A 57,671-nucleotide genomic window follows, 5' to 3' on the forward strand; every position below is an offset into this window, starting at 1 on the left:
TGTGGGATCAGCGGTGGCTGATAGACATAATCGCTATCAATCGTACCCTGATCTCGTGGGTAACGTTTAAATGCATCAGCCGGGCGGGTGGTTTCCAGCTCACTGACACCGCGTAATGATTCTACGCCACCAATCCCCCCCGGATTGGTAACAGCTTGGTTGTTAAGCTCATCTGCACTCTGCACGGTACCGGTCAATAACATACCAACAGCCATGACCGCTAAAACTAGTCGTTTCATTGTATTCTCCGCCTTTGGGCTAAATTCGTCTTAAGAACGTTAGCTATCCCGCCCTGGCCCAGTCGCTCACTGAGTGTGAACTCGATAGCTAACGTCATACGATTAATTAAACTTTAGTGATCTTGATTGGGCACTTCTTGAAGTCTGTCTGCTTAGACAGCGGATCAGTGGCATCCAAAATCAGTTTGTTAACCAAGATGCGAGCATCAAAGAATGGTACGAAGACCAAACCGACAGGAGGGCGGTTACGGCCTCGCGTTTCAACTCGGCAACGAACTTCACCTCGACGAGATTCCAATAACACTTCATCACCACGGCGCAGGCCACGGACTTGGGCATCATCAGGGTGGATATAACAAACCGCATCAGGCACGGCTTTGTACAACTCTGGAACACGGCGGGTCATGGTACCGGTATGCCAGTGTTCTAATACACGGCCAGTACATAGCCACATGTCATAATCTTTATCTGGCATTTCAGGTGCTGGCTCATACGGTGCAAAAATGATATTAGCTTTACCGTCTGGCTTACCATAGAAATGAAAACCTGAGCCTTCCGGAACATATGGATCTGAACCTTCAGCAAAACGCCATAGCGTTTCTTTGCCATCAACAACCGGCCAGCGCAGGCCACGCACTTTATGGTACGTATCATAGGGTGCTAAATCATGACCATGACCACGACCAAATGCTGCATATTCTTCAAACAGGCCTTTTTGCAGATAGAAGCCTTGCGCTTTTGCATCATCGTTAAGCTCTTGCGCTTCAGAGAGCGGATACTTATCTACCTGGCCATTGCGGAACAGTACTTCATACATGCTCTTACCGCGGTATTGCGGCATTTTCGCCAGCAGATCATCCCCCCACACTTCTTCAATCTTGAAGCGTTTAGAGAATTCCATTAGCTGCCACAGATCTGATTTTGCATCACCCTGCGCTTCAACCTGCTGATACCAAGCTTGGGTACGACGCTCGGCATTACCGTAAGCGCCCTCTTTTTCTACCCACATAGCGGTCGGAAGGATCAAGTCTGACGCCTGAGCCGTTACTGTAGGATACGGATCAGAACAAACAATGAAGTTTGCCGGGTTACGGTAACCAGGCAGACGCTCTTCATTGATATTCGGCCCCGCCTGCATATTGTTATTACACATTACCCAGTAAGCGTTTAGCTTACCGTCTTTTAGCATCCGATCCTGGACAACCGCGTGATAACCCGGTTTTGGCGGAATTGTACCTTCAGGCAGTTTCCAGATTTTTTCTGCAATCGCACGGTGCTTGGGATTTGCAACCACCATGTCGGCTGGCAAACGGTGAGAGAACGTACCCACCTCGCGGGCTGTACCACAGGCTGACGGCTGCCCAGTCAACGAGAACGGGCTGTTACCCGGCTGCGAGATCTTACCGGTTAATAGGTGAATATTGTAAACCAGGCTGTTCATCCACACACCACGGGTATGTTGGTTCATCCCCATGGTCCACAGTGACATCACTTTTACTTTCGGATCAGCGTACTGCTTTGCCATTTCCAGCAGCTTTTCTTGGGAAATCCCAGACATTTCAGAGGCTTTTTCTAACGTATACTCTGCAACCGACGCTTTATACTGCTCAAAGCTCATTGGGTGCATTTTGCCGACGTTCGGGTTTTCGGCCTTCTGCTGCAGTGGATGCTCGTCGCGAAGACCGTAACCAATGTCTGTCGTCGCACGCTTGAAGTGAGTATGCTTATCAACAAAATCCCAGTTCACGGCATCATTTTCGATGATGTAGTTAGCAATGAAGTTCGCAATTGCCAGATCGCTCTGCGGTTCGAAAATCATACCGTTATCAGCCAGTTCAAATGAACGGTGATAATAGGTCGACAACACGTTTACTTTGACATGAGGGTTACTTAAACGGCGATCAGTAATACGTGTCCATAGAACCGGGTGCATTTCAGCCATGTTTGAGCCCCAAAGCACAAACGCATCGGCATGTTCGAAATCATCGTAGCAGCCCATCGGCTCATCGATACCAAAGGTACGCATGAAGCCACCAACAGCAGACGCCATACAGTGACGCGCATTCGGGTCGATGTTGTTAGAACGGAAGCCGGCTTTCATCATTTTTGAAGCCGCATACCCTTCCATGACGGTCCACTGACCAGAGCCGAACATACCCACACTTGTCGGGCCTTTCTCTTGCAGTGCAGCTTTCCATTTCTCAGCCATGATATCGAAGGCTTGATCCCAGGAAATAGGGGCAAAGTCGCCGTCTTTATCAAACTTGCCGTTTTTCATCCGCAGCATAGGCGTTTGCAGACGGTCTTTTCCGTACATGATCTTAGAGAGGAAATAACCTTTGATACAGTTCAGGCCTTTGTTGACAGGCGCTTCCGGATCACCCTGAGTGGCAACGACTCGACCATTCTGCGTACCTACCAGTACCGAACAACCTGTACCACAAAAACGACACGGAGCCTTATCCCATTTAATTTTGGTTTGATCAGAACTCACAATTAAGTTAGTTGCTGACGCTGGCAAGGTAATACCAGCAACAGCTGCCGCTGATGCAGCCGCGTTTGCCTTAACAAACGCACGTCTTGTCATTTTCATGAATCATCCTCAGATTGCGGATCAAAGTGTTCAATTTGGTGGTACACTAAAAAAGTGATTAAAACATGGTCTAGGTTGTTAATTTTATCTATAGTATCAGTCACATACCCTTGATTCGCCGTTTCCAGAACGACAATGAGCTTTCCTTCTTCGCTCTCACCATGAATCTCCGTATCAGGAAAATCAAGTATCTGATTTTTAACGACTTCTAAATATTCTGGTTTTACATGTACAACCAGGCTAGAGATATGAACTTCCTGTTGCGCCATAAACTATTTCTCTTCTGCTTCGTTAATCACCATGGCGATTGCTGATGTCGGACAAACCGATAGACAGGCACCACACCCCGTGCAATCTTCTGCATTCAGATCCGGCAGAGCAACTCCGCCAGCTTGCGGCCTGAAATGTATTGCTTGTACTCCGCACATATCACCGCAACTACGGCATTCAATCTTGTTATATGCCAGACAACGCTGATTAATCTGAGCTTTCAGCTCCCAGGGGGTATCTGTTTGTGGATGAAACAATGACTCTGGACAAGCCTCTGCGCAGCGGTAGCAAAAAGTACATTCACCATCACCGTGGTTAAAGTCGATAGTTGGAAATCCCCCGTCACCTTTTACAATAACCTGGGGTTCACACGCACTGATGCATTTATTGCAGCGGGTGCAGCTCTCAGTGAAAAACGCTTCATCAATAACCCATGGCAAACGCTGCAATTCAGGATTGCGACGACGCTTAAACATATTACGGCGTGAACGATCGAACATGTGTTAACACCTTTGGTAAAATAATGTAACAATGAGCATTTTACTGACAGCAGCCAATACGCTAAGACGGAATCAAACTTGTCACAACTCTTCATCTTTTTATATGAGTAGTTTAAATCCAGTAATAATTGCTTAAATACCCCGTAAGGGTTAAATAGAGGTGAAATTGTTTTAGATCAATAAAGTGGGATGATATAACTTCCACTATTCGACTATGGGCAACAAACCCCAGTTTCGCTTTAATATATCGAACACCATTTAATCTATTGTTATATAAGGAATCTAAGTGCAAAACAGGCCCCTTAAGTCAGTGACTACAACCATAGCCCGGGCCATGCTGGCTATCTTGTTATTGTCAGTGGCGACCACCAGCTTTGCACTGCTTACGCTTGCTTCCAGTTTGAATGACGCTGAAGCAATCAATGTTTCCGGTTCGCTGCGTATGCAGAGCTATCGCTTAGCCTACGATATTCAAACCGAGTCACCTCAATTGTCAGATCACTTGGATCACTTCGAAAAATCGCTATTTTCACCGTCAATGGCCGCACTGGAACACTGGACCGTGCCTACCGACATTAAAACGCACTATTACGGCTTAATTGGTCGCTGGGAAAATCTTCATCTACAGCTCGAGACCTCCGATCGCCAGCAGTACTTAGAGAATGTCGCCAGCTTTGTCGATCGCATTGATGGCTTTGTCTTTGAGCTGCAGGAATTCTCTGTCATTAAACTGCAGGTGTTGTCGGTAATCGGTGGTATTGGGTTAAGTCTGATCTTACTCGTTGCCTTATTCACGATTCATTTCACCCAGCGAAAAATCGTTTCCCCTCTGAATCAATTAGTCACAGCCAGTGAACATGTCCAAAATGGCCTTTTCGATGTTAGCCTAGATATAAAAAGTGATAATGAGTTAGGCTTACTGGCCGATAATTTTTATAAGATGTCTTCTGAACTCGGAAAATTATATCGGGGGTTAGAGAAGAACGTGAATGAGAAAACACGTCGCCTGCGTCACGCCAATGAATCACTCCAGGTACTCTATAACTGCTCACAAGAACTGTCAGTCAGCCGGTTAACCCCGCAAAATTTCTCTGCCATGCTAGACACCCTGGTGGCGGTGGAAGGATTAACGGCAGCTAAACTGATTATAGAAGAAAACAGTGGCGGGCGGTCTGAGCTAACCGCCGGAATTGAATCTACCCAACCATGGCATTTTCAGGATTTAGCCATCGACGGGCAAGTGCTTGGCCAGCTATGGTGGCAATATACCTTGCCCTGCCCGGACCAAACGTTGATCGATAATATATCGCGCATATTAGCCCGAGGGATCTATTACAACCGGGCCCAAAAGCAGAGCGAGCAATTGCTCTTAATGGAAGAGCGGGCCACCATCGCACGCGAGCTACATGACTCCTTGGCACAATCATTATCTTATCTGAAAATCCAGATGACCTTGCTAAAACGTCAATTAGCCAGTAATGACACCGATAATGCTAATCAGATTCTGGCCGATATTGATAGCGGGTTGTCAGGCGCGTATACCCAATTAAGAGAATTGCTGAGCACCTTTCGCCTCACGATCAAAGAAGCCAACTTTGGTGAAGCCTTGGTAGAGATGCTTAATCCACTGGAAGAGCAGACAGATGCGCTGCTGATCATTGATAACCACTTGTCATCGCTCAGCCTCGATGCCCACCATCAGGTACATCTACTGCAAGTGATCCGTGAAGCGGTACTCAATGCGATAAAACATGCCCATGCTGACGAAATCATCGTCTCTTGTGAGCAAAGAGGTGATCATGTAGATATAAAAATTCGTGATGATGGGTTAGGTTTCGATCCTAACAGAAAAAAACTAAACCATTATGGTTTAGCCATTATGACCGAGCGAGCATCACGCCTACATGGTGATCTTCAAATAAATACAGTGCCGGGCGCAGGCTGTGAAGTGAGCCTCACCTTTTCACTTCAGATTTAAGGACATTAATATGACGTCTTGGAAAATAATGATTGTAGATGATCACCCGTTAATCCGACGTGGGATCGGCCAGCTATTAAGTTTTGAACCCGATTTTGAACTGATTGGCGAAGCCAGCAATGGTGCTGATGCCATAGCACTGGCGAATGAGAAAAACCCCGACCTGATCCTGCTCGATTTAAATATGAAGGGAATGTCGGGCTTAGATACCCTCAATGCGCTGCGGGCTGAAGGGAGCAGCGCCAGCATTGTTATTCTGACCGTCTCTGATAGCCGTTCCGATATCAAAGCGTTGGTTGCTGCAGGGGCTGATGGCTACTTGCTAAAAGATACCGAACCCGATGAACTCATCAGCCAGCTAAGGCAAGCGTTATGTGGCGCCAAGGTCTACAACGATCTAGTTCGGGATTACTTAGAAGATACCAGCGAACAAGATTCTCTGCTAAACACGCTTACAGACAGGGAAATGCAGATTTTACAAGAAGTTGCCAAAGGCTATCGAAATAAACAAATTGCCGATGCATTATTTATTTCAGAAGCGACCGTAAAAGTACACATGAAGAGCCTGCTAAAAAAACTACAGGTCAAATCACGTACCGCGGCAACTGTTCTTTATCTGGAAGCACAAGGGCAATAATGAAAAAGAATCTGATGATAGTACTGGTATCTTTGTTCTTATTCGGTTGTGAAACAACACGGCTGAACAACGAAAGCAGAGATATACAAGTTGTGTGGAATAATAGCGGAAAAATCAACCAATGTACCCACAAAGAAACCATCACAAGTTCTGAGGGGCACTGGTATACATTTTTGTTTATCGGCAATCAGGAGTTAACTGAGGGGGCACTTAACGCACTGAAAAATCGTGCCAGTGCACTTGGGGCCAATACCATCGATTTGTACGCGCCACGAACATTTAGTACATCCGTTACCATGATGGGTAATGCTTATGTCTGCCCACCACCGCTTAATTAACGTCCCATTCATCGTCCCCCTTCAGAAATGGAAAAACCGCAACAAGTGCGGTTTTCATTTATACCGAAAGGTATTAGCTCGCCAGTGAAGTGATCAGATCACCCTCCCGATCTTCAACCCATTGCAGGTCGAAAGGCCCCCAGTCACTTAACTGGTAATAACCATCATTGTGTCGCTTACCATCCTGAATAAAGGTGAGCTCTATCCCTAAACCAGGTAACGCTTTTAATACATCCTGAATGGTACGACGTGGCCATCCCGTCTGTTCAATCAGCCTTGGGACGTTTGGCCTTTCGATATGCTCGACAAGTAATGCCAGATAAAGACGACGAGCAAAAACCGGATTCAGTTCCATTGAGACCTCCATAATACTAATTTGAGTAATCATCGGGCCTGTTACGGATTGACAGCCGAGCTTTATTCCCTCATAGCCGATCTATATATTCAGCATGCCCTAGGTATCTACTCACCGCCACAGCCAAAATGACAACGGATCGAGCAACGACATACAGATGACTATTCAAATTGGTATAAAAGAGGCTTCATTATTCAGAGTAATAAAAATGAAATGTTGAGTTTGATCAAGATGGGAGACGGTTTAGCCACCAATACAGAACAGAAAGCGATTCAGATCTCATTTTTGTGATCTTGCATGTAGGCTCACCACCTCCCTTTCAGCCTCCACACCTCCATAAAGAGTCAGTAATTCTGAGCAAAGCTCACGAATCCAGCATTCCGGTGCATTGTGATCGCCTTACGTATCCATTAAGGTTGCCTATATATTCATCATCACCCGAGCACTTTATCTTTGTAGTGGCACTGTACTATGTTAAAGCCATGTAATGCCAATTGATATAAACCCCATTGCTAAGCCTGTGTAATCTCGCTATAAAGGAGAGCTAATTTGATAAAAAAGTCAGTCAGCTCAACTATGAATACAATTGCCTACGGTATTAAAAACTGCGACACCATCAAAAAAATGAAAAAGTGGCTGGATGCAGAGAACCAGGATTACACCTTTCACGACTACCGCGTTGACGGTCTAGATCAAGCCATGCTGGAGCAGTTTGAATCAGAATTGGGCTGGGAAGCAATGGTCAACAAACGCGGTACCACTTACCGTCAGCTTACTGACGACCAAAAGGCAAGCCTCGATAAAGAAACGGCTATGACGCTAATGCTGGAATACCCGGCAATGATCAAGCGCCCACTGCTCGTCCATAACGGTAGCTACTACCTGGGCTTTAAGCCCGCCCAGTACCAAACAATTTTTCAACCGTCACTTTCTACTCAGAAATAAAGGATACAAGGATGTCAGACAGCCCGGTAATTGCACTGGCAAAAGATCTTATCAGCCGCAACTCCGTTACCCCGGAAGATGCAGGCTGTCAGGACGTGATGATTGCCCGTCTTGAAAAACTCGGCTTCACAATTGAAACCATGGTCTTTGAAGATACCACTAACTTGTGGGCTCGCCGTGGAACGAAAGCCCCCCTGTTTGTTTTTGCCGGCCATACCGATGTGGTTCCAGCCGGATCATTAGAGCAATGGCATACCCCACCGTTCGAACCGACGATCATCGATGGTTATCTGCACGGTCGGGGAGCCGCCGATATGAAAGGCTCATTAGCCTGCATAATCGTCGCCGTTGAACGTTTTCTGGCAGAAAATCCCGACCATCCAGGTTCCGTGGCACTGCTGATCACCTCAGATGAAGAAGGGCCCTTTATCAACGGGACAACCCGTGTAATTGATACCCTGGAAGCACGTAATGAAAAAATCGATATGTGTATTGTCGGTGAGCCATCCAGTACTCATGCGGTCGGCGATGTCGTCAAGAATGGTCGCCGGGGGTCGCTCACCGGTGATTTGACCATAAAAGGCATTCAAGGCCATGTCGCCTACCCGCACTTAGCTGAAAATCCCGTTCATGAAGCGCTGGCGGCATTGGCTGAACTGGCGGGGACGACTTGGGATAACGGTAATGCCTACTTCCCCCCTACCAGCTTCCAAATCGCCAACCTTACCGCAGGAACAGGTGCCTCGAACGTTATTCCGGGAGAGTTTCATGTTCAGTTTAATTTTCGCTTCAGTACCGAGCTGACGGATACCGACATTCAGCGCCGTGTTCATTCGATGCTCGATGCCCACGGTTTAAACTATGAACTAAAATGGACACTGAACGGTTACCCGTTCTTAACCGATGAAGGTACATTGGTTGAAGCCGTGGTCGCCGCCGTTGAAGACGTGAATCATACCAAGCCAGAACTGTTAACCACAGGCGGTACCTCTGATGGTCGGTTTATTGCCCGAACCGGCGCGCAGGTTGTCGAGCTTGGCCCGGTCAACGCCACGATCCACAAAGTCAATGAATGTGTCAAAATTGCGGATCTTGAGAAGCTGACTGATATGTATCAGAAAGTGTTAGAAAAAGCACTGCGATGATCACCTCTACTTCTGCTCGGCAGCTTACTGCCGAGCAACTCACAGGCAGAAACAGCGGCCACTTAGTGGGTCATCAAAACTTCCAGTTGCATCACCTGATGCAACCGGCTTTCGCTGCGCTGCAGCAAGCCGCCCAACAGGCTGGGTTTGATATGCAGCTGGCCAGTGCATTCCGCCCTTTTGAACGCCAGCTATTAATCTGGAACAACAAGTTCAACGGTATCAGGCCATTGCTTGATAGCCAATGCCAGCCATTAGATACCAGCAAGCTCTGTGAACTGGACAAAATTATTGCCATCATGCGTTGGTCAGCCTTGCCGGGCGCCAGCCGCCATCACTGGGGCACAGATGTCGATGTCTATGCACAGAACTGTTTGCCCGTCGATACGCAATTACAATTAGAGCCATGGGAATACGCATCAGGGGGTCATCAGGCAGAATTTTATCAATGGCTTAAACACCATATGGCTGAATATGGCTTTTATCTGCCCTATGCAGAGGATCGCGGCGGGGTCGCTATAGAGCCCTGGCATATCAGCCACCATCCGGTAAGCCGGGAGTTGTTGGCACAACTGACACCTGAGCTGCTCTACCGCACACTTAATCACAGCCAAATAGCAGGAAAGTCGCAGATACTGGCAAACCTTGATAACCTCTATACTAGGTTCATTAACAATATCTGTGAGGTCTAGATGGAATGGTTACTAAACCCTTGGGTGATCTCAGCCATCGTTCTCAGCGTCGTGGTCAGTAATATTATGGCCTTAAAATATACCGCGAACATGAAGTTTGGCTACCGTGACAAGGCCAAATACCTCAAAGAGAAGCACGACCGTGAAAAGGCCGAGAAGGAAGAGCAAGATCCGAGTGATTAAATGCGAAGACCTAGAAAGAAACTAGTATCGAGTATCTAGAATCTCGATACTAGATTCTCGACTCTAGATACTCGCTCCTCGCACCTTCAAACTACGGGCGTACGAGGTAATTCGCTTGCCCTACCCACTTGTAGCTGGTCAGCTCTTCTAAACCCATAGGGCCACGGGCGTGCAGCTTCTGGGTTGATACTGCAACTTCAGCCCCTAAGCCAAACTGCGCACCGTCAGTGAAACGCGTTGACGCATTCACATAGACAGCCGCAGAGCCAGCCGCGTTAACAAATTGCTCTGCTGACTGAATATTATTCGTCAGAATCGCATCAGAATGGCTGGCATTGTGCTTACGCATATGAGCAATGGCTTCCTGCACATCGTGGACCACTTTGACGCCAAGGGTATAACTTAGCCATTCCGTGTCAAAATCACCGTCAGCAACACGGCGCAACTCAGCCGCCTTACCTTCAAGTAACTCATAGGCGGCCTCATCGGCGACTAAAGCAACATTACTGCTATTTAAACGCTCGGCCAGGCGAGGCAAGAACGCTTCGGCCACTTGTTCACTCACCAGCAGCGTATCTAATGCGTTACAAGCTGATGGGCGTTGTACCTTGGCATTCTCAACAACGTCCAGTGAACGGGCGAGATCTGCCGAATGATCGACATAAACATGACTAATACCGAAGCCACCAATAATGACAGGTATCGTACTGTTTTCCTTGCACATCTTGTGCAAGCCAGCACCGCCTCGCGGGATGATCATGTCGACATACTGATCCAGTTTGAGCAATTGTGACACCAGCTCACGGTCCGGTTTGTCAATATACTGTACCGATGCCGCAGGTAAGCCCGCCTTCTCCAGCGCTAGCTGGATCACTTTGACCAGTTCCATATTCGAATGGAACGTTTCGCGGCCACCACGCAAAATGCTGGCATTACCGGTTTTCAGACACAGTGCTGCAATATCGATCGTTACATTCGGACGTGCTTCATAGATAACACCCACCACCCCCAATGGCACACGACGGCGACTCAGGCGCATCCCGTTTTCCAGTACACGGCTATCTAATTCAGCGCCAACCGGATCACTTAAGCCGATCACATTGCGAACATCGCTTGCAATACCGCTCAGCCTGGCTTCATTGAGTAACAGGCGATCAATGAGTGCGTCTGTCATTCCGGTTTCACGCGCCGCTGCGATATCTTTGGCATTGGCAGCCAGAATTACATCTTTATTCGCTTCCAGCTCATCAGCAATAATCGCTAACGCCTGATTCTTTTGTGCTGTGGCTGCAGTAGCCAATTCGAAAGCCGCTTGCTGCGCAGCTTTACCCATATGTTCAAGATTCACAATTCTTCCTCTATTAACCAGAATGTTTCAATGGTTCAGGTTTAGATCACAACAAGATCATCACGATGAATGGCAACAGGGCCATACTCGTAGCCTAAAACCGAGTGGATATCCTGGCTGTGTTTTCCGGCAATCTTAGCCATATCCAGACTTGAATAGCGACAGATACCACGGGCGAGCAAGACGCCGCGAGTATCAAAGATACGGGCCACTTCACCACGCTCAAAAAGCCCATTGACTTGCGTGATACCTTTAGACAATAAGCTACTACCACGCTGTTGCACAGCGATCGCCGCACCAGGATCAATAATAATATCCCCCGCAGGCGGAGGACCCGCTAATATCCAGCGTTTACGGCTTTCCAGAGGGGACTCAAGAGGCAGGAAACGTGTCCCCACAGAATCGCCATTGGCGATATCTGAAATAACATCGGGGCGACTGCCTGCGGCGATAATCACTTCAATACCGGCCCGGCGTGCCACATCGGCAGCCTGCAGCTTCGTTGCCATGCCGCCAGTACCTAAGCCGCCAACACTACCACCGGCTAACTTACGTAACGTTTCGTCAATCGTATGGACCTCACGAATTAACTCCGCCTCTGGATTATGCCGAGGATCGGCAGTAAACAGGCCAGGTTGATCGGTCAACAACAGCAATTTATCTGCTCCGCCTAAAATACCGACCAAGGCCGATAAATTATCGTTATCGCCGACTTTAATTTCTGTTGTGGCAACCGCATCATTTTCATTGACGACCGGGATGATTCCGTTGTCTAGCAAGGCATTAATCATATCGCGGGCGTTAAGGTAACGCTCACGATCATCTAAATCTGCACGGGTTAGCAGCATTTGGCCTACATGCAGGTTATAGATACCAAACAAGCTCTCCCATTCCTGGATTAGGCGGCTCTGGCCAACCGCCGCAAGCAACTGCTTACTGGCCATCGTTTTCGGCAATTCAGGATAGGCCAAATGTTCTCGGCCTGCTGCAATCGCACCAGATGTCACAATTATGATTTTATGACCCTGACGACGCAAATAGGCACATTGACGAACTAACTCGACCATGTGAGCGCGATCTAGTTTCAGCGTTCCGCCCGTCAGCACACTGGTGCCGAGTTTAACGACAATAGTCTGCTTGACTGTATGGCTTTGCTTTAGGGATTGGGCCTGCCTCTCAACTCGAGAGTGTTCGCCCGCGAAATTCTGCTCTGTAGCATTCAAGTGATTAGTATCTACCATTGGGATTAAACAAATAGAGTGATAAATATTGATCTAATTGTTGTATCAATCCCATAGCCAGATCACAAGAAAAATGCTGCATTAGAAGGCAGAATTCATAAAAAATAGGCCAGACAGCCCTGATCTTGCAATTATGCCATCGAACCTAACGCCGCTTCTTTCAGATCATCCGCCGCAGTCACTTCCAGTCCACACTCTTCCTGTAATAAATTTGTCAGCTTGGAATAGAAGTCGCCAATAGTCTGGACAACCGCCTCTGCATGTTTGGCTGGCACTTTATCCTGGTTCCAGTTACCTTCACTGTCATAGCGACCAAAGTAATAGCGGTATTCAAACCCTGAGTCGGTCGCCGTCAGCACCAGCCACCATCCCCAGAATTCACGCTCTTCGGGTGATTTTTTCGCACTGATGCAACTGGCCAGACAATCGAAGAAAAACTCCCCTTCTTTTGAATGCTGTTGCCGCAGATAAGGCCCCAAGGCAGTCAATTTAGTCATTAAACGGCCATGAGGCGGAAAAACAGTGTTCGTCGTCATTAGCGTATCCCCATCCATAGTTATACCGAACAACAGTCATTCAGAAAAAACAGCCAGAAGCAAAAAAAGCAGTTACCACACACAACCGCTCAATCACGGACTTAAAGGCATATTCCAATTCGGCAGTGATACCATTTAAGCCACAAAGCCCTTTGCATAGCAACATTTTATTTACATCACATGCTCTTTCCGCCACCAGATTAAGTAAGCTTCTCCTTCAGCCAGTCAACAACGGTTGTCATCGCGCGATGATAGCCGTCATGCAGCGGCGTGTCGGGTAAGATTATCGCCTTTCCGCCCCGGCTCGACGTCGCAATCAATTGATTATCCATTTCGGCGCAAACCGGATCGTTATTCAGGCTAATACCCAACATCGGTATATCCACTTTTCGTCGACCAAGCAACCCTTGTTGTTTCAGTGACCAGGCTGATAAGTGTGAGGTCAGGCTGGCTTTTGACACTCCGTTTTTCCCCATTCTCGATGCAATGACATCCAAGGTCATCCGTGGTATCGCCTCCAACATTTTCGGCTGTGATAATATCCCATGAATCATCCCGCCTAAACTGACACAGGTTTTCAGTCTGCTAGGCTCCAGAAAGCCTAGACGAATCGCGGCATTACCACCAAAACGCAAGCCCAGCATGGCAACATTATGGTGATCAACCCAGGGCACATCGCGGATCTGCTGTAGTAAAGCCTGATGTAGCCGACTGGTATCTTCGGTTAATGGCCAATGGGAACTGTGACCGACCGAGGGCATATCCAGGGTGACCATCGCAAACCCTGCCGGCCCTAGATAATCCCTATATAGTCGCCACAGATCCGATTGCAAGGTATCTAAACCACCGCTGACAATCACGGTTGGCAACAACTTGTCGGTGCGAGGCAAATGAATATACGCCTGGAATGTCTTACCTTCATATTTTACATCGATGGTTTTCATCTGATGGGGCATTAATGCCATCGCTTCCCGGTAAGTTTGACTGGCCTTCACTTCAGCCTGTGCCGCCAGCGTATCCCCTTTTATGTGCGGATAAGCAGCAACACTGTAATACATACTAGCACTCAATAAAGTATGGGCCGCTTGCTCTTTTTTACCGGCATCGGCTAATGTGCGCGCATTTTTGAGGTAGCTCGCCCCCGATTGCGCCCACTCATAAATCCAGTTTCCCGGTTTATAACCAATCACAGTGTCAAGAAGCTCATCATTGGTTCTGGCTGCATCGGAGTTGGCCATTCTGGCAAAAATAGCTTCCATCTCGATGGGATCAATACCTTGCCATGCCCATTGAGGACGACGTAAAACGCGGTACCACCCATTTTCACTATCGCCATCAATATCGTTATGAACAGCAGCAGCACTAATATGGGCTAACTTCACCAGACTCGACGTTTCTTTTGAGGTTTGGCGAGGAGCAAAGAGCTTTTCAGATAAATTCGTTTTTGAAGGGTCAGACACAGTTGGCTCCAGTGATCAAAGTCCTATTTCCTGCACCATTAACCGGACCAATGGTAAATAAGGCCAGTGATAGCCAGCTCTGCAATAATTCGATCTATACAAAACAGATCTACAAAATACTGGTCTACAAAACACTGATCTATAAAAGCCAAGCCACAGCCTAAGGAGAATACTGACGGCTAATGTCAGGAATACCATACAGCCTATAGTATACCCAAACCACCTCAAGATGCAGGGGTCAGTGTCAATTCATTCGCTTTTAGTCAAGGCTGCCATTTCAGTGAATAGTGATTCTATTTATCTTTTCCGCTCAACAAAGATAACCAATCTCAGGACGGAATAATTGATACAAAAAAAGAGGCGTCATCTCTGACGCCTCTTTTTAAATGACTTATCGACAAGGTCGACCGTGATATTACTGCTTGGAAACTGGATCGACGTAAGTCACGGCCATGTCCCATGGCTGCTCAATCCAAGTATCTTGAGGAATATCAACAACGTAATCATCAACCAGATGTTTACCTTCCGGTTTCGCACAAACTGTGACAAATTTCGCTTTAGGGTACATAGCACGGATCATTTCAGCAGTACCGCCAGTATCGACCAGATCGTCAACCACTAAGAAGCCTTCACCATCTCCCTCAGCTTTTTTAACCACCTTCATTTCACGTTGGTGGTCGTGGTCATAGCTTGAAATACACACTGTATCAACGTGACGAATGTTAAGCTCACGGGCAAGGATCGCAGAAGGAACCAAACCGCCACGGCTAACTGCAATAATACCTTTCCACTGATCAGCCGGCAGTAATTTTTCTGCTAACTGACGCGTGTACATTTGCATGTTATCCCATGTGATAACGAACTTATTACTCATATCCGATGAACCTCTGTGTTAGCGAAATCAATCGCCGATAGTATTTATAAACTGCTATAAGAAAATAATTTTAGCAAGAAACAGGGCTGCAATAACCCATACGCTGATATTAACATCTCTTCCCTTGCCACTCATCACCTTAACGGCAGCATAAGTGATAAAGCCAAGACCGATACCCTCAGCGATAGAGTATGTTAATGGCATTAGCAAACAGACAACAACAACCGGGGCCGCTTCAGTCAAATCACGCCAGTCTATACTCACCAGACCTGACATCATCAGAATCGCCACGTAAAACAGTGCTCCTGCCGTTGCATAGGCGGGCACCATACCTGCCAGCGGTGCAAAGAATAGTGCTAAGAAGAATAATACACCAACGGTAACGGCTGTCAGACCGGTACGCCCGCCAACAGCAACACCTGCCACACTTTCAACAAATGATGTCGTGTTTGAGGTACCGAGTATCGCCCCCACAGACGTCGCCGTACTATCTGCAAGCAGTGCACGGTTCAAGCGCGGTAGCTTACCATCTTTATCGATCAGATCGGCTTTTGTTGCCACGCCCACCAGTGTTCCGGCAGTATCAAACAGATCAACAAATAAGAAAGCAAACACCACTGAAATCAGCCCAACCTCAAGTGCACCGCTGAAATCCATCTGCATGAATGTGGGTGCCAGGCTTGGTGGCATAGACATAACACCACCGTAAGTGATATCGCCAAACAGGATACCAAGCACAGTCACGGCAAGTATCGCAATCAGTACCGCGGCTTTATAACCGCGATGAACTAACCCAATCGTCAGGAAAAAGCCCAATGCCGCCATCATAGCAGGAAAACTTGTCAGATCTCCAATATGCACCAACGTTGCAGGGTGACCAACGACAATGCCCGAGCTTTGCAACGCAATGAAAGCTAAGAACAAACCAATACCTGCTGAGATACCGGTACGTAAAGCCATTGGAATCGCATTGATGATCCACTCTCGTACTTTCAGGAGGCTTAAAAGAATGAAACAAAGACCAGACAAGAACACCGCGGCCAAAGCCACTTGCCATGTATGTCCCATCCCGAACACTACGCCATAAGTAAAGAACGCATTCAGCCCCATCCCCGGAGCCTGGGCAACTGGGTAATTTGCGACAAAGCCCATAATGAAACAGCCGACCATCGCAGCCAGACAGGTTGCAACAAACACCGCCCCCTGATCCATCCCCGTGCTTGCCAGCATAGTTGGATTAACAAAAATGATATAAGCCATTGTCAGGAAGGTCGTCAGACCGGCTAACATTTCGGTCTGAACATCCGTTCCATGCTCTTTCAGTTTGAATAGTTTCTCAAGCATTGCTCTCGATTCCTTGGAGATAATACGCGCAGTTCAAAAATAAGGATTTAAAATAGAGAACGTTTGCGTCGCTCTATTTTTGGGGTGCGATTATATGCTGCTCAGCAAGCAATTTCCAGAAAATAACTCAATCATCAATAAAACAATGAGGGAAACGAACAAAAACCCAACCACAAACCCGACAGCAATAAATATAAGCAATTAAAATCAAATAGTTACAGTTAATTTGTGGTGTTCACTTTTTCACCACCATACAATCTCAACCTTGAAGCAAACGTTAATATGAGTGACATGATTGTTAAATTCAGTCGTTACAGGCATATGTAATCGAATACATAGAGAATCCAATGTATTTCTCTAAATCTGCAGATAAAGAGATCGTCACTCCTATACACATTTCGTTTCAAAGGGGTTGTCATTCCAGCACACACTTCGCTCGAGCTTAATTCCCGGAGGAAGTTCTGAATTTCGTATCTTGAGATGGTTTGGGGATATGAGTACAGATAAAAAAACGCCACCTCAGGTAGAGGTGGCGGCAGAATGTGGCAAATAACCAGATCCGATTATTTCAATATTCTAAATTTTGGGGGGTGAACAATACTGTTCGGCAAAGCAGTGTCAGCAAACACTACTTCACAAAAATTAATAGCCGAAAGAGCTCGGGTAAGTGAAGTTACCTGTATAAACAGAGCGGTTATTCCAGTAGTTTGCAATAGAATCAAATGCTTTCATTTTTATCACCTTAATCATAAGTCATTATAAAGACCATCTTTGGTCTCACTTAATCTCGGTTCCATGGAGGCGATATATCGGGCTCGTCCTGAGCAGTTCAGTGTATTTTCTCTTCCTCACCTGAGGAGTGTGTAAACTATACTCAATGCGTAATTAGATTACAACCATTTATTTTAACTCCGTCACACTTTTCAACTTTAAGTGATGCAGATCTCACTAATTTGTAATTTTATTACATTAATTGTAGTGTGGCGTATTGCTTGTAAAAATTACAATTTGACGTTCCAAACCATTTGCCTTTACACCGCATAAACATAATCTGGCTCGACTGGCGGGGCTAGCTATTATGTGTGCAGCGAGTTAAGCAGATCAAAGCAACCTGCCAGTGTCGGCCTGAAAGCGGGCAGTCTTAATTCTCATCTTTCACATTTTAATATTTAACTGTCACCCCCGTTTTCACAGTGGTATGCTGAGCCAGTTCCGATAGATATTTCTGCTATCATTTTGGCCAATCAGGCATTGATAATCCTGATTAATCGCCCTAGCCCAAGATTGTATAAGGGAGACTGCTGTGTCTGAAATCAGTCAACTGTCACCACAACCCGTGTGGCAATTCTTCGATCAAATCTGTGCCATTCCTCACCCGTCAAAGCATGAAGAACAACTTGCTCAGCACATCATCAAATTCGCTGAAAGTGAAGGTTTGGCGGTACGACGCGATGATGTTGGCAATGTCTTTATTAAAAAGCCAGCAACACCGGGAATGGAAGACCGCAAAGGCGTTGTTCTGCAAGCACACATCGATATGGTGCCACAGAAAAACGAAGATACCGATCACGACTTCGAAATAGATCCAATTCAGCCGTTCATTGATGGTGAGTGGGTAACCGCCAAAGGCACCACTCTTGGTGCCGATAACGGTATGGGCATGGCAACCTGTCTTGCAGTACTTGCGGCAAAAGACATTGAACACGGACCGCTGGAAGTCTTGCTGACCATTGATGAAGAAGCGGGCATGACTGGCGCATTCGGCCTGAAAGAAGGCTGGTTAGACGGCGATATCCTGCTGAACACTGACTCTGAGCAAGAAGGTGAAGTGTACATGGGTTGTGCCGGCGGTGTTGATGGCGCTATCACGCTTGATACCCGACGTGAAGCGATGCCTGCTGACTACCAAGCGGTGAAGCTGGTTATTAAAGGCCTTAAAGGTGGCCATTCTGGCTGTGACATCCACACTGGCCGCGCTAATGCGAACAAACTGCTTGGCCGTTTCCTTTTCTCACACGCTGAAGAATTAGGCCTGCGTATTGCTGAGCTAAGCGGTGGCAGCCTGCGTAACGCGATTCCTCGTGAAGCAAATACTATCGTTGCCCTGCCCGCAGAGAATGTGGATAAGCTGAATACACTGTTTGCCCACTACCAGGAGATCCTTGTTGCTGAGCTGAGCCGTATCGAAACCGGCATTACTTTATTTACAGAAACAGCCGAGCAACCTGATAACATTATTGTGACTGCCGATCAGAAACGCCTGCTAGCCGTTCTTAATGCTTGCCCTAACGGTGTTATCCGTATGAGTGATGACATTGAAGGGGTGGTTGAAACGTCTCTGAACGTGGGTGTGATCACCACGGAAGCTGATAAGATCACGATTCTGTGTCTGATCCGCTCACTGATGGACTCTGGTCGCAGCAATGTTGAAGGCATGCTAAAAGCTATCACCGAACTTGCCGGTGCGCAGTGTGAGTTCTCTGGCGCTTACCCAGGCTGGAAACCCGATGCTGACTCAGAAGTGATGAAGCTGTTCCGCGAAACCTATAACGATATTTACGGCAGAACACCGAATATCATGGTTATTCACGCCGGGCTGGAATGTGGCCTGTTCAAAGAACCTTATCCGCAAATGGATATGATTTCTTTCGGCCCGACCATCAAGTTCCCACACTCGCCAGACGAGAAGGTGAACATCGAGACGGTTGGTCTGTTCTGGGAACAAATGGTTGCGATTCTGAAGAATATTCCGGTTAAGAAGTAACGCGCGACTGAGTTTCGAGTAAAAAGATACGAGTGACGAGAGGCGGGTTCATAGGGACTCGCCTTTTTTGTATCTGGTTCCTGGTGGTCCTGTGGTCCTCCAGGCAAGTTTTCCTAATCCTGCTTGAACATCAAGCTCTTCGCTTTTCCTCGCCACTTGAACCTAGGAACTCAACACGGTTTCTCCATAGAGCCTCAGGGCCATAGGTCCGCTCTTCCCGCTCTTAAAACCCTTCAAACGATAGCTGTTGCGCTTTGATACCATAATCTAAGCCGACGCCAATACCTATCAATCTGATCTCACGACCTTTTTGCCGAGTAAGCGCTTCTTTTAATAAACCAACAAACTGAGATTTATCTAATGATGGCAGACTATGCTCAACCGTTGTTTGCTGAAAGTCGGCGAACTTCACTTTTATACTTTGCTTGGCAATATTCATCATCGGACGTACTCGCTTCAGGCGATTTTCGAGTTCCGGGTATAACGCTTCCACGACTTGCCAGCATTGTTCGTAATCGCTGATATTACGAGAAAATGTACGCTCTACGCCGACCGATTTACGCTGCCGCTCAACCACCACTTCACGATCATCTATCCCATGCGACCGCGACCATAGCGACTGACCGAATTTGCCAAACTGCTGCAACAATAAATGACGGTCATATGCCTGTACATCCTGCCCGGTATACAAACCTTGCTCATGCAGCTTCTGAATCGTTACTTTGCCAACGCCTGGTATTTTTTCTAACTTCAGGTTAGCAACAAATGGCCCCACTTCATCAGGCGTCACTACATATTGTCCGTTTGGCTTATTGAGATCCGAAGCAATTTTGGCGATAAATTTAACCGGGGCTATACCGGCAGAGGCCGTAAGATGAAGCTCCTCTTCTATCGCTCGCCGGATGTCTTGTGCAATCAGAGTCGCCGAGCCATGAAATAACTCACACGCAGTGACATCAAGGTAGGCTTCGTCGAGCGACAGTGGTTCAATTTTATCGGTATAGCGCTGAAAAATGGCACGGATCTGCTGTGATACTTCTTTATAAACCCCCATACGACCCGGCACCAAGGTTAAATGCGGACACAATTTCATTGCCTGAGCGGTCGGCATCGCAGAGCGTATCCCATATTTACGGGCGAGGTAGTTACAGGTACTAATAACCCCTCGTTGCTCGGAGCGACCGCCTATTGCGATAGGAATATTTTGCAGATCCGGGTTGTCACGCATTTCGACCGCGGCGAAAAAACAGTCCATATCAACGTGGACTATTTTCCGTTGCTCTGGATAGGTATCCGGCACAATTCCTCTCAACAAACAGGCTCTGACAACTGTCTTTATATACAGTAATTATTATATACCCAAACGCCCTCAACATGCGAGAACCAGAAGTAATGCTGATACCCAATCCATGACTTATCAGCTCAGTTATGCGAGAGTTAACATGCTTTTAGCCAAGAAGATAAATTAAAGACATAAAAAAGCCTGAGCATACTCAGGCTATTTGATCAATCGATGCTATCTATTTCGGCACTGTTAGCAGACTAAATAGCAATTCATTAAACGATCATCGACTAAACGATCTGATTTTTCTTCCACTCTGCTTGCTTTGCAGCCCGTGCTTCACGCTTTTTACGTGCATCACAAGGTTCGGGACAATTACATTCCTTCGCAATACCGATGCCGTCCAAACCACCACAACTTCCGCTTACTGATTTACGCTGAAAGATATAACCGACTGCCATCGCGATGATAACCAGCAGAAAGACCGCAAAGGTTGTTAGATATACTGTCATGATAACTCTCTATTTCTTTTGTAGATAAGGAGCAAATGCTTCTGATGCATATTCCTTGTAACCTTGTTCCGTTTTTACCACTAACAGAACAGGTAAATTTTCTGTTTCCGCTAACGCCAGTGCTTTTTCTTCTCCCATTACAGAGAAAGCTGTCGCTAACGCATCTGCCGTCATGCTGGATGGGTGCAATACAGTCACCGATACGACGTGATTGGCAATCGGTTTACACGTTTTGGGATCAATCAGGTGCGAATAGCGAACACCGTCTTCTTCGAAGTAATTACGGTAATCACCCGATGTTGCCACAGCCATATCACCTGGTTCAATAATTTCCTGCACTGCGCGGCTACCGTCATCAGTTGGTTTCTCTACCGCAATACGCCACGGCACACCTTCGAGGTTCACGCCTTTCAAGCGTAATTCACCACCAATTTCAACCAGGTAATCAACAACATTCAGCTCATCAAAATAGTCAGCAACAACATCAACACCAAAACCTTTCGCAATAGACGATAAGTCTACATAGAGCTCTGGGATATCCTTCGTCAGTGTATTTCCATCAACCGACAGGTGATCAATGCCGACAATTTTACGGCGGGCCGCTAATTCTTCATCTGTCGGGATCACTTCGGGACGCGCTTCCGGACCAAAGCTCCACAGATTCACCACCGGGCCAACAGTGACATCTAAGGCCCCGTCAGTAAGCTTAGATAAACGAATCGCTTCTTTCACCACTTTTGCGGTATCTGCAGAGACAGCGAATGGCTCATTCGTAGTCTGCAGGTTAAATTGACTGAGCTCGGAATGCTTACGATAGGTCGACATCTGATCGTTAACTCGCTCTAAACGACGATCAATCTCGGCCTGAATATCCGTCGCACTCGGTAAGCCTTCCTGCTTAATCAACTTAACAGAATAGTAGGTGCCCATTGTCGCACCGCTTAAATGGATCAACTCTCGTTGATCACCACAGCCAGCCAGGGTTATGGTCATAACAAGCAGCATTACTGCTCGGGTAAGGAACGTCTTCATTCAACCACTCCTCAAAAAGTAGAGGGACCCTCTATTACTGGGTCGCTAACAGCTGTCTGTCAATAACCACAATAGAAAGAGTATTATTATAATGCTGGTACGAAAAATGGCTGACCCTATCGGATCAGCCATTTTAATTATGTGTGAAAGGCTAATTAGCCACCGAAGTCATCCAACAGGATGTTTTCGTCTTCAACACCAAGATCTTTCAGCATACCGATAACAGCAGCATTCATCATTGGTGGACCACACATGTAGTATTCACAATCTTCTGGCGCTTCGTGATCTTTTAAGTAGTTCTCATAAATCACGTTATGGATGAAGCCTGTATAACCATCCCAGTTATCTTCTGGAGATGGATCAGACAATGCTACATGCCATTCGAAGTTCTCGTGCTCAGCCGCTAGCTTATCGAAATCTTCTACATAGAACATTTCACGCTTAGAACGCGCACCATACCAGTAAGTCATCTTACGGGTAGACTGCAGACGATGAAGCTGATCGAAGATATGCGAGCGCATTGGCGCCATACCGGCACCACCACCGATAAAGACCATTTCGTTGTCTGTATCTTTAGCGAAGAACTCACCAAACGGACCAGAAATAGTACACTTATCACCCGGCTTAAGTGACCAGATATACGATGACATCACGCCAGGCGGTACGTCAGGGTTATTTGGCGGCGGTGTCGCAATACGAACATTCAGTTTGATCAGGCCTTTCTCTTCTGGGTATGAAGCCATAGAGTAAGCCCGGATAGAATGCTCTTTCACGATTGACTCGTAACGGAACAAGTTAAACTTATCCCAGTCTTCGCGGTACTCTTCCGGTACATCAAAATCAGCGTATTTAATGTGGTGAGGCTCAGCTTCAATCTGAATGTAACCACCTGCACGGAAAGGAACTTCCTCGCCTTCAGGAATTTTTAGCACCAACTCTTTAATGAAGGTTGCTTCGTTATCATTCGAAAGAACTTCACATTCCCACTTCTTCACGCCGAAGATTTCTTCTGGCAGCTCGATCTGCATGTCAGATTTAACGCTGACCTGACAAGCCAGACGTTCGCCTTCGCGCGCTTCACCTTTAGTCACGTGGTCAAGTTCAGTCGGCAGAATATCACCACCGCCAGACTTCACTTTTACACGGCACTGACCACAAGAACCACCGCCACCACAAGCCGATGATACGAAGATACCATGAGCAGAAAGGGCATTGAGCAATTTGCCACCGGCAGCGGTTGTAATCGCTTTTTCCGGATCGTTGTTTACTGAGATAGTAATGTCGCCTGATGGTACCAGCTTAGATTTAGCGAACAGGATCACTAAAACCAAAGCCAGGATAATCAAGGTGAACATAACTACGCCAAGAAGAATAACATCCATTGACTATTCCTTATTATCCTGATTACAGCTGTACACCGGAGAAGGACATGAAGCCCAACGCCATTAGACCAACAGTGATGAACGTAATACCCAGGCCACGCAGACCCGGCGGTACATCAGAGTACTTCATCTTCTCGCGGATACCCGCAAGTGCCACGATTGCCAGCATCCAACCCACACCGGAACCGAAGCCATAGACAACAGATTCAGCAAAGTTGTAATCACGCTGTACCATGAAAGATACACCACCGAAGATGGCACAGTTTACGGTGATCAACGGAAGGAAAATACCTAACGCGTTATACAGCGGCGGGAAGAATCGGTCCAGAACCATTTCCAGGATCTGTACCAGTGCCGCGATAACACCGATGAACGTGATAAAGTTCAGGAAGCTCAGGTCAACGCCTTGAACGATAGCACCATCTTTCAACAGCAGGTTATAAACAAGGTTGTTTACCGGTACCGCAATCGTCAATACAACGATTACTGCAACGCCCAGACCGAAAGAGGTTTTTACTTTCTTAGATACGGCAAGGAATGTACACATACCCAAGAAGAACGAAAGTGCCATGTTCTCGATAAAAATCGAACGAACTAAAAGGCTTAGATAATGTTCCATGTTCCCCTTACTCCTTCGCTTCGACTTGTTCTGGACGGATAATCCGGATAGCCCAGATCATGAAACCAATCAGGAAGAAAGCAGATGGTGCTAATAGCATCAGACCATTTGGCTGATACCAGCCGCCGTCTGAAACCAGAGGCAGAACCTCAACACCGAATAGCTTGCCTGAACCCAGTAGCTCACGGAAGAAGCCAACAGTAATCAGTACGAAACCGTAACCAAGACCGTTACCAATACCATCGATAAACGACGGCAGTGGAGACGATTTCATTGCATACGCTTCTGCACGTCCCATTACGATACAGTTAGTAATGATCAGACCAACGAATACAGAAAGCTGCTTAGAAATATCATAAACATAGGCTTTCAGTACCTGGTCTACCACGATTACCAATGATGCAATGATTGCCATCTGCACGATGATACGCACACTGTTAGGAATATGATTACGGATTAGTGATACAAAAAGGTTAGAAAATGCAGTAACAAACATTACTGCCAGCGTCATTACAAACGCCGTTTCTAATTTTGTGGTTACTGCCAAAGCAGAACATACACCAAGAACCTGAAGCGCAATCGGGTTGTTATCGATAAACGGCGCAAACAGGATCTTTTTCATTTCTTTAGTATCAGCCATTATTCAGGCCCCCCTCACGAACCTTAGCCAGGAAAGGACCGAAGCCCATCTCACCTAACCAGAAGTCGAAGGTGTGTTGTACACCATTACCCGTTAAGGTTGCACCAGACAGACCATCGACACCGTGTAGATCGCCAGCAGGAGCACCACCTTTAACAATACGAATTGCTGGTTTGTTATTGTCGTCAAACAACTTCTTACCAACAAACTGAGCACGCCAGTTCGGGTTCTCAACCTCACCACCAAGTCCAGGCGTTTCACCCTGATCGTAGTAAGTGATACCTGCAACCGTGTTACCGTCAGTTTCAACCGCAACGAATGCATACATCATTGACCACAGACCATTACCGTGAATCGGTAAGATTAGCTTCTCAACATTGTCATTCGCATCTTTCACCAGGTAAACAGTCGCGATATTTGCACGGCGAATGATTTTACCAAGATCTTTATCAGCCTTTAGCTTAATAGACTGGCTTGGATCTTTCGCTGCAGAACGCTGTTTGTATTGAGCGGCAGTTTGACCGGCTTCGGTCTGTGCAACGAACTCACCCGTGTTGAGATCAACCAGCTTAGGCTCGATGAACTGCTCATAAGCTTCCGTTACGTTAGTGCCGTCTTGCAACAGACCTGAAACTGAAAGGATATTGCGCTGAACGTCAAGAACCGCATTGGCCTGCTGTAATGGACGCAGAACAACCGCAGCCGTTGATACCACGATAGAGCACACTAAGCTCAATGCGATAACAACAATCAGCGTTTTCTTAATGCTATCGTTATTACTTGACATGACGTGCTAGTCTCCGCTTGATGTTGCCCTGAACCACTAGGTTGTCAAATAGAGGTGCGAATAGGTTAGCGAATAGAATCGCCAGCATCATACCTTCAGGGTACGCAGGGTTAACCACACGAACCATTACTGCCATTGCACCAATAAGTGCGCCGTACCACCATTTACCTTTGTTAGTAAATGCAGCAGACACCGGATCGGTCGCCATGAACATCATACCGAACGCAAAACCACCCAGAACCAGGTGCCAGTGCCAAGGCATGCTGAACATTGCATTGGTATCAGAACCCATAATGTTAAACAGGGTTGCCGTCACGATCATACCAAGCATGGTACCCGCGATGATGCGCCATGAAGCAATGCCCATGTACACGATCATTGCGCCACCAAGGAGGATGAACAGCGTAGAAACTTCACCGATAGAACCAGGAATACGACCAATAAAGGCATCCATCCAGCTGATTGCTTCGCCAGTCACTACATTGATTAGGTTCGCATCACCGCCTTGTGCCCATTGGCTTAGCGCCGTCGCACCGGTAAAGCCGTCTGCCGCTGTCCATACTGCATCACCAGAGATTTGAGCTGGGTATGCGAAGAACAGGAATGCACGGCCTGCCAGTGCAGGGTTAAGGAAGTTACGACCGGTACCACCGAATATTTCTTTCGCAACAACAACACCAAAGGTAATACCCAGAGCTGCTTGCCAAAGTGGTAGTGTTGCCGGAACGATAAGCGCGAAAAGAATAGAAGTAACAAAGAAACCTTCGTTAACTTCATGCTTACGCACCATACAGAAAAGGACTTCCCAGAAACCGCCCACGGCAAATACAACTGCGTAGATAGGCAGGAAGTAAGTCGCACCCAGTAGCATTTTGCTACCCCAGCCAGAATCGGCCGATAAAGTGCCACCTAACATTTCTGTCAGCCAGTAATGCCAGTCGCCACCGATAATAGCAGCTAACTGATCACCCACATACATGTGGTTAAGAGCAGAAACGGCCTGGTGACCCGTGTTGTACATACCCCAGAACATTGCCGGGAATACTGCAAACCACACCATGATCATTAGGCGTTTTAAATCAATGCCATCACGAACGTGTGAACCAGTGCGTGTCACTGTTCCGGGTGTATACATAAGAGTTGCAAACGCTTCATACAGCGCAAACCATCTCTCGTGCTTACCACCTGGCTCAAAGTGATGTTCAACCTGCTCGAGTAAATTCTTGAGACCCATGAATTACCCTTCCTTCTCAATTTTGTCCAGGCACTCACGTAGCAGTGGACCAAACTCATACTTACCTGGGCATACAAACGTACATAGAGCCAGATCTTCTTCATCAAGCTCTAACGCACCCAGCAACTGCGCACTGTCACTATCACCCGCACACAGATCACGAAGAAGCAGTGTTGGCTCAATATCCAGTGGCATCACTTTTTCATAGTTACCAATTGGCACCATGGAACGCTCACTTCCGTTCGTCGTTGTTGTCATATTGAACAACTGACCAGAGAAGAGATGACTAAGGAAAGAACGAGTCACTGAGAACTTGTTTTTACCCGGTACGATCCAGCCTAAGAATTCTTTTTCATAGCCTTCACGCAGTGCCGACACTTGCAGGTGGTAACGACCAAGGTAAGCGTGTGGACCGGTCGCATGAACACCATTGAGAACAGAACCAGACAACACCCGAATATCACCAGGCATCATTTCTGAATCGGTCAACTGCTCAATTGAAGCACCGATCTGAGTGCGAACCAAACGAGGTTTATTCACAACAGGGCCGGCAAGCGCTACAACACGATCGGTATATAGCTCACCGGTTAGGAAAAGCTGACCGAATGCAATGACATCTTGATAGTTGATGTGCCATGCAACGTTTGCCGCGTTTGCACCGAACAACATGTGAATGTGAGTACCAACGATACCAGCAGGGTGTGGACCGTTAAATACATGCTCTTCAACATTTGCTTCAGAACTACGAGGTAGGCTCGCTCCAGATTTACAAACCAAAACTTTCCCGCTAGTCAGACGCGATAGTAGCGTCAAACCGGCAACAAAAGCGTCGCTTTGTTCATTAATGATAACTTCTGGATTGGCTGCCAGCGGGTTGCTATCGATAGCTGTTACAAAGATTGCCTTTGTTTCAGAATCGATTGGGGCAACCTTGCTAAATGGACGTGTGCGAAGCGCAGTCCACATACCAGATTCAACCAATTGCTCAACAATCGCAGGACGATCTAGTTGTGATAATTGATCTGCCTCATAGCGTTTGAACGTGATTTGCTCATTACCTTCTGCATCTATCACAACTGATTGCAGAACACGCTTAGCACCACGGTTGATTTCCACTACCTTGCCACTGGCTGGAGCAGTAAACTTAACGCCAGGATTCTTCTTATCTTCAAAAAGAACCTGACCTTTTTTTACCACTTCCCCAACACGGATATGCATTGTAGGACGCATACCAACATATTCTTCGCCAAGCAAGGCGACTCGTGTGATGGAATTACCATCATTTATCGCCTGGGTAGGAGTCCCTGAAATTGGGATATCCAGCCCTTTTTTTATTGTAATCATACGCACTTGCACTACATTAAAGGGAAAAAGAATTTTCTATTGCGCAATCAAGACTCGACTTTTCATCATCCGAAGCCAGCCTACTTTACGCTACCGAAACCGCAACACCCTATTAACTAGCTCGTTACTATATTGATAACGAGTAATTTTAAGGCCAGTATTCTAGCATTAATGCACTCGTTTTTACTATGCCAAACCATGCTAATCGGGGTGAAAACAAGCGAACATCTTAAAGGCAATAGATCGTAAGTTTATAATTTTGACCTGACCCACAAATGTGAAAATATCATAAATTATCAAAATATCTTCACCGGGAAAACATTGTTAACAAAAAGCAAACGCAACTAAAACACCCAGAACAATGGGGCAACAACCCCTCTATTCTATTTGTTTCAGATTTGTCTCGATGTTAATCGATATTTACATCGGCATTATCGGAAACTCGCCCATACCATCGGACATTGATTAAAAAACGACGGTAAGACTCATACACTTTTTGTACTGACGGTTCGGCCTGACTCATCTCTTGCATCAAATCCATTGTCAGCTTCTTGAACTCAGCTAATACGTCCTCAGGAAAAGCTTTGAGTACCACATCATGCTCATTAACTAAAATGTCCAGAGCCTGGACATTTTTCATCGTGTACTCATCAAGCATATCTTGATTTATCGCGCGGGCAGTGACTTCGACAATCTTTTTTAAATCATCAGGTAGCGCTTGAAACGCATTCTTATTAATCAGGAATTCCAGTGTCGTACTCGGCTCTTGCCACCCCGGGTAATAGTAGTATCTGGCAGCATTATGTAAACCAAACGCCAGATCATTATAAGGCCCCACCCACTCTGTCGCGTCAATCGCACCGGTTTCTAATGCCGTAAATAGCTCGCCGCCAGGCAAGCTTACAGGGATCCCGCCCGCACGCTTCAGCACCTCTGCGCCAATGCCAGGCAATCGCATTTTTAACCCTTTCAGATCGGCAAGAGTTTTAATTTCTTTATTAAACCATCCCCCCATTTGCGCGCCAGTATTCCCCCCGGCCATAGGTATAATCCCATAAGGTGAATACAATTCTTGCCACAATTCAAGCCCGCCGCCGTAATGCAGCCAGGCATTCATTTCTTGGGCTGTCATACCAAAAGGAATAGAAGTAAAAAGCGGTGCGGCCGGGATTTTTTTTTGCCAATAAAAGGCCGCCGAATGCCCCATTTGCGCGGTTCCTTTTGAAACGGCATTAAACACATCAAAGCTTGGTACCAGCTCACCTGCGCCATACACTTCAATCGTTAACCGCCCCTGACTCAACAGTTTAATTTTTTCCGCAAAGCGTTCAGGCGCCACCCCTAGTCCAGGAAACCCTTTCGGCCATGAGGTAACCAGCTTCCATTCAATCACCGCTGCTTGCTCTGCATTGTTTTCTTCACCCTGCCCGCCACAGGCAACCATCAGCAGAGATGCCAAAAGTAAAACAACCGCTCGAACACCAGCTTCTATCATTTGGCTCTCCTTTACTGTCTGACATCCTGTCATATGGTTCGGGATAATCATTGAGTCGATTTCAACACGTCAAGCTTTTCACAAGTATAGCCAGCCATTCTGATTCATACTTGCTCCCCTGTTTCCTGATGGGGGCTGAGTCATCATACGACAACCAAAACATCAATGTTGCTTTATAATTCAAATATTACGCCGAAAAAAACCGCAATAAGTGCGGTTTTTATAACAAAAAGCCACAGAGGGGGCTCAATCGATTTTTGAACCACCTCGGCAGGACGGTGAGACGGGCGCACCATCCAATAAATTTTGCCATTCATTTTGCGTATAAGTATGTATCGCCAGAGCATGGATGTCATTCGCAAGCTCTTGGGCAAGCGCAGCATTCACAGCACGGTGACGGCCAATTAAACGCAGGCCTTCAAACTGCCCACTAACCACAATGACTTTGAAATGGCTTTCAGAGCCTTCAGGCACGTTATGCATGTAGCTTTCATTGATCACCTCCAAATGGGTAGGCGATAATGCTTCCTGTAACTTTTCTTTGATGCGTTCCTTAATCATAACTCTTACTCACGGGGCGGCTAAATAGGTTCACCGGAAGACTTAAGTTAATTATTTAAGTCACCTCTTATTCAAATAGCAGCAGATAAAAGGTGTAAATTCCGATATTGGGTTTGCAGTACACGGTGGTTCTGCGAAAATACATTACTAATTAGCAAACATACCTGAAAGTTATCTGTAATGAAACCAGCGCTAACTCTGCACGAGCGTACGTTAAACCTGACACGTTTTCCGGTGCGAAAAATTGAAACACTGCAAGCATGGGATGCTGCAGATGAGTACCTTATTAGCCATACTCACAACATGGAATTGGATCCACAACGCCCTATTCTGATCTTCAATGACAGTTTTGGCGCCCTAGGTTGCTGGTTTTCTAATCAAGGGAACGTGACTAGCGTTACTGACTCTTTCATTGCAAAACAAGGTTGTATTGCAAACTTACAAGCTAACCAGCTTCCACCGATCAATATTATCGATTGCCTGGCTGAATTGCCGGAAAACCCACAATTGGTTTTGATTAAACTTCCCAAAAGCCATCGTCTGCTTTCCTGGCAGTTACAGCAACTGTGTAACCACCTTCCACAAGATTGCATCGTGATTGGTGCTGCTAAGGTTAAAGAAATTCACACATCAACGCTGAAGTTATGTGAAAAATATTTAGGCGAAACCAGAACCTCTTTAGCCGTAAAGAAAGCACGCCTGGTCTTTATCAAACCAAATCCTGCACTTGCGCAACCCATGCAGGCACCGAAGACGTGGGATGTACCAGAGCACGGTATAACACTAACCAACCACGCTAATGTATTTTCTGGCGAAAGCTTAGATATTGGCGCGCGCTTACTGCTTAAGCATATTCCTCAGAAATCAAAATACACCGATATTATCGATTTAGGCTGTGGTAATGGCGTGATCGGCATTAAAGCCGCGCAACTTAATCCACATGCCAACATCACTTGCGTCGACGAAAGCTTCATGGCGGCAGCCTCTTGTGAAGCCAACGCCAAACTCAATTTAAAAGTGCCCGATCAAATTAAAACAGTTGTAACCAACTGCTTAGAAACAATTCAATCTAACAGTGCCGATCTGATCCTATGTAACCCCCCGTTTCACCAGCAAACGACCATTACCGATCATATTGCCTGGCAAATGTTCTGTGACGCAAAGCAAGTTCTGAGACCTAAAGGTCAGTTAATAGTAATTGGCAACCGTCAGCTGGGATACGATGAAAAACTCAAGCGATTGTTTGGTAATGTCGATATCATTGCGCAAAATGACAAATTTATTGTTTATCAGTCAGGCAAGTAACGCCTCCAGTTAAGGACAGAAATAACCATGAAGAAATTTCTTTTCGCTGCATCAGTTTTGGCTCTCACCGCTTGTTCGGCACCATCTGAACCGCAGCTGTCTCTGACCCCAACGCCGGTTATTGCGAGCCAGGCAACAGCCCATGGCCAGTCTATGAGCCTGGAAAGCCGAGACCTGCGTACGGCACAGTTTATCGCTGTGGTTGACAGCGGGCGCAAAAATGTACAACCCTTACATGCCAGCCAGAATCTGCGTGTCACATTAGAAGATGCGTTATCTCGCCAACTTCGTTCGCAAGGTTATCTCATTACAGAAGAGGCTGAAGGCAAAGTACGCCTGGATATTCTGGAAGCGATGGTCAATGTAAAGCACAGCGTAATAAGCCATGATCTAAGCAGTAAACTGCAGCTTCAACTGGTGGTTGAAACACCAAACGGTAAGTTTGTAAAACGTTACTCAGGCAAGTCTGAAAAGACAGGTACAATGAGTGCGTCTGTTGAAGACATGGAGCAAAGCATCAATAACCTGATGACGGCGGTACTGAAAGATATTTATACTGATACAGCATTAAACCGTTACTTGCAGGAGAACCTGTGATGCGTCGCTATTTTATCGCTATCTGCTTGCTGTTAGCCTTACCTGTCAGTGCAGCAACTCAGGTGTTGGTGACGACTAACCTGGGCGAATTCACCATTCAGCTAGATGAAGAAAAAGCACCCATTTCCAGTGCCAATTTTCTTCGTTATGTTAACGATGGTAGCTATGTCGACACCATTTTCCACCGTGTGATCCCGGGGTTTATGGCCCAGGGGGGCGGATTTGACCGAGAGCTGAAACGCCGCCCGTCTTATGAACCGATTAAAAATGAATCCAACAATGGGCTGGAAAATATGCGGGCAACGGTTGCTATGGCCCGCACCACTGATCCTGATTCGGCAACACGTCAGTTCTATATTAATTATGAAAATAACAGCTTCCTGAATGCACAAGGCAGTCGTCCGGGTTATGCCGTGTTCGGAAAAGTTGTGAACGGCTTTCCAATTATTGAAAAAATGTCTTCTGTTCCGACAACAACTATACGGTCTATGGGTATGAAAGATGTCCCTCAGCAGCCTATAGTTATTAAGGCTATAAACATTATTAACAAGTAAGACAACGTCACCTGGCCGTTTTCTTACGACCAGGTGACTATTATGCTAACGTTAATCTCATCGCAGCCAGATATTCCCTCTGAAGTGGTCAGCCAACATATTTCCGACCATGCACCAGCCCTCGCTTTAAGTGCATTAGGCGTAATAAGCGGTGAAGTCAGTTGTCCATCACTCAAGCGCACCTGTACCGAACACTTCCATGAATGGTGGAAGCTGTCTGTTGCGGCAGGTACACCAAACGGTAAATATGAATCGGTATACTGGTATTTACTACAATTATTAGAAACACAGGAAGACTATCAGCTGCTCGGTAACAGTTTTGTTCAGTTCAAAGTCACCAGCTGTGCGCAATTTCTGCTTGGGATCGGCCCAGCCCCAGAAAAAATGCAAGGCATCAGACCTTAAGATATCTGTATCTAGGAGTGAGTGGCGTCCCCCTTCGATTCCATATACGTTCCTCACTTTACAAAATGACAATATTTGATGGCTAACCTCGTCAAAAATTCTGTGATGTCGTACAAGTACTAAATACCTGACAAGAAAACTACCTGACTCTGTTACCTTACCTTTATAATCGGTAAAACCAGCGGCGACGCTATCAAGATTTAGAGGTAATAATGGAGCAATCGATAGAGAATAATAACGAACAGGGTTGGCGGGTGTACTTAGAAAAAAAAGTACTGATCATGCTGGCCCTTGGGTTTTCTTCCGGATTACCTATCTTATTAGTCTTTGGTACTCTGTCATTCTGGCTTCGAGAAGCCGAAGTCAGTCGAACCGATATCGGTTTTTTTAGTTGGGTCGCATTAGCTTATGGCTTTAAATGGATATGGTCACCACTGATTGATCGTTTTCCTATCCCCATCTTTTCCCACCTATTCGGGCGCCGCCGTGGCTGGATGCTATTCTCGCAAATTTTGATCATCCTCTCTCTATGTGGCATGGCCATCAGTAATCCGCAGGTTGATCTTGTTCAACTGGCTATTTTTGCCGTTATTGTCGCCTTTGCTTCTGCGTCTCAAGACATTGTCATTGATGCTTATCGTATTGAACTGGCGACCGAGCGCTTACAGGCGGCACTCGCTGCCGCTTACATGACAGGCTATCGCTTAGCAATGATCATGGCAGGCGCTGGCTCACTGGCCTTCGCCGCCTGGTTTGGGTCTGACACCGTTTATGATGTCACGGGCTGGAAAGCCGCTTACTTTATCATGGCCGGTTTTATGCTGGTTGGGATCGTGACTGCGCTCTGCATTAATGAACCCAATATTGATAGCAGTGCAATTGATAATACTGAGCGTCTATACCGCCAGCAATTGCGCAATAAAGGCATGGGCGCACGACAGGCAAGACTGGTGGCTTGGTTCTATACCGCCGCTCTGATGCCTTTTCAGGATTTTTTCTCTCGTTACGGACGTAATGCGTTACTCATTTTGGCGCTCATTGGCTGTTACCGCATTTCCGATGTGGTGATGGGGGTCATGGCCAATGCCTTTTATGTCGATATGGGCTTCAGTAAAACGGAAGTCGCCTCTGTCTCGAAGATATACGGTGTCATTATGACATTAGTGGGAGCCGGCCTCGGAGGGATCCTGGTCAGTAAGTGGGGAACCCTGCGTATTCTGGCATTAGGTGCCATTCTGGCCGCCTGCACTAATTTACTCTTTATGCTCTTTACCTATATAGGCAATAGCCTGCCGATGCTGACAATCGTTATCTCAGCTGACAACTTAAGTGCCGGCATTGCCACCGCGGCATTTATTACCTATATGTCGAGTTTGACCAATGTTGCGTTCTCGGCAACTCAGTACGCCCTGTTCAGCTCGATCATGCTGCTGTTCCCTAAATTTATTGCCGGATTCTCTGGTATGTATGTTGATACCTTTGGTTATAACACCTTCTTCTTTACCACGGCATTGATAGGCCTGCCTGTTCTGCTGCTCATTTACTTAGTCGCAATAAAGTCGGAAAATCGGGGTGACGCCAGCGAATCGCTATCTTCATCGTAATTCTTTCTCACTATTATTTTCCTCCGGCTTAAATCTGAGGGGTATTCTGTTGATGCGGAACCCCCCTCTTTTTTTATCACCACCTTTCATCACTAAAACCCGCCTTAACTGCAGCCATGTAACGTTTCATTTCTCACTTAGCTCTGAAAAAGTTCAATCAAATCGCCAAAAAACCCAGTTCAGATCACGCAAACAAACAATCTGTAATCGATTACAGCCGATCACGATCACACTCTGCAAAGGATTGCGCAATCGTTACATTCACAACCGTGACATAAAGCAATAGAATGCTTGCATAAATTCAGGCAGCCCAATAATAAGCCTGGTCTTATCTACACAATTAGCGAGTACATACCATGCGCAAAACATTAGTAGCACTAAGCGTTCTAGCAGCAACGGCTTTACCAGCTGTGGTAAATGCAGCCGATTATTCTGACGACATTCACAAGAATGATTACAAGTGGTCACAATTCAACCTGATGTATGCTTTCGATGAGAAAGGTGCAGGTGCAGAATCATCTCACGACTACCTGGAAATGGAATTCGGCGGCCGCTCAGGCATCTTTGATCTGTACGGTTATGTTGATGTATTCAACCTGACCAGCGACAAAGACAGCGACAAAGCTGGTGCAGAAAAAATCTTCATGAAGTTTGCTCCTCGTGTCTCTCTTGATGCGCTAACCGGCAAAGACCTGTCTTTCGGTCCGGTTCAGGAGCTTTACCTTGCGACTCTTATTGAGTGGGGCGGCAACTCTGGTGTGAACAACCAGAAGATCGGTATTGGTTCTGATGTAATGGTTCCATGGCTAGGCAAAATCGGTCTGAACCTAATGGCTTCATACCGCGGAAACGACAAAGAGTGGAACGGTTACCACCTTGCTACTAACTGGTTCAAGCCATTCCACTTCTTCGACAACGGCAGCTTCCTGTCTTACCAGGGTTACATCGATTTCGAATTCGGTATGGATGATGACGCTGCTTTCCAATCTAGCACTGGCACCGGGATGTTCAACGGCCTGTACTGGCACTCTGATCGCTTTGCTGTAGGTTACGGTCTGAAGCTATACGATAACGTTTACGGTTTCGAAGATGGTCAAGCTCTACCATGGGCACCAGAGGCAGAATCTTCAGGTGTAGGCCACTACGTAGCCGTTACTTACAAGTTCTAAGCAATTCCCATTGCTGAACGAACGTTAAAAAGGCGCCGCTGGCGCCTTTTTTTATTGCTAAAATCCACTACACACCTGCCATTTCTCAGAAATAAGACAATTATTACTTCCAATATTCTCTTCCCTTGTACTTCATTTCTTTAGCAGATTTCCCAGCCCTGGTCCTCTCCTGGCGGTGAATAACATCTTATCGGCGAGAGAGAAAAAAAAAGGTAAGAATAAACACTAATCTTTGCTGTAGGAGTTCAACATTTATTTTCATCGCGCTCCAATTTAACTTAACGCTCTTTAGCCTTCACGCTCACAGACAGAGTGTGATGTCACAAAGAGCATATCAATACAGCAGTGGCAACGGTTAGCGAGATCCCCCATGAACAAAACACTCACAGCTCTCAGTGTCAGCTCGGCTCTGGCCCTTTCGGGCGCAGTATTTGCTGTCGATTATTCCGATGATATCCACAAAAATGACTATAAGTGGATGCAGTTCAACCTGATGTACGCCTATGAAGAACTTCCCCGCAGCCCGGATGCACATACAGGCCATGACTACCTGGAAATGGAGTTTGGTGGCCGTTCCGGGATCTTTGATCTCTATGGCTACATTGATATCTTCGACCTGACCGAGCACGATGCGAGTGATAAAAACGGCAAACCCAAAATATTCATGAAATTTGCCCCGCGCGTATCGTTAGATGCCGTGACAGGCAAAGATCTGTCATTTGGCCCGGTTCAGGAACTTTACTTTGCCACCCTGTTTAATTGGGGAGGCGGAACAGAAGCCGATTTCGACCCCAATAATTCTTTCTGGGGGCTTGGTTCTGATATCAACGTGCCGTGGTTCGGTAAAGTCGGGCTTAATTTCTATGGGTATTATAATATTACTGCCAAAGACTGGAACGGCTATCAGATTTCAACAAACTGGTTTAAGCCTTTTTATACCTTAGAAAACGGCAGCTTTGTCGCCTACCAGGGCTATATTGATTATCAGTTTGGTGCAGACGATACCTTCAAAGGAAATACTCAGGCTCAACACGGCGGTGTGATGTTTAACGGTCTCTATTGGCACTCAGACCGCTATTCCGTCGGCTATGGCTTTAAACTGTATAATGATGTGTATTTGATAGAGGATACGAATACATTCGAATCAACAGGTATTGGCCACTACGTCGCTGTAACCTATAAATTCTAAGCTAAACGCTTCGCTTTGAAATCACCATCATATTCAGAGTACCTTGCAGTGCTCTGAATTCTTCTGCCGGTCGTTATTGTTGACTCGCGCAAATGTGCCTGTGTGTTATGATTTTCGAGAGAAAATGAATTGAGATTTGCACGTGAAAATAACACTTTTGGGCGCAGGTGCTATTGGCGGCCTATGGAGTTGCCAGCTAGTAAAACAGGGACATAAACTTCAGCTGTGGACCCGCAAGGATGTCAAAACAATCAACCTGGCGTTTCAAGGCTTAAACCAAACCGAAACGGAGCTGTTTACCTTTCATTGTAATGATAAAGCCGCTGTCACCGAGAGTGACTGCATAGTGATCACCGTTAAAGCCTTTCAGGTTGAGCAGGCACTGCGTGATATCCTGCCCTTTATCAGCCCCGAAACACCTGTGGTGATCATGCATAATGGAATGGGAACCCAGCAGATGGTACACCAGCGGCTGCCCAACAACCCGATTATTTACGCCACCACCTCACAGGCAGCCTTCAAACCCCATCCGCGGCAAGTCAATCATACCGGTCTCGGGCCAACCTGGATGGGCGCAGAAAACAGCGCGGGCAAAAATTTCGACTTTCTGGCCGAAGTCTTCAATCAGGCGTTAGCACCTTGTCAGTGGCATCAGGATATTGCCCAGCCCTTATGGCACAAGCTGGCTATCAACTGCGCTATTAACCCTTTGACCGCTAAACATCAATGCCAGAATGGCGAACTTGCCCGGTCCGAGTTTAACTATTTACTTTCTCAAATCTGTCAAGAAGTGGCCGCGGTAATGAGCGCGGAAGGCTATCGGGTGACAGCTCGGGAATTAAAACAACACGTTGACAGGGTGATAGCAGCGACAGCGACAAATTTTTCTTCTATGAATCAGGATATTTGCCAGCAAAGGCCAACCGAGATCGACTATATTACGGGCTACCTGATAGCTCGGGCGAAGGTGCATGCTATTCCGGTCCCGATCAATACCCAGCTATGGCAACACATTAAACAACTGGAGCAAGACAACAATGACGAATGACCCTCAAATCAAAGTGGCCGTTTGTATCGCCCCCGGCACTGAAGAAATGGAAGCCATCAATACCATAGATATTTTAATTCGGGCCGGGTTTGATGTTACCACTGCCAGCGTCGCATCAGATGGTGCCTTGGTTGTTGAAGGCTCTCGTGGTATTAAGCTGGTTGCTGACGTTGCTTTGGTTGAAGTGGCAGACGCCCCCTTTGATTGCGTGGTGCTTCCTGGCGGCCTAGGCGGTTCAGAATGTTTCCGCGACAGCCCGCTGTTGGTTGAATTTGTTGCCCAGCACAAATATGACGGCAAGCTGATTGCGGCAATCTGCGCCGCCCCAGCCGTGGTTCTGGAACACCATAACCTGTTTCCGACCGCACTGATGACTGCGCATCCCGCCTTCCAAGACCAGATCCCCGACGCTCGCCGCCGCGTAAAACGCGTTGTTTTTGATACTAACAACAACTTACTAACCAGCCAGGGACCCGGCACGTCACAAGAATTCGCTTTAGAAATCATTGTACATTTAGCCGGTAAAGAAAAAGCGGCGGAAGTGGCTGCACCGATGGTGGTATGGCCGAATATGCATTACGACGTGTTGCCGAAGCAATAGGGTTGAGATTCGAGGTTCGAGGTTCGAGCAAAAGAAAATAAAAAAACGAGAGCCAAGGCTCTCGCTTTTTACTAGACACTCGAATCTAGGGACTCGTCTCTAGGATCTTGTCCCGGCTGTTACGGCCGATAAACTTTAACGTTACCGAAACCATTTTCTTTCAGGTACAACGCCTGCAAACGGCTCATTACGCCACGGTCACAGTACAGCAGGTACTCTTTACTCTGATCGAGATCGCCAAACTGAGTGGCCAGCTTATAAAACGGTAGATGCTTAACTTCCACACCGTCGATAATAAGCGGGCTTTCATCTTCTTCATCCGGGCTACGGATATCCAGCACGATGGCATTGCTATCAATTTGATCAACCAGCTCAATTTCAGGCGCTTGTTCCTGGCTCTGCTTCTCGATATCACGAATATCCATCACCCGTGCTTCTTCAATCACACGATCCAGGATAGCAAAATCAAACTTGGCTTCTTCTGCCTCAAGTTTCCCTTGCACCGCTTTCACTGTCGGATTCTTCGAAATCACACCACAGAATTCAGGCATGGTTTTCGCGAACTCTTCGGTACCAATCTCACGCGCCACGTTGATAATATCTTCTTTGTCCCAATTGATTAAGGGACGAAGAATCAAGCTGTCAGTCACGTTATCGATCATGCGCAGATTTGTCAGTGTCTGGCTCGACACCTGACCTAACGCTTCACCGGTTACCAAAGCTTGAATACCAAAACGTTCGGCAACCTGACCTGCAGCGCGCATAAACATACGTTTAAGCACGACACCCATCTGGCCGTTCTCTATTTTCTCTAAAATTTCAGCGACTACGGGCTCAAAATCAATCGAAATGAATTTCACTTTTGCCGACGAACCGTACTTCTTCCATAAGAAGTGTGAGACTTGCTTCACACCGATCTCGTGAGCAGGGCCTCCTAAATTAAAGAAGCAGTAATGAACTTTACTGCCACGCTTAATGTGCAGGTAGCTCGAAACACCTGAATCAAAACCGCCTGAAATCAAGCTCAGTACATCTTCCTGAGTTCCCAGAGGGAAACCGCCCAGGCCCTTATGGCGAGCAAGTACCTGTTTAAGAATATTGTTTTCGACTTCAATATTAACCGTAACATCCGGCTTTTTCAGTTTAACCTTGGCTGATTCGACTGCTTGGTTCAAACCACCACCGACATAGCGTTCAAGTTCAATCGAGGTAAAATCATGCTTGCCAACACGCTTCGCCCGTACACAGAATGTTTTCCCCTCGATATCCTTACGCACCAGCTCCAGTGTTTTCTCATAGATATCGTGCATGTCAGTGAAGTCGGTTTGATTAACTTCAAGCACATGGTGAATACCCGATGTTTGTGTTAACACAGCCAGTACCTGCTCACGAATCGTCTCATCTTTCACCGTTACTTCAATGTAAGTACGGCGGTTGACGACCGACACAGAATCAGACAAACGCTGAAGAATAATGCGAATATTGCTGTCTAGGATTTTGGTAAAGCGCTTACGAATAGATTCGCTCTTTACAAAAATCTCTGGATGGGGTTTTACGATAAATTTCATAACACGCTTCGCTACACAGGGCCAAACTAAAGGCGCGGATTATACAGCAAGCTTGCTGTTGCTGAAACAAAGATATAACCAAACCATCTCAAGAGACGAACTCTCGATCTTGAGATGGTTTCGGTCTACAAGGCAATGTTAGCCCCCTTGTACCACTAATAATAGCTATCCGGGATTATTCTGCGTGTCAGAACTGATGACTTCATCTGAATAATGCGCTTTGCCCTGCATGATCGTAATCTCAACCCGGCGATTTTCGGTACGTTGTTGCTCTGTTTTATTGCCATTTAACGGGGCGGTACCCGCCAGGCCAACAACCCGCAGTCGCTTATTGTCAAACCCCTCGACCTGCTCCATTTCCTGGGCAACCGAAACGGCGCGCTGGGCCGAAAGATCCCAGTTTGAACGGTATAGTTCAGAATCAAGTTTTTGATTATCGGTATGACCGGTAATTCGGATCACTCCCGGAACCTCTTTCACTAAATCGGCTATCTGGCGAACCAAAGGTCGGAATTTTGGCTGTAAAAAAGCCGATCCCGCAGGAAATGCCCCCTTTTCTTTAATCCGAATCACGACCTGCTGCCCGAAGTTTTCGACTTCAAGTGCGCCATCTTTAATTTCTCGGTCCAATGCTTTTTGCAACATTTCAAGCAATTGCGCTTGTGATTCAGACATCTCAGATTCGTTGTTCTGATTGCTTTCGGTGGATATATCCGCGCTTTTCCCCCCCGTCAGCTTGCCCGCTTCACGCTTGGTACCGCCAGCCCGATCGGATTCCCCATCATGGAACTCTAACGTTCGCTGGGTCATATCAATCGTCTGCTGCATAATCACTTCAATCGGCGTCGGCTCAGGCCGCCCCGGGCGAAACTCCTGGGCGATAACACTTGTACCTTTCGGAATGTCTTTAACATCCAGCATGTTCTGAACGCCAAAAGCAAATTTCATTGACCCCGCAATCTGCTTAAACTTCAGCACATCCATCTCAGAAAACGACAGCAGCAGAACGAAAAAGCACATCAGTAATGACATTAAGTCTGCAAAGGTACCCATCCAGGCAGGTAGCCCCGGCGGTGGACACTTGCAGCTCTCATCTTCCATCATTAAGCTCCCATTAATTTGAATCTACATCAAAAATTCGTTTTTTCTCATTGAGGTAGTTCCTCAGGTAGCTATCAATCACACGCGGATTCTGGCCATCTTGAATGGCCAGTACCCCATCCATGATCAGACGACGGTTAAGCTTCTCTTGCTCGCGACGCAGAGATAGTTTGTCAGCGATGGGGAAAAATACCATGTTCGACAAAACGGCACCGTACAGTGTCGTCAGAAGCGCCACCGCCATGGCCGGGCCGATAGATTTAGGGTCATCCATATTTGAAAGCATCGCAACCAAGCCAACCAGCGTACCGATCATTCCCATCGCGGGTGCTACGTCACCGAAAGCTCGAAATACCCCAGAGCCTTTTTCATGTCGCTCATCAGTCAATGCAATATCTTTCTTCAGCGTCTCCCTTACCACGTCTGCATCATGACCATCGACCAATAAATCGATGCCTTTTTGCATGAAACTATTGGTAATATCCATTTCTTCAAGTGCAAGAAATCCGCCTTTACGCGAGGCATCGGCCATTTCGACCACTTTAGCAATCAGGTCGATAGGCTCATCACATTTAAACATGAAAGCTTTGCCTGCAACTTTACTGGCACCGAAAAATTGCCCCACTGTGAATTTCATCAATACAACGAAGGTTGAACCACCGACTACAATCAAGATGGAAACCGGATCGATGAACATACTAATGCTGCCACCAATCACCATTGCCATGATCACGAAGGCAAAACCACCAATTAAACCTATTAACGTAGCCAAATCCACGAAGCGTTCCCCTTTTGCGACTCGCAAGATACTAAAGAGTATCAATTTTATACGGCTTTATTTTACAGAACTCGAAGTATATCGGCACCTTTCGTTTATGATTTAGCTTTCTTGCTTCAAAAGGCGAAAATTACTGTCTGCAGCACAGAATATTGTGACATAATTTGACCCAGAATAATCTCTACGTTATTTTTCCTGCACTTTCAGAATAGTGAGCACTTTATGGCAGCTAAAAAACCAGAAAATATGGCGTTTGAAGCCGCACTTGATGAGCTCGATACGATTGTCAATGAGCTGGAGTCGGGTGACATTGCACTAGAAGACGCGCTGAAAAAATTTGAGCGCGGTATTGCACTGGCACGTAGCAGCCAACAAAAACTCACCCAAGCTGAGCAACGTGTAGAAATTCTGCTGCAAGCGGACGATGAAGCCCCCCTGACTGAATTTGATGCTGACAATGAATGACATCCGGTCTTTAACACCCTCTCTAAAATACTACCAAGAGCGTAGTAACCAGCAGCTAGCACAATGGATTGCGGCTCAACCTTTTGCCGACCATGCGCTGATAGAAGCCATGAAGTATGGCACTCTGCTTGGTGGTAAACGTGTTCGCCCATATCTGACCTATGTCACCGGGCAAATGTTAGGGGCAGAGTGTGTCGATCTCGATACCCCGGCAGCGGCCGTCGAATGTATTCATGCTTACTCGTTAATTCACGATGATCTGCCAGCAATGGATGACGACGAACTTCGGCGCGGTCAGCCAACCTGTCATATCGCCTTTGATGAGGCCACCGCCATTTTAGCCGGCGATGCGCTCCAAACCCTGGCATTTGAAATTCTTGCTGATGGCCCGCTAAGCCCAGAAGGGCATACCAGACGAGTGGCGATGATAAAAGAACTCGCTCAGGCATCCGGTGCGGCAGGTATGTGTATGGGTCAAGTGCTGGATTTAGAAGCAGAAGGTAAACATGTCGATTTACAACAACTTAAATCGATTCATAAACACAAAACCGGGGCTCTTATCCGCTGTGCTGTTCGTTTAGGTGCATTGGCCGCAGGCCCCAAAAGTGTAGCTGTATTACCCCAGCTTGATCAGTATGCTGAAGCGATTGGCCTGGCCTTTCAGGTTCAGGATGATATTCTCGATGTAACCAGTGATACCGAAACTCTGGGTAAACCTCAGGGTTCAGATCTTGCTCTGGAAAAAAGCACCTATCCGGCTTTGCTCGGATTAGAGGGAGCTAAAGAGAAAGCTCAGCAACTTTATCAAGAAGCGCTACAAGCATTGGATGCAATACCCTACAATACACACCAATTAGAAGTTTTCGCCCGATACATCATCGAGCGCAATAACTAAAATCAGTAAAAGCGCCGAAATGTTATGACTCTGGATATCTCAAAATACCCCCATCTGGCTCTGGTCAACACCCCAGATGAATTACGATTACTGCCGCTTGAAAGTCTGTCGATGGTATGCGATGAGTTACGTACGTACTTACTCAACTCCGTCAGTCAGTCAAGTGGACACTTTGCCTCCGGCCTCGGTGCTGTTGAGCTGACTGTTGCCCTGCATTATGTGTACAACACCCCATTTGATCATTTGATCTGGGATGTTGGCCACCAGGCATACCCGCATAAAATTCTCACTGGGCGCCGGGATCAAATGCCGACCATACGCCAGAAAAACGGTCTGCATCCGTTCCCATGGCGTGAAGAGAGCGAGTATGACGTACTTTCTGTCGGTCACTCTTCAACCTCGATCAGCGCCGGCCTGGGCATGGCGATTGCGTCTGAAAAAGAGGGGCTGGGCCGTAAAGTCGTCAGTGTCATCGGCGATGGTGCCATTACCGCGGGCATGGCTTTTGAAGCCATGAACCATGCCGGTGATGTTCACTCCGACATGTTAGTGATTTTAAATGACAATGAGATGTCTATCTCTGAAAATGTCGGTGCCTTGAATAATCATTTGGCACGTCTGCTATCCGGCAGCCTTTATACCACCATTCGCGAAGGTGGCAAAAAAGTGTTGTCTGGTGCGCCCCCCATCAAAGAACTGGTGAAACGCGCAGAAGAACATATAAAGGGCATGGTTGTACCCGGCACCATGTTTGAAGAGCTTGGCTTTAACTACATCGGCCCTGTTGATGGCCACGATGTCGCAGAGCTGGTCAAAACACTGAAGAATATGCGCAACCTGAAAGGGCCGCAATTTCTTCATATTATGACCAAAAAAGGAAAAGGTTACGCACCGGCAGAAGCCGATCCGATTAACTACCATGCGGTACCAAAATTCGATCTGAGCCAGAACCCACTACCGAAAGCGAAAGATGCCAAGCCTACTTTCTCTAAGATCTTCGGTGACTGGCTGTGCGATATGGCCGTTGAAGATGAAAAGCTGATGGCAATCACGCCGGCGATGCGCGAAGGCTCTGGCATGGTACGCTTCTCGAAAGAGCACCCGAGCCAGTACTTTGATGTCGCTATTGCAGAGCAACATGCCGTCACACTGGCAAGCGGGATGGCTATTGGTGGCTACCATCCGGTTGTCGCGATCTACTCGACCTTCCTGCAGCGTGGCTACGATCAGTTAATCCATGATATCGCTATTATGGATCTGCCCGTCATGTTCGCGATTGACCGTGGCGGCCTGGTCGGCGCGGATGGCCAGACGCATCAGGGAGCCTTTGACTTGAGCTTCATGCGCTGTATTCCCAACATGGTGATCATGGCACCCAGTGACGAGAATGAATGTCGTCAGATGCTTTATACCGGCCATAAGCACCAGGGACCCAGTGCGGTTCGTTACCCTCGAGGTACCGGTATGGGGACTGAAATCCAATACCAAATGACGGAGTTGGAAATTGGCAAAGGCATTGTTCGTCGTCAGGGCGAAAAAGTCGCTATTCTAAGCTTTGGAACAATGTTGTCCTACGCCCTGGAAGCCGCAGAAAACCTCAATGCAACGGTGGCTGATATGCGTTTTGTTAAACCCCTTGATGAAGCCCTTATTTTGACGCTGGCGGCAACACATGATGTACTGGTAACGGTAGAAGAAAATGCCATTGCCGGTGGTGCTGGCAGCGGTGTCATTGAGTTTATGATGAAGGCAAAATGCTTGAAACCCGTCCTGAATATCGGCCTGCCCGACCAGTTTATTGAACCGGGCACACAGGCAGAATTGCACTCGTCACTGGGTATTGATGGCCCAGGCATCGAGAAACAAATTCGCGAGTATCTGAAGTAAAGAGCAAGTAACTAGAGGCGAGTTGCTAGGATCGAGTAACTCGCTTCTGATTTCTAGGCACTAATAGTGAGTATTTAAAGCTCCAATGCCTATAGTAGCTTTTCCTTACCCTTTTCAGTACCGCTCCCTCATACCCGCCAAGCTTGATATGGCCTTGATTCAGAAGTAGGAAAGTTTTGGGAGAGGTAAAAAAGCCGCGCGGTTGCACGGCAGATTAAGACTTCTTGACTCTGCTCGATTCCGGAGCACTGCGGTTACCAGCCCTGCCAGTATCCTATGCCCCACAGGGCAATCATCGCCATAAAGCCCGCGAGAATGTCGTCAACCATGATGCCGAAGCCACCATGAACATGCTTATCAAGCCAACTGATCGGCCACGGTTTGACCATATCAAAGAAGCGGAACAGAATAAAACCAGCAAGCACCCATTGCCAGCTCAGTACCGGGGCTATTGCCATGGTGATCCAGAAACCGACAAATTCATCCCACACGATACTGCCGTGATCGTGCACCCCCATATCATCAGATGTTTTCTGACAAATTGTGATCCCGATAATCGCAGCGATAATCGTGATCAGAAGATAGGCAGCAAAAGGCAGCTGGACCATCAGCAAATAAAACGGGATCGAAGCAACGGTACCCACGGTTCCCGGTACGATGGGCGATAAGCCACTGCCAAACCCGGTAGCTAACAGGTGCCAGGGATTTTTCAGGTTGATTAAATCTTTGGGATTACTCACGCATTACTCCGAAAAATGGTCATAACCATGTAATTGCCACGCCAGCAACTCATCACGTCGCATCAGCTTAATACCCGTTCCGGTCCGCAGCTGGCCAATACAGGTCGCTTTCACTCCGGTATGGGCCAAAGCGGTATCAAGCGCACCACGGTTCTGTTCGGGAACAGTAAAGCATAACTCGTACTCTTCGCCACTGGCCAGCGCCAATTGCTGCGCTTTGTCCAATTCAGGCTCAAAGGCTAGCAGTTCGGGTGACAAGGGTAATTTATCAACATCAACGGTTGCAGCAAGCTGTGAGCGTTTCAGAATATGGCCAAGATCAGAAATCAAACCATCGGAGATATCTAAAGCGGATGATGCGATACCACGCAGGGCCTGACCGGCAAGAATACGGGGTTGGGCTTTATAATGGCGTTCTATCAAGGTCGCTTTCAGCGCTTCATCGGCCACGGTGACTTCGCCCAACAGCACAGCCAAGCCTGCGGCACTATCACCTAACTGACCGGTAACATAAATCCAGTCACCCGAGTTGGCGCCACTGCGGGTGAGTGCCTGCCCTTCAGGAACAAACCCATGTACCGTTAAGGTAATACTGAGTGGTCCTTTGGTGGTATCGCCACCGATCAGCTGAACATTGAAATAATCCGCTAATGCAAAGAAACCGTCACAAAAACGGCTGAGCCAAGCTTCGTCAGGAGCCGGCATGGTGAGGGCCAGAGATACCCAGGCCGGGGTCGCTCCCATTGCCGCAAGATCACTCAGGTTAGACGCTAACGCTTTGTGCGCCACCAGCGCAGGATCGGCACCGGCAAGAAAATGGGTTCCGGCAACCAGTGAGTCGGTACTAACCGCCAGATGGCTGCCAGCAGGGACATTGAGCAACGCACAATCATCACCAATAGCCAAGGCAACATCACGACGATTGACATTTTGATGCTCAAAATAACGAGCGATGAGGTCAAATTCGTTACTAGCCATAATTCTTATTTTATTAAGTCATTCTTTGCTTATTGGACACAGAAAAAAGGCCAGCAAAGCTGGCCCCATAGCATCGTTTCCGATTATTTCTTTCTGCGAAGAGTTGGTGCGGCTTTATCCAGCACACCATTCACAAATTTGTGGCTATCTTCTGCACCGAATATTTTTGCAAGTTCGATTGCTTCATTGATAACGACTTTATAGGGAACATCTTCGCGCTTAACCATTTCGTACATCGCTAAGCGAAGTAACGCAAGTTCCATCTGGTCCAAATCTTGTAACGGACGAGACAGGTATGGACGCATCTTGCTATCCAATTCCTGATGGTTAAGTACGACACCCGTTAACAGATCGCTAAAATAGCCGACGTCTGTATGTGGTGCAGCAAGAACAGGAGCATCAGCTTGATGCTCTTCTTCTTCAAATTTATGATCAGTTAAGAAATGTTGCTCAATATCAGCAACATTGCCTTTCGTGATCTGCCAAGAATAAATAGCTTGTACAGCAAACTGACGTGCATTACGACGCGCGGCTGGTTTCACATTAACCCCCATCAGGATTCAATTTGGGACAGAACATTAATCATTTCAAGCGCGCTTAGTGCTGCTTCTGCGCCTTTATTACCAGCCTTGGTACCGGCACGCTCAATGGCTTGTTCAATAGAATCGACAGTCAGAACACCGAACGCGACTGGAGTATTAAACTCGAGTGCGACCTGAGCCAGACCTTTATTACACTCACCGGCAACATAATCGAAGTGTGGGGTTCCACCACGAATCACAGAACCCAGAGCAACAATCGCATCATAGCGATCGCTTTTAGCAACCTGCTGTGCAACTAACGGTAGCTCGTAAGCACCAGGACAACGAACAACGGTGATATTGTCATCGCTTACCTGACCTTGACGTTTCAGCGCATCTAGTGCACCTGAAAGTAAGCTTTCATTGATAAAGCTGTTGAAGCGTGCGATTACGATAGCAACTTTTGCGTTTGGTGCCGCGATGGCGCCTTCAATTACCTTCATGGGCCTTCCTGTGACTATGTCTTTCCGGTTTGAGAAACCGCGGGAGTCTATCACACTTTATACAAGTGTCGCTACGGACAACCGGCGGTTTCACCTGATTAGTTAAATTTATATCCCTCCGCCGCGATCGATATGCGCAGAGACGTATAGCGTTAGCGAATCCTGCTTCAGCAGGACTGTTATCCGTTTACGCCGGATTATTCACAAACGTACTCAACAATGTTCAGGCCAAAACCTGACAGCGAGTGGTAACGTTGAGTACTGGATGATAACAAGCGCATATCAGACACCCCTAAATCAGCCAGAATTTGCGAACCGACACCGACCTGGCGCGATTGATCTTTCGGATTCAATTTTACTTTCGGTTGACCGTTAGCCTGAGCCGACAAATTTTTCACCTTAGTAATAATTGTGTCATGGCTTTCCTGCTTGCTCAGCACCACCAGTACGCCACCGTCTTCGGAAATACGCTTCATCGCGGCAGGTAACGTCCATTGAGATGCACCTGAATGCAGAATATCTTTAAACGTATCTTGCAGGTGAACACGTACCAGCGTGGCCAGTCCCTCTTTTATTTCACCCTTACGCAATGCGTAGTGGATCTCGTTATCAATGGTATCACGGTAGGTGATCATATCGAACTCACCGTACTCGGTTGGCAAACGACATTCAGCAATGCGTTCGATGGTGGTTTCGTTGTTATTGCGGTACTCAATAAGATCGGCAATCGTCCCCAGCTTCAGATCGTGCTTTTCAGCAAACACTTCCAGTTGCGGGCGACGGGCCATGGTGCCATCTTCATTAAGGATCTCAACGATCACACTGGACGGTTCCAAACCGGCTAAACGTGCGATATCACAGCCCGCTTCAGTATGGCCTGCACGAGTTAATACCCCGCCTTCCTGTGCCATCAGCGGAAAAATATGGCCCGGCATCACAATATCAGCAAAGCTTGCATTCGGTGCGACTGCTGCCTGCACGGTACGGGCGCGATCGGCTGCAGAAATACCGGTGGTCACCCCCTCTGCAGCTTCAATCGATATCGTAAAGTTCGTGCTGAACTGCTCGGTATTATCTTGTACCATCAAGGGGAGATTCAGCTGCTTACAACGTGCATGAGTGAGTGTTAAACAAATCAGTCCACGACCATGCATCGCCATAAAGTTAATAGCTTCAGGGCTGATTTTTTCGGCAGCAATGATCAGATCGCCTTCATTTTCACGATCTTCATCATCCATTAAGATAACCATCTTACCCTGACGAATATCATCGATAATTTCTTTTGCACTGCTTAAAGCCATAACAATACCCTTATTCTAATCTTTATCCTAAAAACCCAGTTTTAGCTAATAAGTCCATGGTCACTTCTGATTTTTTATCAGCTGCTTTTTCACCTAACATCAAACGCTCTAAATAGCGGGCAATAACATCCACCTCTACATTCACTTTACGGCCCGCCTGGAATGACTCCATTGTCGTCTCTGCTGCAGTATGAGGCACGATAGTCAATTTAAACTCATTGCCACGAATTGCATTGACCGTCAGGCTGATACCATCAATAGATACCGAGCCTTTTTCAGCAATGTACTTAGCCAGATGGTCTGGGGCTTTTACCCAAAACTCAATCGCACGACCGGTATGGTCACGGGCAATAATTTCCCCAACCTCATCAACATGGCCTGAGACCATGTGACCGCCAAAGCGGGTCGTTGCCAGCATGGCTTTTTCCAGATTCACTTTCTGGCCTGATTTATAATCAGTAAACGCTGTTCGCTTTAATGTCTCGAGGGATAAATCAGCCACATAGCCTTTGCCGGTCAGTTCAACGACCGTCAGGCAAACGCCATTGGTGGCAATACTGTCACCCAGTTTGACATCTGACAGATCAAGCGTGCCTGACTCAACAGTAACAGAAATGTCTGCACCTTTTGGCGTCAACGCAGTAATGGTGCCTACAGCTTCAATTATGCCGGTAAACATATCTAAAAATTCCTTGATTTGCTCTATACGTTAAACGCGAGCAATAATACGTAAATCAGGGCCCACCATGCGAACGTCGGTTATCTCAAGTTGAGGTACCTGAGACATCGCAGTCAGCCCTTGTAAATCAATTAACCCGCGGCTATCGCTACCCATCAGTTTGGGTGCCTGGTAAATGATCAGCTCATCAACCAATCCAGCAGACAGCAACGCACCAGCCAATCCCGCCCCCGCTTCCACCCAGATATGGTTAATCTCTTGCTTTGCCAGTGCAGCCATCAACTGCGACAGATCCAGCCGTTCAGAGTCTGGCTGACAGGGTATGATCAGTTGATCCACAGAATCGGGCCATACTTCCTGTCCGGCTTTCGCCCGCGCCAGATAAGCCTGCCCCGGCAAACTGAATAGCTGATGCTCAGGCGTCACACGATTCTGGCTGTCGATAATCACCCTTGATGGCTGGCGCAATGCCTGTTGTGGGTATTCGGTCTGGATCTGCTCACCCAGCTCATCCCACCGCACATTCAATGACGGGTCATCCGCCAATACCGTCGCACTGGTCGATAAAATCGCTCCGGCGCAAGCGCGGAAGCGTTGTACATCCGCGCGGGCCTGCGGGCTGGTGATCCACTTGCTTTCACCATTGGCCAATGCTGTACGGCCATCAAGGCTTGATGCTAATTTTAGCTGCACATAAGGCCACCCGGTTTTCATTCGCTTTATAAACCCGGCATTCAGTGCTTGGGCATCGGCTTCCAGCAACCCCGTCTGAACCTCAATACCGGCGACTTGCAGCATTTCAATACCCCGGCCGCCGACTTGAGGATTGGGATCAACCATCGCGCAGACAACACGAGAAACGTTGGCATTAATTAGCGCCTGGGCGCAAGGAGGAGTGCGACCAAAATGAGAACAAGGCTCTAGCGTCACATAAGCAGTAGCACCATCGGCATGCTCGCCAGCAGCTCGCAGAGCAAACACTTCTGCATGTGGTTGCCCGGCCTGATAGTGGTAACCTTCACCAACAATGGTCGTACCCTGTGCGATAACACAGCCGACATTAGGGTTCGGGGCTGTTGTGAAACGGCCGCGTTTTGCCAGTTTTATGGCACGCAGCATCATGGCATGATCAATGGGAGAGAACATCTGACTTTGCATTCATTTAGCTTAGAGGTAGTGGAATAGCTCACCGTGACTCATTGCACCATGAGCTAAACAATCACTTTTATTTTTCTAACTTGGCGATTTCTTCACCAAATTCACGAATATCTTCAAAACTACGGTAGACCGAAGCAAAACGGATATAAGCAACTTTATCCAGATCTTTCAATGCTTCCATCACTAAGTTACCGATCATATCAGACGGTACTTCGCGTTCACCCGTGGCGCGCAAGCGGGATTTAATGGTGTTAATAGCACGTTCGATATCATCTGCGCTTACCGGCCGTTTCTCCAACGCGTGTTGGATACCGCCACGAAGTTTATCTTCGTTAAACGGTTCACGATTACCATTGGTTTTTATCACCCTTGGCATCACCAGCTCAGCGGTTTCAAACGTTGTATAACGCTCATTACACGCTAAGCATTGACGACGACGGCGGACTTGATGGCCATCGGCAACCAGACGGGAATCGATTACTTTGGTGTCATTGGCACCACAAAAAGGACAATGCATCATGCCTCCTAATTTTCGTCGACTCAGTGTAACCCATTTCAACCACAGATAGAGAATTTAACCACGGTTTTCTTTGTAATCAGAGATCAAAACAAAACACTTTGCATTCTGACTCGCCCCAAAAAACAAAACGGCACTATAAAAGTGCCGTTTTTCCAGATGCAACATTACGCGGTTCCAGGCTCTAGGAGCAAAGCGTACTCGTCACCCGATTAAGAGTAGACAGGTAGACGCTTACAGATTTCGAGTACTTTCGCTTTCGTCGCTTCAATCACTTCAGGCTTGTCGATGTTATCCAGTACATCACAGATCCAGCCAGCAAGCTGCTTGGTGTCGTCTGCGGTAAACCCACGACGCGTGATCGAGGGCGTGCCAATACGGATACCAGAAGTCACGAACGGGCTGCGAGGATCATTCGGTACACTGTTTTTGTTCACTGTAATATTCGCCGCACCTAATGCCGCATCCGCTTCTTTGCCGGTAATGCCTTTGTCGATGAGATCAACAAGGAACAGGTGGTTTTCAGTACCGCCGGAAACGATGTTATAGCCACGCTCAAGGAACTCACCCACCATGACTTTGGCATTCTCAACAACATGCTGCTGATAAACTTTAAATTCAGGTTCCATCGCTTCTTTGAATGCGACGGCTTTTGCTGCAATAACGTGCATCAGGGGACCGCCCTGACCACCAGGGAATACTGCTGAGTTCAGTTTCTTATAAAGATCTTCACCTTCATTAGAAAGGATCAGACCGCCGCGTGGGCCGGCCAGCGTTTTATGCGTCGTTGTTGTTACCACATGTGCATGGGGCACCGGGTTAGGATACACGCCGGCCGCAATAAGACCTGCAACGTGCGCCATATCAACGAAGAAATACGCACCAACTTTGTCTGCGATTTCACGCATGCGTTTCCAGTCAACAACTTGAGAATACGCAGAAAAACCACCGATGATCATCTTCGGTTTGTGCTCTAAAGCAAGAGCTTCCATTTCTTCGTAATCAATCTGGCCATTCTCATCGATACCGTAAGGAATAATATTGTAAAGCTTTCCCGAGAAATTGACCGGTGAACCGTGCGTTAAGTGACCGCCGTGTGCCAGGCTCATACCAAGAACAGTATCGCCGGGATTGAGTAGTGCCATATAAACGGCATTGTTCGCCTGAGAGCCCGAGTGAGGCTGAACGTTGGCATACTTAGCACCAAACAGCTGGCAGGCGCGGTCGATAGCCAGTTGCTCGGCTTTATCAACATATTCACAACCGCCGTAGTAGCGTTTGCCTGGGTAGCCTTCAGCATATTTGTTAGTCAACTGAGAACCTTGTGCTTCCATTACACGCGGGCTCGTGTAGTTTTCAGAAGCAATCAACTCGATGTGCTCTTCCTGACGTGCAGTTTCTTCCTGAATTGCTGCAAAAAGTTCCGCGTCATAGTCGGCAATATTCATATCGCGCTTTAGCATCTGTCTCTCCTGACTAAAATAACCACAAGTTGTTGGTAACAACGAAATTCGCAAAGCTAGGCCCCACGGGGACGCAAACGTTTTCGTATCACCCATAATTAACGCTGCATTTTACAGAAATTGATCTAAATCAGATACCCCTAAAATAACTTTTTATTACATTTTATCCATGTTTATTTTCGAAGCAGCGATGAATGTTTTTCATCTTTATTCAATACCGGATTACGGACGAACACTCTATCAGAATAATATCAAGGAAAAATCAAAAAAATCGATTTACAAAAACGTATATTTATATTTACAAGTCCATTCTATCCCTTTCCCGCCCAAGCTTCTTTATCAACCTGAACCCTATTATCATCGCGTTCATCAATATAAGGAGTTTTCTTTTGAGCGGTAACAAGCATTCTTTGAATGAAAATATCATTGCCATCCTAACTGGCACCTTTATCGCTGCGCAGGGCGTTTTTTTTCTCCAGCAAGCTGACTTGCTGACCGGGGGCACAACGGGACTGGCACTATTACTCAGCCAAGTTGTTGATGTCTCTTTCGGTAAACTGTACTTTCTGATGAATACCCCTTTTTACCTGATGGCCTGGTTCCGCATGGGCAGACAGTTTGCTATCACCAGCATCATTTCCGGAGGATTGGTCTCGATCATCACCGACAACCTCCACTACGTGCTGGAAATTAGCCGACTTGATCCGATTTACTGTGCTGTCATCGGGGGGTTACTGATGGGCCTTGGCATGCTGATCCTCTTTCGTCACCACACCAGCCTCGGTGGATTCAATGTACTGGTTCTCTACTGCCAGGAGAAATTTGGCATCGCGGCGGGCAAAATGCAGATGTGCATCGACATTGGTATTCTGATTGGTTCTTTCTTCTTCGTAACGCCGGTGATTTTGATCTTATCAGTACTGGGCGCCATCGTACTGAACCTGGTGCTGGCAATGAACCATAAACCAGGCCGCTATAATAATTTAGCCACACAACAGCCATAATACAGAGTAAAGGCTGTAGGAAAAGCGAGATGTCTGACATTTCGCTTTTCCCTAGCCCCCGCTTTTCCTAGGGACTAGAGCCCGCTCTTAAATGGCGTCTTCGTCTTCCTCGCCAGTCCGTATGCGAACAACGCGCTCAACATCAAACATGAAAATTTTACCGTCACCAATCTTGCCAGTCTGGGCGGTTTCGATAATTGTATCGATACATTGTTCGGCAACTTCATCTGCGACTACTATTTCAATTTTTACTTTTGGCAGGAAATCGACCATGTATTCGGCACCACGATATAATTCAGTGTGGCCTTTTTGGCGACCAAATCCTTTCACTTCAGATACCGTCATACCCGTGATACCGACTTCAGCCAAAGCTTCACGAACATCATCAAGCTTAAATGGCTTTATAATGGCTTCAATTTTTTTCATTTTTCATCATCCTTTGCTGAGCAGAGGTTTACCAGTTAGTACCTTGATACTATTCTAGCCACCTGATTTACTGTTTTTTTATTATCGCCGATCTGACCAATTAAATTAAGCGCTATTAAGACTTTTCAGTCTTTATGATGCATTGAGTAACGACTCAATGAGAGTTGTTCTGCCGAGAGTAACCTCACATTAGAGTCCATCATTTCGATATTTCATCCTTGATATGGCATTTTGAAAATCGTCGGACAATCTGTGATCGTCATCTTTCTCTGCTTCCTGTCTGCGTTGGCATCTGGCAAATAAAATAACCCATCGGGATAACCATTATATTAATGAATTCGCCGTCAACTGGACCAGATCAACGAATCCGTCTAATGAACGAACAACCCGGGTATTCGGATTAGCTTGTAACGCGTTACGATTTAACCATACCGATTTCAAGCCTGCTCGCTGGCCGGCCTGAGCATCGCGCTGGGGGTGGTTACCGATATACCAGCATTGTTCCGGGCTGACCTGGCCCCTTTGGCATGCCGCCTTAAAAATCCCCCAATCAGGCTTTGCTACGCCCGCCTGCTCCGATGTCATCACAAAACGAAAATAGTGGCGAATACCGGTTTGCTCTAATTTGGCCTCTTGCTGGTAAATAAAACCATTACTGATCACTGCAAGGGGGGCGGTATCTTTTAGCCGCTGCAATGCCGGCTCCACATCCGGAAACAAACGCCAGTGCTGTTGATAGATGTTAAAATACTCGGTGAAGAGTTGATCGGCTTGTTTACAGGTTAACGGGCGCTTAAATAACTCACTGATACGGGCCCGGCGCTGCTGCTCAAAATTCAGTTCGCCAGCCCTCCAACGGGCACGGTGCTTATCTGTGATCTGCCGCCAGATCACTTCTGGGGTATCTGTCAGTGCAATCACCTTGTCATGATACCGTGAGACAAAGGTACGGATTGCATCCTGCTCCGCACCATCATGATCGAGTAACGTATTATCAAGATCGAAGAAAATCATATAGCCTCTTCACACTCACCAACCATTGTTCCAAATTAATAACAAATTATCTACAAGGCGAGAAAAATCGAACATCAAGGCAGATAAAGGCTAATTCAGCCGGCTTTTTGGCCGCTTTCACTCCGTCTGATTATAAAAAAGCCGCGACCTAATCAGATCGCGGCTTTTGGGGTACTTGGACGTTTGCGTCTACATCAACCGATATTAACGCGCGCGTTGCGGAACATGCGCATCCACGGGCTGTTTTCGCTCCAGTCATCCGGGTGCCATGAGTTGGCCACGGTACGGAATACGCGCTCTGGGTGAGGCATCATGATAGTCACACGGCCATCCGTGGTAGTCAGGCCCGTAATACCGTTTGGCGAGCCGTTCGGGTTAGCCGGATAATTCTGGGTAACATTACCGAAGTTATCCAGGTAACGCAGTGCCACCGTACCGGATTGCTCAATGGCATTGAGGTGTTCACCGTTACGAACTTCGACACGACCTTCACCGTGGGAAACCGCGATAGGCATACGCGATCCCGCCATTTCATTAAAGAACAATGAGTCACTCTTCTGCACTTCAACCAGGCTAAAGCGCGCTTCAAAGCGTTCTGATTCGTTACGTACGAAACGAGGCCATAGATCAGCACCCGGGATCAAGTCATGCAGGTTTGACATCATCTGACAACCGTTACAGACCCCCAGAGCCAGGGTATCGTTGCGGTGGAAGAAGGCTTCAAATTGATCTCGTGCCATGTTGTTGAACAACACTGACTTCGCCCAGCCTTCACCGGCACCTAATACGTCACCGTAAGAGAAACCGCCGCAAGCGACAAGGCCATTGAAACCATCCAGCTTCACGTTGCCAGAAAGAATATCACTCATGTGAACATCTCTCGCATCAAACCCTGCACGATCAAAGGCTGCTGCCATTTCCACATGGGAGTTAACGCCCTGCTCTCGCAGAATCGCCATTTGCGGTTTCGCGCCCTTGTTAATAACAGGAGCGGCGATGAATGGCGCAGCAACATCTTTGTTAATGTCAAAAGATAGCTTGATGTTCAAACCAGGATCGCTGTTGTCTTTCTTGGCCTCAAACTCTTGCAATGCACCTGCCGGGTTATCACGCATCGCCTGCATCTGATACGTGGTTTCAGCCCAGATAGTACGAAGTTCTGTCCGGCTCTGCTCTAAAACGCGGTCGTTGCCATTCCAGATACGAACCACATCTTCATCAACGACAGTACCAATCACATGGCTACAGGCTTCCAGGCCGTTTGCTGCCAGTACCGATTGAACCGTATCGAGATCTTCCGTGCGAACTTGCAGTACCGCACCTAGCTCTTCGTTGAATAACGTTGCCAGTACATCGTCGCATTCATCAAATTCAGAGGTGTTGATATCCACTTCAACACCGGTGTGACCGGCAAATGCCATTTCAGCCAGGGTGACATACAAACCACCATCACCACGGTCATGGTAAGCCAGTATTTTTTCATCTCGGACCAGAGCTTGAACTGCGTAGAAGAAGCCTTTTAGTCGCTCTGGGCTATCAACATCAGCAGGCTTGTCACCCAATTGCTTATAAACCTGTGCCAGTGCTGTTGCACCGAGGCGGTTTTGACCACAGCCGAGATCAATCAATACCAGGCTTGATTCGCCCTTATCGGTACGGAGCTGAGGCGTGACGGTCTTACGGACGTCTTCGACACGGCCAAATGCGGTAATAACCAAGGATAGCGGAGAAGTAACTTCCTTGTGTTCACCGTCTTGCTCCCACTGGGTCTTCATCGACATCGAGTCTTTACCCACCGGAATGGTCAGGCCAAGCGCCGGACACAGCTCTTCACCGATCGCTTTAACGGCTTCGTACAGACCCGCATCTTC

At 47.1% G+C, this 57,671-nt stretch carries 59 protein-coding genes (2 of these 59 running past the window's edge); 21 read left to right on the forward strand and 38 right to left on the reverse strand.

Going from position 1 to position 57,671, the window contains the following annotated elements; genetic code table 11:
* From AC2204_RS08785 to napF, 4 genes are all read right to left on the reverse strand, one after another.
* A protein-coding gene (locus tag AC2204_RS08785; RefSeq protein ID WP_318925142.1) for a nitrate reductase cytochrome c-type subunit crosses the window boundary here: on the reverse strand, positions 1–239 show its 5' portion. The gene continues 241 nt to the left of window position 1, outside the view; 239 of the gene's 480 nt are visible here — the first part of the coding sequence; the start codon lies at positions 237–239; its stop codon lies beyond the left edge, outside the window.
* 106 nt (positions 240–345) lie between these two features.
* Positions 346–2,832, reverse strand: a complete 2,487-nt coding sequence (napA, locus tag AC2204_RS08790) for a periplasmic nitrate reductase subunit alpha (RefSeq protein ID WP_318925143.1) — start codon at positions 2,830–2,832, stop codon at positions 346–348.
* Positions 2,829–3,101: a chaperone NapD gene (locus AC2204_RS08795; RefSeq protein ID WP_318925144.1), complete on the reverse strand. Its 273-nt coding sequence runs from the start codon at positions 3,099–3,101 to the stop codon at positions 2,829–2,831. Before AC2204_RS08795 ends, napA begins: the two co-directional genes overlap by 4 nt.
* A gap of 3 nt (positions 3,102–3,104) precedes the next feature.
* Positions 3,105–3,602: a ferredoxin-type protein NapF gene (gene napF, locus AC2204_RS08800; protein WP_318925145.1), complete on the reverse strand. Its 498-nt coding sequence runs from the start codon at positions 3,600–3,602 to the stop codon at positions 3,105–3,107.
* A 286-nt stretch (positions 3,603–3,888) separates the two neighbouring features.
* Between napF and narQ the strand changes: the two genes are divergently transcribed.
* The 3 genes from narQ to AC2204_RS08815 are packed head-to-tail and all read left to right on the forward strand — an operon-like array spanning position 3,889 to position 6,555.
* Positions 3,889–5,580 carry a nitrate/nitrite two-component system sensor histidine kinase NarQ gene (gene narQ / locus AC2204_RS08805; RefSeq protein WP_318925146.1) on the forward strand — a complete coding sequence of 564 codons (1,692 nt, stop codon included), beginning with the start codon at positions 3,889–3,891 and terminating at the stop codon, positions 5,578–5,580.
* A gap of 10 nt (positions 5,581–5,590) precedes the next feature.
* Complete coding sequence (locus AC2204_RS08810) at positions 5,591–6,217, forward strand: response regulator (RefSeq protein ID WP_318925147.1); 627 nt, start codon at positions 5,591–5,593, stop codon at positions 6,215–6,217.
* Positions 6,217–6,555: a DUF4156 domain-containing protein gene (locus tag AC2204_RS08815; RefSeq protein ID WP_318925148.1), complete on the forward strand. Its 339-nt coding sequence runs from the start codon at positions 6,217–6,219 to the stop codon at positions 6,553–6,555. Before AC2204_RS08810 ends, AC2204_RS08815 begins: the two co-directional genes overlap by 1 nt.
* 73 nt (positions 6,556–6,628) lie before the next feature.
* Here AC2204_RS08815 and AC2204_RS08820 read toward each other — a convergent pair whose 3' ends face one another.
* Complete coding sequence (locus AC2204_RS08820; protein WP_107281808.1) at positions 6,629–6,910, reverse strand: winged helix-turn-helix domain-containing protein; 282 nt, start codon at positions 6,908–6,910, stop codon at positions 6,629–6,631.
* 576 nt (positions 6,911–7,486) lie between these two features.
* On the opposite strand from AC2204_RS08820, the gene AC2204_RS08825 reads away from it, so the two are divergent.
* Genes AC2204_RS08825 through AC2204_RS08840 form a run of 4 tightly spaced genes read left to right on the forward strand, consistent with a single transcriptional unit; the run spans position 7,487 to position 9,875 of the window.
* A complete protein-coding gene (locus tag AC2204_RS08825) occupies positions 7,487–7,855 on the forward strand; it encodes an ArsC family reductase (RefSeq protein ID WP_318925149.1) in 369 nt (122 codons plus the stop codon).
* Between the two features lie 11 nt (positions 7,856–7,866).
* Positions 7,867–9,000 (forward strand): succinyl-diaminopimelate desuccinylase, encoded by a 1,134-nt coding sequence (gene dapE, locus AC2204_RS08830; protein WP_318925150.1) that lies wholly within the window; start codon positions 7,867–7,869, stop codon positions 8,998–9,000.
* Complete coding sequence (locus AC2204_RS08835) at positions 8,997–9,692, forward strand: M15 family metallopeptidase (RefSeq protein WP_318925151.1); 696 nt, start codon at positions 8,997–8,999, stop codon at positions 9,690–9,692. The genes dapE and AC2204_RS08835 overlap by 4 nt, the downstream gene beginning before the upstream one ends.
* Positions 9,693–9,875, forward strand: coding sequence for a DUF2897 family protein (locus AC2204_RS08840; protein WP_107281811.1), 183 nt, complete (start codon positions 9,693–9,695; stop codon positions 9,873–9,875).
* Positions 9,876–9,966: 91 nt separating this feature from the next.
* Here the strand turns inward: AC2204_RS08840 and AC2204_RS08845 are convergent, their stop codons facing one another.
* The 7 genes from AC2204_RS08845 to vcdP all read right to left on the reverse strand — a co-directional run bounded on the left by AC2204_RS08845 (position 9,967) and on the right by vcdP (position 17,410).
* A complete protein-coding gene (locus AC2204_RS08845) occupies positions 9,967–11,208 on the reverse strand; it encodes a glutamate-5-semialdehyde dehydrogenase (RefSeq protein ID WP_413466690.1) in 1,242 nt (413 codons plus the stop codon).
* Positions 11,209–11,264: 56 nt separating this feature from the next.
* Positions 11,265–12,464 (reverse strand): glutamate 5-kinase, encoded by a 1,200-nt coding sequence (proB, locus tag AC2204_RS08850; protein WP_318925153.1) that lies wholly within the window; start codon positions 12,462–12,464, stop codon positions 11,265–11,267.
* Between the two features lie 131 nt (positions 12,465–12,595).
* Positions 12,596–13,000: a sigma factor-binding protein Crl gene (gene crl, locus AC2204_RS08855; protein ID WP_318925154.1), complete on the reverse strand. Its 405-nt coding sequence runs from the start codon at positions 12,998–13,000 to the stop codon at positions 12,596–12,598.
* 200 nt (positions 13,001–13,200) lie between these two features.
* Entirely contained in the window at positions 13,201–14,460 is a 1,260-nt protein-coding gene (frsA, locus tag AC2204_RS08860) for an esterase FrsA (protein WP_318925155.1), read from the reverse strand.
* 415 nt (positions 14,461–14,875) lie between these two features.
* Positions 14,876–15,334, reverse strand: a complete 459-nt coding sequence (gpt, locus tag AC2204_RS08865) for a xanthine phosphoribosyltransferase (RefSeq protein ID WP_318925156.1) — start codon at positions 15,332–15,334, stop codon at positions 14,876–14,878.
* A 54-nt stretch (positions 15,335–15,388) separates the two neighbouring features.
* Positions 15,389–16,678 carry an NCS2 family permease gene (locus AC2204_RS08870; RefSeq protein ID WP_318925157.1) on the reverse strand — a complete coding sequence of 430 codons (1,290 nt, stop codon included), beginning with the start codon at positions 16,676–16,678 and terminating at the stop codon, positions 15,389–15,391.
* A gap of 642 nt (positions 16,679–17,320) precedes the next feature.
* Positions 17,321–17,410 (reverse strand): small protein VcdP, encoded by a 90-nt coding sequence (vcdP, locus tag AC2204_RS08875; RefSeq protein WP_486766998.1) that lies wholly within the window; start codon positions 17,408–17,410, stop codon positions 17,321–17,323.
* A gap of 571 nt (positions 17,411–17,981) precedes the next feature.
* Between vcdP and AC2204_RS08880 the strand changes: the two genes are divergently transcribed.
* Positions 17,982–19,442, forward strand: a complete 1,461-nt coding sequence (locus AC2204_RS08880) for an aminoacyl-histidine dipeptidase (RefSeq protein WP_318925158.1) — start codon at positions 17,982–17,984, stop codon at positions 19,440–19,442.
* Positions 19,443–19,665: 223 nt separating this feature from the next.
* Here the strand turns inward: AC2204_RS08880 and dinB are convergent, their stop codons facing one another.
* From dinB to bolA, 11 genes are all read right to left on the reverse strand, one after another.
* A complete protein-coding gene (gene dinB / locus AC2204_RS08885; RefSeq protein WP_318925253.1) occupies positions 19,666–20,754 on the reverse strand; it encodes a DNA polymerase IV in 1,089 nt (362 codons plus the stop codon).
* 260 nt (positions 20,755–21,014) lie between these two features.
* Complete coding sequence (gene nqrM / locus AC2204_RS08890) at positions 21,015–21,236, reverse strand: (Na+)-NQR maturation NqrM (RefSeq protein ID WP_318925159.1); 222 nt, start codon at positions 21,234–21,236, stop codon at positions 21,015–21,017.
* A gap of 9 nt (positions 21,237–21,245) precedes the next feature.
* Entirely contained in the window at positions 21,246–22,268 is a 1,023-nt protein-coding gene (locus AC2204_RS08895) for an FAD:protein FMN transferase (protein WP_318925160.1), read from the reverse strand.
* Between the two features lie 155 nt (positions 22,269–22,423).
* The gene (gene nqrF, locus AC2204_RS08900; protein WP_318925161.1) at positions 22,424–23,650 is read right to left on the reverse strand and encodes an NADH:ubiquinone reductase (Na(+)-transporting) subunit F; all 1,227 of its coding nucleotides are present in this window, start codon (positions 23,648–23,650) and stop codon (positions 22,424–22,426) included.
* A 22-nt stretch (positions 23,651–23,672) separates the two neighbouring features.
* The gene (gene nqrE, locus AC2204_RS08905) at positions 23,673–24,269 is read right to left on the reverse strand and encodes an NADH:ubiquinone reductase (Na(+)-transporting) subunit E (protein ID WP_107284909.1); all 597 of its coding nucleotides are present in this window, start codon (positions 24,267–24,269) and stop codon (positions 23,673–23,675) included.
* Between the two features lie 7 nt (positions 24,270–24,276).
* A complete protein-coding gene (locus AC2204_RS08910) occupies positions 24,277–24,909 on the reverse strand; it encodes an NADH:ubiquinone reductase (Na(+)-transporting) subunit D (RefSeq protein WP_318925162.1) in 633 nt (210 codons plus the stop codon).
* Positions 24,902–25,696 (reverse strand): Na(+)-translocating NADH-quinone reductase subunit C, encoded by a 795-nt coding sequence (locus tag AC2204_RS08915; RefSeq protein WP_318925163.1) that lies wholly within the window; start codon positions 25,694–25,696, stop codon positions 24,902–24,904. The genes AC2204_RS08910 and AC2204_RS08915 overlap by 8 nt, the downstream gene beginning before the upstream one ends.
* A complete protein-coding gene (locus AC2204_RS08920; RefSeq protein ID WP_318925164.1) occupies positions 25,686–26,930 on the reverse strand; it encodes an NADH:ubiquinone reductase (Na(+)-transporting) subunit B in 1,245 nt (414 codons plus the stop codon). Before AC2204_RS08920 ends, AC2204_RS08915 begins: the two co-directional genes overlap by 11 nt.
* Before the next feature lie 3 nt (positions 26,931–26,933).
* Positions 26,934–28,274 (reverse strand): Na(+)-translocating NADH-quinone reductase subunit A, encoded by a 1,341-nt coding sequence (locus tag AC2204_RS08925; protein WP_318925165.1) that lies wholly within the window; start codon positions 28,272–28,274, stop codon positions 26,934–26,936.
* 409 nt (positions 28,275–28,683) lie between these two features.
* Entirely contained in the window at positions 28,684–29,769 is a 1,086-nt protein-coding gene (locus tag AC2204_RS08930) for a TRAP transporter substrate-binding protein (RefSeq protein ID WP_318925166.1), read from the reverse strand.
* Positions 29,770–30,015: 246 nt separating this feature from the next.
* Positions 30,016–30,330, reverse strand: a complete 315-nt coding sequence (bolA, locus tag AC2204_RS08935) for a transcriptional regulator BolA (RefSeq protein WP_318925167.1) — start codon at positions 30,328–30,330, stop codon at positions 30,016–30,018.
* 180 nt (positions 30,331–30,510) lie between these two features.
* Here bolA and AC2204_RS08940 point away from each other — a divergent pair, with 180 nt between their 5' ends.
* The 9 genes from AC2204_RS08940 to yajL all read left to right on the forward strand — a co-directional run bounded on the left by AC2204_RS08940 (position 30,511) and on the right by yajL (position 38,802).
* The gene (locus AC2204_RS08940) at positions 30,511–31,635 is read left to right on the forward strand and encodes a methyltransferase (RefSeq protein WP_318925168.1); all 1,125 of its coding nucleotides are present in this window, start codon (positions 30,511–30,513) and stop codon (positions 31,633–31,635) included.
* A gap of 27 nt (positions 31,636–31,662) precedes the next feature.
* Positions 31,663–32,232 (forward strand): YajG family lipoprotein, encoded by a 570-nt coding sequence (locus AC2204_RS08945; protein WP_318925169.1) that lies wholly within the window; start codon positions 31,663–31,665, stop codon positions 32,230–32,232.
* On the forward strand, positions 32,232–32,786 hold the full coding sequence (locus AC2204_RS08950; protein WP_318925170.1) for a peptidylprolyl isomerase: 555 nt from the start codon (positions 32,232–32,234) through the stop codon (positions 32,784–32,786). Before AC2204_RS08945 ends, AC2204_RS08950 begins: the two co-directional genes overlap by 1 nt.
* 42 nt (positions 32,787–32,828) lie before the next feature.
* Complete coding sequence (locus AC2204_RS08955) at positions 32,829–33,191, forward strand: hypothetical protein (RefSeq protein WP_318925171.1); 363 nt, start codon at positions 32,829–32,831, stop codon at positions 33,189–33,191.
* 212 nt (positions 33,192–33,403) lie between these two features.
* Entirely contained in the window at positions 33,404–34,795 is a 1,392-nt protein-coding gene (locus AC2204_RS08960; RefSeq protein WP_318925172.1) for an AmpG family muropeptide MFS transporter, read from the forward strand.
* Between the two features lie 356 nt (positions 34,796–35,151).
* Positions 35,152–35,964: a nucleoside-specific channel-forming Tsx family protein gene (locus tag AC2204_RS08965; RefSeq protein ID WP_318925173.1), complete on the forward strand. Its 813-nt coding sequence runs from the start codon at positions 35,152–35,154 to the stop codon at positions 35,962–35,964.
* Between the two features lie 370 nt (positions 35,965–36,334).
* Positions 36,335–37,153 (forward strand): nucleoside-specific channel-forming Tsx family protein, encoded by an 819-nt coding sequence (locus AC2204_RS08970; RefSeq protein ID WP_318925174.1) that lies wholly within the window; start codon positions 36,335–36,337, stop codon positions 37,151–37,153.
* A gap of 142 nt (positions 37,154–37,295) precedes the next feature.
* On the forward strand, positions 37,296–38,201 hold the full coding sequence (gene panE / locus AC2204_RS08975) for a 2-dehydropantoate 2-reductase (RefSeq protein WP_318925175.1): 906 nt from the start codon (positions 37,296–37,298) through the stop codon (positions 38,199–38,201).
* Entirely contained in the window at positions 38,191–38,802 is a 612-nt protein-coding gene (gene yajL, locus AC2204_RS08980) for a protein deglycase YajL (RefSeq protein ID WP_318925176.1), read from the forward strand. Before panE ends, yajL begins: the two co-directional genes overlap by 11 nt.
* A 119-nt stretch (positions 38,803–38,921) precedes the next feature.
* On the opposite strand, the gene thiI is transcribed toward yajL, so the two are convergent.
* From thiI to pomA, 3 genes are all read right to left on the reverse strand, one after another.
* On the reverse strand, positions 38,922–40,370 hold the full coding sequence (gene thiI / locus AC2204_RS08985) for a tRNA uracil 4-sulfurtransferase ThiI (protein ID WP_318925177.1): 1,449 nt from the start codon (positions 40,368–40,370) through the stop codon (positions 38,922–38,924).
* A gap of 165 nt (positions 40,371–40,535) precedes the next feature.
* Positions 40,536–41,471 carry a flagellar motor protein MotB gene (locus tag AC2204_RS08990; protein WP_318925254.1) on the reverse strand — a complete coding sequence of 312 codons (936 nt, stop codon included), beginning with the start codon at positions 41,469–41,471 and terminating at the stop codon, positions 40,536–40,538.
* Positions 41,472–41,484: 13 nt separating this feature from the next.
* Positions 41,485–42,249 (reverse strand): flagellar motor protein PomA, encoded by a 765-nt coding sequence (pomA, locus tag AC2204_RS08995; RefSeq protein ID WP_318925178.1) that lies wholly within the window; start codon positions 42,247–42,249, stop codon positions 41,485–41,487.
* 222 nt (positions 42,250–42,471) lie between these two features.
* Between pomA and xseB the strand changes: the two genes are divergently transcribed.
* The 3 genes from xseB to dxs are packed head-to-tail and all read left to right on the forward strand — an operon-like array spanning position 42,472 to position 45,496.
* The gene (gene xseB / locus AC2204_RS09000; RefSeq protein WP_318925179.1) at positions 42,472–42,714 is read left to right on the forward strand and encodes an exodeoxyribonuclease VII small subunit; all 243 of its coding nucleotides are present in this window, start codon (positions 42,472–42,474) and stop codon (positions 42,712–42,714) included.
* On the forward strand, positions 42,707–43,609 hold the full coding sequence (gene ispA, locus AC2204_RS09005; RefSeq protein ID WP_318925180.1) for a (2E,6E)-farnesyl diphosphate synthase: 903 nt from the start codon (positions 42,707–42,709) through the stop codon (positions 43,607–43,609). The genes xseB and ispA overlap by 8 nt, the downstream gene beginning before the upstream one ends.
* 24 nt (positions 43,610–43,633) lie before the next feature.
* Positions 43,634–45,496 (forward strand): 1-deoxy-D-xylulose-5-phosphate synthase, encoded by a 1,863-nt coding sequence (gene dxs, locus AC2204_RS09010; protein ID WP_318925181.1) that lies wholly within the window; start codon positions 43,634–43,636, stop codon positions 45,494–45,496.
* A gap of 254 nt (positions 45,497–45,750) precedes the next feature.
* Here dxs and pgpA read toward each other — a convergent pair whose 3' ends face one another.
* The 9 genes from pgpA to glyA all read right to left on the reverse strand — a co-directional run bounded on the left by pgpA (position 45,751) and on the right by glyA (position 53,356).
* Positions 45,751–46,236, reverse strand: coding sequence for a phosphatidylglycerophosphatase A (gene pgpA / locus AC2204_RS09015; RefSeq protein WP_318925182.1), 486 nt, complete (start codon positions 46,234–46,236; stop codon positions 45,751–45,753).
* Between the two features lie 3 nt (positions 46,237–46,239).
* The gene (gene thiL, locus AC2204_RS09020) at positions 46,240–47,214 is read right to left on the reverse strand and encodes a thiamine-phosphate kinase (protein WP_318925183.1); all 975 of its coding nucleotides are present in this window, start codon (positions 47,212–47,214) and stop codon (positions 46,240–46,242) included.
* An 83-nt stretch (positions 47,215–47,297) separates the two neighbouring features.
* Positions 47,298–47,768, reverse strand: coding sequence for a transcription antitermination factor NusB (gene nusB / locus AC2204_RS09025; protein ID WP_318925184.1), 471 nt, complete (start codon positions 47,766–47,768; stop codon positions 47,298–47,300).
* Positions 47,768–48,238, reverse strand: coding sequence for a 6,7-dimethyl-8-ribityllumazine synthase (gene ribH / locus AC2204_RS09030; RefSeq protein ID WP_318925185.1), 471 nt, complete (start codon positions 48,236–48,238; stop codon positions 47,768–47,770). The genes nusB and ribH overlap by 1 nt, the downstream gene beginning before the upstream one ends.
* A gap of 197 nt (positions 48,239–48,435) precedes the next feature.
* Complete coding sequence (gene ribBA, locus AC2204_RS09035) at positions 48,436–49,539, reverse strand: bifunctional 3,4-dihydroxy-2-butanone-4-phosphate synthase/GTP cyclohydrolase II (RefSeq protein ID WP_318925186.1); 1,104 nt, start codon at positions 49,537–49,539, stop codon at positions 48,436–48,438.
* Positions 49,540–49,561: 22 nt separating this feature from the next.
* A complete protein-coding gene (locus AC2204_RS09040; RefSeq protein ID WP_318925187.1) occupies positions 49,562–50,218 on the reverse strand; it encodes a riboflavin synthase in 657 nt (218 codons plus the stop codon).
* 30 nt (positions 50,219–50,248) lie between these two features.
* The gene (gene ribD, locus AC2204_RS09045) at positions 50,249–51,364 is read right to left on the reverse strand and encodes a bifunctional diaminohydroxyphosphoribosylaminopyrimidine deaminase/5-amino-6-(5-phosphoribosylamino)uracil reductase RibD (RefSeq protein ID WP_318925255.1); all 1,116 of its coding nucleotides are present in this window, start codon (positions 51,362–51,364) and stop codon (positions 50,249–50,251) included.
* 79 nt (positions 51,365–51,443) lie between these two features.
* Complete coding sequence (gene nrdR / locus AC2204_RS09050) at positions 51,444–51,893, reverse strand: transcriptional regulator NrdR (RefSeq protein ID WP_318925188.1); 450 nt, start codon at positions 51,891–51,893, stop codon at positions 51,444–51,446.
* 212 nt (positions 51,894–52,105) lie between these two features.
* Positions 52,106–53,356 carry a serine hydroxymethyltransferase gene (gene glyA / locus AC2204_RS09055; RefSeq protein ID WP_318925189.1) on the reverse strand — a complete coding sequence of 417 codons (1,251 nt, stop codon included), beginning with the start codon at positions 53,354–53,356 and terminating at the stop codon, positions 52,106–52,108.
* Positions 53,357–53,745: 389 nt separating this feature from the next.
* Between glyA and AC2204_RS09060 the strand changes: the two genes are divergently transcribed.
* Positions 53,746–54,360, forward strand: coding sequence for a DUF6198 family protein (locus AC2204_RS09060; RefSeq protein WP_318925190.1), 615 nt, complete (start codon positions 53,746–53,748; stop codon positions 54,358–54,360).
* Between the two features lie 87 nt (positions 54,361–54,447).
* Here the strand turns inward: AC2204_RS09060 and glnB are convergent, their stop codons facing one another.
* The 3 genes from glnB to purL form a co-directional block, all read right to left on the reverse strand.
* Complete coding sequence (glnB, locus tag AC2204_RS09065) at positions 54,448–54,786, reverse strand: nitrogen regulatory protein P-II (protein WP_107284939.1); 339 nt, start codon at positions 54,784–54,786, stop codon at positions 54,448–54,450.
* A 324-nt stretch (positions 54,787–55,110) separates the two neighbouring features.
* A complete protein-coding gene (locus AC2204_RS09070; RefSeq protein WP_318925191.1) occupies positions 55,111–55,800 on the reverse strand; it encodes an HAD family hydrolase in 690 nt (229 codons plus the stop codon).
* Between the two features lie 194 nt (positions 55,801–55,994).
* Positions 55,995–57,671: the 3' end of a phosphoribosylformylglycinamidine synthase gene (gene purL, locus AC2204_RS09075; RefSeq protein ID WP_318925192.1), read on the reverse strand. It continues 2,244 nt past the right edge of the window; 1,677 of the gene's 3,921 nt are visible here — the last part of the coding sequence; its start codon lies off the right edge, out of view — the gene reads right to left on this strand; its stop codon occupies positions 55,995–55,997.

The sequence above is a fragment of the Photobacterium sp. genome (assembly GCF_057456235.1).

Bases quoted from the DNA above. Each gene is read 5' to 3' on its own strand.
- AC2204_RS09040 (WP_318925187.1), bottom strand. From the start codon at position 50,218: ATGTTTACCGGCATAATTGAAGCTGTAGGCACCATTACTGCGTTGACG.
- AC2204_RS08825 (WP_318925149.1), top strand. From the start codon at position 7,487: ATGAATACAATTGCCTACGGTATTAAAAACTGCGACACCATCAAAAAA.
- AC2204_RS08970 (WP_318925174.1), top strand. From the start codon at position 36,335: ATGAACAAAACACTCACAGCTCTCAGTGTCAGCTCGGCTCTGGCCCTT.
- napF (WP_318925145.1), bottom strand. From the start codon at position 3,602: ATGTTCGATCGTTCACGCCGTAATATGTTTAAGCGTCGTCGCAATCCT.
- AC2204_RS08815 (WP_318925148.1), top strand. From the start codon at position 6,217: ATGAAAAAGAATCTGATGATAGTACTGGTATCTTTGTTCTTATTCGGT.
- thiI (WP_318925177.1), bottom strand. From the start codon at position 40,370: ATGAAATTTATCGTAAAACCCCATCCAGAGATTTTTGTAAAGAGCGAA.
- AC2204_RS08910 (WP_318925162.1), bottom strand. From the start codon at position 24,909: ATGGCTGATACTAAAGAAATGAAAAAGATCCTGTTTGCGCCGTTTATC.
- AC2204_RS08925 (WP_318925165.1), bottom strand. From the start codon at position 28,274: ATGATTACAATAAAAAAAGGGCTGGATATCCCAATTTCAGGGACTCCT.
- AC2204_RS08945 (WP_318925169.1), top strand. From the start codon at position 31,663: ATGAAGAAATTTCTTTTCGCTGCATCAGTTTTGGCTCTCACCGCTTGT.
- nrdR (WP_318925188.1), bottom strand. From the start codon at position 51,893: ATGCATTGTCCTTTTTGTGGTGCCAATGACACCAAAGTAATCGATTCC.
- AC2204_RS08930 (WP_318925166.1), bottom strand. From the start codon at position 29,769: ATGATAGAAGCTGGTGTTCGAGCGGTTGTTTTACTTTTGGCATCTCTG.
- AC2204_RS08820 (WP_107281808.1), bottom strand. From the start codon at position 6,910: ATGGAACTGAATCCGGTTTTTGCTCGTCGTCTTTATCTGGCATTACTT.
- vcdP (WP_486766998.1), bottom strand. From the start codon at position 17,410: ATGAAAGCATTTGATTCTATTGCAAACTACTGGAATAACCGCTCTGTT.
- glnB (WP_107284939.1), bottom strand. From the start codon at position 54,786: ATGAAAAAAATTGAAGCCATTATAAAGCCATTTAAGCTTGATGATGTT.
- crl (WP_318925154.1), bottom strand. From the start codon at position 13,000: ATGACGACGAACACTGTTTTTCCGCCTCATGGCCGTTTAATGACTAAA.
- proB (WP_318925153.1), bottom strand. From the start codon at position 12,464: ATGGTAGATACTAATCACTTGAATGCTACAGAGCAGAATTTCGCGGGC.
- nqrF (WP_318925161.1), bottom strand. From the start codon at position 23,650: ATGGATGTTATTCTTCTTGGCGTAGTTATGTTCACCTTGATTATCCTG.
- dxs (WP_318925181.1), top strand. From the start codon at position 43,634: ATGACTCTGGATATCTCAAAATACCCCCATCTGGCTCTGGTCAACACC.
- AC2204_RS08795 (WP_318925144.1), bottom strand. From the start codon at position 3,101: ATGGCGCAACAGGAAGTTCATATCTCTAGCCTGGTTGTACATGTAAAA.
- AC2204_RS08990 (WP_318925254.1), bottom strand. From the start codon at position 41,471: ATGGAAGATGAGAGCTGCAAGTGTCCACCGCCGGGGCTACCTGCCTGG.
- AC2204_RS08950 (WP_318925170.1), top strand. From the start codon at position 32,232: ATGCGTCGCTATTTTATCGCTATCTGCTTGCTGTTAGCCTTACCTGTC.
- dapE (WP_318925150.1), top strand. From the start codon at position 7,867: ATGTCAGACAGCCCGGTAATTGCACTGGCAAAAGATCTTATCAGCCGC.
- ispA (WP_318925180.1), top strand. From the start codon at position 42,707: ATGAATGACATCCGGTCTTTAACACCCTCTCTAAAATACTACCAAGAG.
- AC2204_RS08810 (WP_318925147.1), top strand. From the start codon at position 5,591: ATGACGTCTTGGAAAATAATGATTGTAGATGATCACCCGTTAATCCGA.
- AC2204_RS08965 (WP_318925173.1), top strand. From the start codon at position 35,152: ATGCGCAAAACATTAGTAGCACTAAGCGTTCTAGCAGCAACGGCTTTA.
- xseB (WP_318925179.1), top strand. From the start codon at position 42,472: ATGGCAGCTAAAAAACCAGAAAATATGGCGTTTGAAGCCGCACTTGAT.
- AC2204_RS08940 (WP_318925168.1), top strand. From the start codon at position 30,511: ATGAAACCAGCGCTAACTCTGCACGAGCGTACGTTAAACCTGACACGT.
- thiL (WP_318925183.1), bottom strand. From the start codon at position 47,214: ATGGCTAGTAACGAATTTGACCTCATCGCTCGTTATTTTGAGCATCAA.
- AC2204_RS08915 (WP_318925163.1), bottom strand. From the start codon at position 25,696: ATGTCAAGTAATAACGATAGCATTAAGAAAACGCTGATTGTTGTTATC.
- gpt (WP_318925156.1), bottom strand. From the start codon at position 15,334: ATGAGTAATAAGTTCGTTATCACATGGGATAACATGCAAATGTACACG.
- AC2204_RS08895 (WP_318925160.1), bottom strand. From the start codon at position 22,268: ATGAAGACGTTCCTTACCCGAGCAGTAATGCTGCTTGTTATGACCATA.
- AC2204_RS08960 (WP_318925172.1), top strand. From the start codon at position 33,404: ATGGAGCAATCGATAGAGAATAATAACGAACAGGGTTGGCGGGTGTAC.
- AC2204_RS08870 (WP_318925157.1), bottom strand. From the start codon at position 16,678: ATGCTTGAGAAACTATTCAAACTGAAAGAGCATGGAACGGATGTTCAG.
- AC2204_RS08920 (WP_318925164.1), bottom strand. From the start codon at position 26,930: ATGGGTCTCAAGAATTTACTCGAGCAGGTTGAACATCACTTTGAGCCA.
- ribD (WP_318925255.1), bottom strand. From the start codon at position 51,364: ATGTTCTCTCCCATTGATCATGCCATGATGCTGCGTGCCATAAAACTG.
- glyA (WP_318925189.1), bottom strand. From the start codon at position 53,356: ATGCTAAAGCGCGATATGAATATTGCCGACTATGACGCGGAACTTTTT.
- AC2204_RS08835 (WP_318925151.1), top strand. From the start codon at position 8,997: ATGATCACCTCTACTTCTGCTCGGCAGCTTACTGCCGAGCAACTCACA.
- nusB (WP_318925184.1), bottom strand. From the start codon at position 47,768: ATGGGGGTTAATGTGAAACCAGCCGCGCGTCGTAATGCACGTCAGTTT.
- ribBA (WP_318925186.1), bottom strand. From the start codon at position 49,539: ATGGCTTTAAGCAGTGCAAAAGAAATTATCGATGATATTCGTCAGGGT.
- AC2204_RS08955 (WP_318925171.1), top strand. From the start codon at position 32,829: ATGCTAACGTTAATCTCATCGCAGCCAGATATTCCCTCTGAAGTGGTC.
- yajL (WP_318925176.1), top strand. From the start codon at position 38,191: ATGACGAATGACCCTCAAATCAAAGTGGCCGTTTGTATCGCCCCCGGC.
- bolA (WP_318925167.1), bottom strand. From the start codon at position 30,330: ATGATTAAGGAACGCATCAAAGAAAAGTTACAGGAAGCATTATCGCCT.
- napA (WP_318925143.1), bottom strand. From the start codon at position 2,832: ATGAAAATGACAAGACGTGCGTTTGTTAAGGCAAACGCGGCTGCATCA.
- AC2204_RS09070 (WP_318925191.1), bottom strand. From the start codon at position 55,800: ATGATTTTCTTCGATCTTGATAATACGTTACTCGATCATGATGGTGCG.
- nqrM (WP_318925159.1), bottom strand. From the start codon at position 21,236: ATGACAGTATATCTAACAACCTTTGCGGTCTTTCTGCTGGTTATCATC.
- AC2204_RS08840 (WP_107281811.1), top strand. From the start codon at position 9,693: ATGGAATGGTTACTAAACCCTTGGGTGATCTCAGCCATCGTTCTCAGC.
- nqrE (WP_107284909.1), bottom strand. From the start codon at position 24,269: ATGGAACATTATCTAAGCCTTTTAGTTCGTTCGATTTTTATCGAGAAC.
- ribH (WP_318925185.1), bottom strand. From the start codon at position 48,238: ATGAAGGTAATTGAAGGCGCCATCGCGGCACCAAACGCAAAAGTTGCT.
- AC2204_RS08845 (WP_413466690.1), bottom strand. From the start codon at position 11,208: ATGGGTAAAGCTGCGCAGCAAGCGGCTTTCGAATTGGCTACTGCAGCC.